Source organism: Pseudomonas sp. ASL3, assembly GCF_056680425.1.
Genome location: NZ_CM155281.1, coordinates 4,657,672 through 4,714,215, shown reverse-complemented (window position 1 = coordinate 4,714,215; position 56,544 = coordinate 4,657,672). Strand labels below are relative to the sequence as shown.

Annotated in this window: 54 protein-coding genes and 1 other RNA gene (2 of these 55 cut by a window edge); 30 read left to right on the top strand and 25 right to left on the bottom strand. The window is 57.1% G+C overall.

The genetic code is table 11. The features are described 5' to 3' along the window. From AC1MEE_RS21895 to AC1MEE_RS21880, 4 genes are all read left to right on the top strand, one after another. Positions 1-967, top strand: partial view of an MFS transporter gene (locus AC1MEE_RS21895; RefSeq protein WP_480411635.1) — the 3' portion only. Its footprint begins 407 nt before the window's first position; only the last 967 of its 1,374 coding nucleotides appear in the window; the start codon falls outside the window, past its left edge; the stop codon is at positions 965-967. Positions 968-977: 10 nt separating this feature from the next. Beyond that, a complete protein-coding gene (gene garD, locus AC1MEE_RS21890) occupies positions 978-2,531 on the top strand; it encodes a galactarate dehydratase (RefSeq protein ID WP_480411634.1) in 1,554 nt (517 codons plus the stop codon). Positions 2,532-2,683: 152 nt separating this feature from the next. After that, positions 2,684-4,009: an MFS transporter gene (locus AC1MEE_RS21885; RefSeq protein WP_480411633.1), complete on the top strand. Its 1,326-nt coding sequence runs from the start codon at positions 2,684-2,686 to the stop codon at positions 4,007-4,009. A gap of 70 nt (positions 4,010-4,079) precedes the next feature. Beyond that, a complete protein-coding gene (locus tag AC1MEE_RS21880; RefSeq protein WP_480411632.1) occupies positions 4,080-5,018 on the top strand; it encodes a 2-hydroxyacid dehydrogenase in 939 nt (312 codons plus the stop codon). Between the two features lie 61 nt (positions 5,019-5,079). On the opposite strand, the gene AC1MEE_RS21875 is transcribed toward AC1MEE_RS21880, so the two are convergent. Beyond that, positions 5,080-5,961 (bottom strand): LysR family transcriptional regulator, encoded by an 882-nt coding sequence (locus AC1MEE_RS21875; RefSeq protein ID WP_480411631.1) that lies wholly within the window; start codon positions 5,959-5,961, stop codon positions 5,080-5,082. 109 nt (positions 5,962-6,070) lie between these two features. On the opposite strand from AC1MEE_RS21875, the gene AC1MEE_RS21870 reads away from it, so the two are divergent. Genes AC1MEE_RS21870 through catA form a run of 3 tightly spaced genes read left to right on the top strand, consistent with a single transcriptional unit; the run spans position 6,071 to position 8,507 of the window. Further along, positions 6,071-7,219 (top strand): muconate cycloisomerase family protein, encoded by a 1,149-nt coding sequence (locus AC1MEE_RS21870; RefSeq protein ID WP_480411630.1) that lies wholly within the window; start codon positions 6,071-6,073, stop codon positions 7,217-7,219. A 13-nt stretch (positions 7,220-7,232) separates the two neighbouring features. Beyond that, positions 7,233-7,523, top strand: a complete 291-nt coding sequence (gene catC / locus AC1MEE_RS21865; protein WP_480411629.1) for a muconolactone Delta-isomerase — start codon at positions 7,233-7,235, stop codon at positions 7,521-7,523. 54 nt (positions 7,524-7,577) lie between these two features. Further along, positions 7,578-8,507, top strand: coding sequence for a catechol 1,2-dioxygenase (gene catA, locus AC1MEE_RS21860; protein WP_480411628.1), 930 nt, complete (start codon positions 7,578-7,580; stop codon positions 8,505-8,507). A gap of 387 nt (positions 8,508-8,894) precedes the next feature. Here the strand turns inward: catA and AC1MEE_RS21855 are convergent, their stop codons facing one another. The 6 genes from AC1MEE_RS21855 to AC1MEE_RS21830 form a co-directional block, all read right to left on the bottom strand. Next, positions 8,895-9,665 (bottom strand): alpha/beta hydrolase family protein, encoded by a 771-nt coding sequence (locus AC1MEE_RS21855; RefSeq protein WP_480411627.1) that lies wholly within the window; start codon positions 9,663-9,665, stop codon positions 8,895-8,897. Further along, entirely contained in the window at positions 9,655-10,752 is a 1,098-nt protein-coding gene (locus tag AC1MEE_RS21850) for a DUF3182 family protein (RefSeq protein ID WP_480411626.1), read from the bottom strand. Before AC1MEE_RS21850 ends, AC1MEE_RS21855 begins: the two co-directional genes overlap by 11 nt. A 94-nt stretch (positions 10,753-10,846) precedes the next feature. Beyond that, positions 10,847-11,002: a Rho termination factor N-terminal domain-containing protein gene (locus AC1MEE_RS21845; protein ID WP_480411625.1), complete on the bottom strand. Its 156-nt coding sequence runs from the start codon at positions 11,000-11,002 to the stop codon at positions 10,847-10,849. A gap of 58 nt (positions 11,003-11,060) precedes the next feature. After that, positions 11,061-11,642, bottom strand: coding sequence for a hypothetical protein (locus tag AC1MEE_RS21840; RefSeq protein WP_480411624.1), 582 nt, complete (start codon positions 11,640-11,642; stop codon positions 11,061-11,063). A gap of 16 nt (positions 11,643-11,658) precedes the next feature. Further along, positions 11,659-13,827, bottom strand: coding sequence for a xanthine dehydrogenase family protein molybdopterin-binding subunit (locus tag AC1MEE_RS21835; RefSeq protein WP_480411623.1), 2,169 nt, complete (start codon positions 13,825-13,827; stop codon positions 11,659-11,661). 16 nt (positions 13,828-13,843) lie between these two features. After that, complete coding sequence (locus AC1MEE_RS21830) at positions 13,844-14,311, bottom strand: (2Fe-2S)-binding protein (RefSeq protein WP_480411622.1); 468 nt, start codon at positions 14,309-14,311, stop codon at positions 13,844-13,846. Positions 14,312-14,557: 246 nt separating this feature from the next. On the opposite strand from AC1MEE_RS21830, the gene AC1MEE_RS21825 reads away from it, so the two are divergent. Further along, entirely contained in the window at positions 14,558-14,887 is a 330-nt protein-coding gene (locus AC1MEE_RS21825; protein WP_480411621.1) for a type II toxin-antitoxin system PrlF family antitoxin, read from the top strand. After that, the gene (locus AC1MEE_RS21820; RefSeq protein ID WP_480411620.1) at positions 14,884-15,399 is read left to right on the top strand and encodes a type II toxin-antitoxin system YhaV family toxin; all 516 of its coding nucleotides are present in this window, start codon (positions 14,884-14,886) and stop codon (positions 15,397-15,399) included. The genes AC1MEE_RS21825 and AC1MEE_RS21820 overlap by 4 nt, the downstream gene beginning before the upstream one ends. Before the next feature lie 71 nt (positions 15,400-15,470). On the opposite strand, the gene AC1MEE_RS21815 is transcribed toward AC1MEE_RS21820, so the two are convergent. Next, the gene (locus tag AC1MEE_RS21815; protein WP_480411619.1) at positions 15,471-15,752 is read right to left on the bottom strand and encodes a hypothetical protein; all 282 of its coding nucleotides are present in this window, start codon (positions 15,750-15,752) and stop codon (positions 15,471-15,473) included. A 491-nt stretch (positions 15,753-16,243) separates the two neighbouring features. Here AC1MEE_RS21815 and AC1MEE_RS21810 point away from each other — a divergent pair, with 491 nt between their 5' ends. The 5 genes from AC1MEE_RS21810 to AC1MEE_RS21790 are packed head-to-tail and all read left to right on the top strand — an operon-like array spanning position 16,244 to position 19,317. Further along, entirely contained in the window at positions 16,244-16,516 is a 273-nt protein-coding gene (locus AC1MEE_RS21810) for a hypothetical protein (protein ID WP_186607171.1), read from the top strand. Next, positions 16,513-16,863, top strand: a complete 351-nt coding sequence (locus tag AC1MEE_RS21805) for a helix-turn-helix domain-containing protein (RefSeq protein WP_186607172.1) — start codon at positions 16,513-16,515, stop codon at positions 16,861-16,863. The genes AC1MEE_RS21810 and AC1MEE_RS21805 overlap by 4 nt, the downstream gene beginning before the upstream one ends. Before the next feature lie 9 nt (positions 16,864-16,872). Next, complete coding sequence (locus AC1MEE_RS21800) at positions 16,873-17,889, top strand: ImmA/IrrE family metallo-endopeptidase (RefSeq protein ID WP_480411618.1); 1,017 nt, start codon at positions 16,873-16,875, stop codon at positions 17,887-17,889. Next, entirely contained in the window at positions 17,886-18,530 is a 645-nt protein-coding gene (locus tag AC1MEE_RS21795; RefSeq protein WP_480411617.1) for a C1 family peptidase, read from the top strand. The genes AC1MEE_RS21800 and AC1MEE_RS21795 overlap by 4 nt, the downstream gene beginning before the upstream one ends. After that, complete coding sequence (locus AC1MEE_RS21790; RefSeq protein WP_480411616.1) at positions 18,514-19,317, top strand: thymidylate synthase family protein; 804 nt, start codon at positions 18,514-18,516, stop codon at positions 19,315-19,317. Before AC1MEE_RS21795 ends, AC1MEE_RS21790 begins: the two co-directional genes overlap by 17 nt. Here AC1MEE_RS21790 and AC1MEE_RS21785 read toward each other — a convergent pair whose 3' ends face one another. Genes AC1MEE_RS21785 through AC1MEE_RS21775 form a run of 3 tightly spaced genes read right to left on the bottom strand, consistent with a single transcriptional unit; the run spans position 19,318 to position 21,514 of the window. Then, complete coding sequence (locus AC1MEE_RS21785) at positions 19,318-19,989, bottom strand: uracil-DNA glycosylase (protein WP_480411615.1); 672 nt, start codon at positions 19,987-19,989, stop codon at positions 19,318-19,320. Between the two features lie 6 nt (positions 19,990-19,995). Then, the gene (locus AC1MEE_RS21780) at positions 19,996-21,201 is read right to left on the bottom strand and encodes a nucleoside triphosphate pyrophosphohydrolase family protein (protein WP_480411614.1); all 1,206 of its coding nucleotides are present in this window, start codon (positions 21,199-21,201) and stop codon (positions 19,996-19,998) included. Continuing rightward, a complete protein-coding gene (locus tag AC1MEE_RS21775) occupies positions 21,158-21,514 on the bottom strand; it encodes a DUF4031 domain-containing protein (protein ID WP_480411613.1) in 357 nt (118 codons plus the stop codon). The genes AC1MEE_RS21780 and AC1MEE_RS21775 overlap by 44 nt, the downstream gene beginning before the upstream one ends. A 45-nt stretch (positions 21,515-21,559) precedes the next feature. On the opposite strand from AC1MEE_RS21775, the gene AC1MEE_RS21770 reads away from it, so the two are divergent. Beyond that, positions 21,560-21,907, top strand: coding sequence for a helix-turn-helix domain-containing protein (locus tag AC1MEE_RS21770; protein WP_480411612.1), 348 nt, complete (start codon positions 21,560-21,562; stop codon positions 21,905-21,907). 198 nt (positions 21,908-22,105) lie between these two features. After that, the gene (locus AC1MEE_RS21765) at positions 22,106-23,047 is read left to right on the top strand and encodes a hypothetical protein (RefSeq protein WP_480411611.1); all 942 of its coding nucleotides are present in this window, start codon (positions 22,106-22,108) and stop codon (positions 23,045-23,047) included. Positions 23,048-23,076: 29 nt separating this feature from the next. Here the strand turns inward: AC1MEE_RS21765 and AC1MEE_RS21760 are convergent, their stop codons facing one another. The 3 genes from AC1MEE_RS21760 to AC1MEE_RS21750 are packed head-to-tail and all read right to left on the bottom strand — an operon-like array spanning position 23,077 to position 26,558. After that, positions 23,077-25,194 carry an AAA family ATPase gene (locus tag AC1MEE_RS21760; RefSeq protein ID WP_480411610.1) on the bottom strand — a complete coding sequence of 706 codons (2,118 nt, stop codon included), beginning with the start codon at positions 25,192-25,194 and terminating at the stop codon, positions 23,077-23,079. 2 nt (positions 25,195-25,196) lie between these two features. Continuing rightward, positions 25,197-25,640, bottom strand: coding sequence for a hypothetical protein (locus tag AC1MEE_RS21755; RefSeq protein WP_480411609.1), 444 nt, complete (start codon positions 25,638-25,640; stop codon positions 25,197-25,199). A 3-nt stretch (positions 25,641-25,643) separates the two neighbouring features. Next, positions 25,644-26,558 carry a hypothetical protein gene (locus tag AC1MEE_RS21750; protein ID WP_480411608.1) on the bottom strand — a complete coding sequence of 305 codons (915 nt, stop codon included), beginning with the start codon at positions 26,556-26,558 and terminating at the stop codon, positions 25,644-25,646. A gap of 1,375 nt (positions 26,559-27,933) precedes the next feature. On the opposite strand from AC1MEE_RS21750, the gene AC1MEE_RS21745 reads away from it, so the two are divergent. Genes AC1MEE_RS21745 through AC1MEE_RS21730 form a run of 4 tightly spaced genes read left to right on the top strand, consistent with a single transcriptional unit; the run spans position 27,934 to position 30,910 of the window. Next, positions 27,934-29,340, top strand: coding sequence for a YfjI family protein (locus AC1MEE_RS21745; RefSeq protein WP_480411607.1), 1,407 nt, complete (start codon positions 27,934-27,936; stop codon positions 29,338-29,340). Continuing rightward, positions 29,327-29,680: a hypothetical protein gene (locus AC1MEE_RS21740; protein ID WP_480411606.1), complete on the top strand. Its 354-nt coding sequence runs from the start codon at positions 29,327-29,329 to the stop codon at positions 29,678-29,680. The genes AC1MEE_RS21745 and AC1MEE_RS21740 overlap by 14 nt, the downstream gene beginning before the upstream one ends. Further along, on the top strand, positions 29,664-30,644 hold the full coding sequence (locus AC1MEE_RS21735; RefSeq protein ID WP_480411605.1) for an integrase domain-containing protein: 981 nt from the start codon (positions 29,664-29,666) through the stop codon (positions 30,642-30,644). Before AC1MEE_RS21740 ends, AC1MEE_RS21735 begins: the two co-directional genes overlap by 17 nt. Next, on the top strand, positions 30,641-30,910 hold the full coding sequence (locus AC1MEE_RS21730; protein WP_480411604.1) for a hypothetical protein: 270 nt from the start codon (positions 30,641-30,643) through the stop codon (positions 30,908-30,910). The genes AC1MEE_RS21735 and AC1MEE_RS21730 overlap by 4 nt, the downstream gene beginning before the upstream one ends. Before the next feature lie 166 nt (positions 30,911-31,076). Here the strand turns inward: AC1MEE_RS21730 and AC1MEE_RS21725 are convergent, their stop codons facing one another. The 8 genes from AC1MEE_RS21725 to AC1MEE_RS21690 all read right to left on the bottom strand — a co-directional run bounded on the left by AC1MEE_RS21725 (position 31,077) and on the right by AC1MEE_RS21690 (position 41,163). Further along, complete coding sequence (locus tag AC1MEE_RS21725) at positions 31,077-32,333, bottom strand: integrase domain-containing protein (RefSeq protein ID WP_014719966.1); 1,257 nt, start codon at positions 32,331-32,333, stop codon at positions 31,077-31,079. Between the two features lie 185 nt (positions 32,334-32,518). Beyond that, positions 32,519-32,906: a transfer-messenger RNA gene (gene ssrA, locus AC1MEE_RS21720) on the bottom strand. A gap of 118 nt (positions 32,907-33,024) precedes the next feature. After that, positions 33,025-33,306 (bottom strand): hypothetical protein, encoded by a 282-nt coding sequence (locus AC1MEE_RS21715; RefSeq protein WP_480411603.1) that lies wholly within the window; start codon positions 33,304-33,306, stop codon positions 33,025-33,027. 211 nt (positions 33,307-33,517) lie between these two features. Further along, a complete protein-coding gene (locus AC1MEE_RS21710) occupies positions 33,518-36,328 on the bottom strand; it encodes an FAD-binding and (Fe-S)-binding domain-containing protein (protein ID WP_480411602.1) in 2,811 nt (936 codons plus the stop codon). Continuing rightward, a complete protein-coding gene (locus tag AC1MEE_RS21705) occupies positions 36,325-36,996 on the bottom strand; it encodes a LutC/YkgG family protein (protein ID WP_480411601.1) in 672 nt (223 codons plus the stop codon). Before AC1MEE_RS21705 ends, AC1MEE_RS21710 begins: the two co-directional genes overlap by 4 nt. Then, positions 36,993-38,468 carry a LutB/LldF family L-lactate oxidation iron-sulfur protein gene (locus AC1MEE_RS21700; protein WP_480411600.1) on the bottom strand — a complete coding sequence of 492 codons (1,476 nt, stop codon included), beginning with the start codon at positions 38,466-38,468 and terminating at the stop codon, positions 36,993-36,995. Before AC1MEE_RS21700 ends, AC1MEE_RS21705 begins: the two co-directional genes overlap by 4 nt. After that, positions 38,465-39,289, bottom strand: coding sequence for a (Fe-S)-binding protein (locus tag AC1MEE_RS21695; RefSeq protein ID WP_480411599.1), 825 nt, complete (start codon positions 39,287-39,289; stop codon positions 38,465-38,467). Before AC1MEE_RS21695 ends, AC1MEE_RS21700 begins: the two co-directional genes overlap by 4 nt. A gap of 179 nt (positions 39,290-39,468) precedes the next feature. After that, complete coding sequence (locus AC1MEE_RS21690) at positions 39,469-41,163, bottom strand: lactate permease LctP family transporter (RefSeq protein WP_480411598.1); 1,695 nt, start codon at positions 41,161-41,163, stop codon at positions 39,469-39,471. A 410-nt stretch (positions 41,164-41,573) separates the two neighbouring features. Between AC1MEE_RS21690 and AC1MEE_RS21685 the strand changes: the two genes are divergently transcribed. Continuing rightward, entirely contained in the window at positions 41,574-42,341 is a 768-nt protein-coding gene (locus AC1MEE_RS21685; RefSeq protein ID WP_480411597.1) for a GntR family transcriptional regulator, read from the top strand. A gap of 129 nt (positions 42,342-42,470) precedes the next feature. On the opposite strand, the gene smpB is transcribed toward AC1MEE_RS21685, so the two are convergent. Beyond that, positions 42,471-42,953 (bottom strand): SsrA-binding protein SmpB, encoded by a 483-nt coding sequence (smpB, locus tag AC1MEE_RS21680; protein ID WP_297836020.1) that lies wholly within the window; start codon positions 42,951-42,953, stop codon positions 42,471-42,473. A gap of 144 nt (positions 42,954-43,097) precedes the next feature. Here smpB and AC1MEE_RS21675 point away from each other — a divergent pair, with 144 nt between their 5' ends. Then, complete coding sequence (locus tag AC1MEE_RS21675; RefSeq protein ID WP_480411596.1) at positions 43,098-43,532, top strand: type II toxin-antitoxin system RatA family toxin; 435 nt, start codon at positions 43,098-43,100, stop codon at positions 43,530-43,532. Next, entirely contained in the window at positions 43,525-43,845 is a 321-nt protein-coding gene (locus tag AC1MEE_RS21670) for an RnfH family protein (protein WP_480411595.1), read from the top strand. The genes AC1MEE_RS21675 and AC1MEE_RS21670 overlap by 8 nt, the downstream gene beginning before the upstream one ends. Positions 43,846-43,933: 88 nt before the next feature. On the opposite strand, the gene AC1MEE_RS21665 is transcribed toward AC1MEE_RS21670, so the two are convergent. Then, positions 43,934-44,464 carry an outer membrane protein assembly factor BamE gene (locus tag AC1MEE_RS21665; protein WP_480411594.1) on the bottom strand — a complete coding sequence of 177 codons (531 nt, stop codon included), beginning with the start codon at positions 44,462-44,464 and terminating at the stop codon, positions 43,934-43,936. A gap of 98 nt (positions 44,465-44,562) precedes the next feature. On the opposite strand from AC1MEE_RS21665, the gene fur reads away from it, so the two are divergent. Continuing rightward, entirely contained in the window at positions 44,563-44,970 is a 408-nt protein-coding gene (gene fur, locus AC1MEE_RS21660) for a ferric iron uptake transcriptional regulator (RefSeq protein ID WP_480411593.1), read from the top strand. Between the two features lie 271 nt (positions 44,971-45,241). Here fur and recN read toward each other — a convergent pair whose 3' ends face one another. Next, positions 45,242-46,915 carry a DNA repair protein RecN gene (gene recN / locus AC1MEE_RS21655; protein ID WP_480411592.1) on the bottom strand — a complete coding sequence of 558 codons (1,674 nt, stop codon included), beginning with the start codon at positions 46,913-46,915 and terminating at the stop codon, positions 45,242-45,244. Positions 46,916-47,188: 273 nt separating this feature from the next. Between recN and grpE the strand changes: the two genes are divergently transcribed. From grpE to carB, 6 genes are all read left to right on the top strand, one after another. Further along, positions 47,189-47,752 carry a nucleotide exchange factor GrpE gene (grpE, locus tag AC1MEE_RS21650; protein ID WP_480411591.1) on the top strand — a complete coding sequence of 188 codons (564 nt, stop codon included), beginning with the start codon at positions 47,189-47,191 and terminating at the stop codon, positions 47,750-47,752. Positions 47,753-47,855: 103 nt separating this feature from the next. Then, a complete protein-coding gene (gene dnaK / locus AC1MEE_RS21645) occupies positions 47,856-49,775 on the top strand; it encodes a molecular chaperone DnaK (RefSeq protein WP_480411590.1) in 1,920 nt (639 codons plus the stop codon). Between the two features lie 341 nt (positions 49,776-50,116). Then, positions 50,117-51,247 (top strand): molecular chaperone DnaJ, encoded by a 1,131-nt coding sequence (gene dnaJ, locus AC1MEE_RS21640; protein ID WP_480411589.1) that lies wholly within the window; start codon positions 50,117-50,119, stop codon positions 51,245-51,247. A 24-nt stretch (positions 51,248-51,271) separates the two neighbouring features. Continuing rightward, positions 51,272-52,075 carry a 4-hydroxy-tetrahydrodipicolinate reductase gene (gene dapB, locus AC1MEE_RS21635; protein WP_480411588.1) on the top strand — a complete coding sequence of 268 codons (804 nt, stop codon included), beginning with the start codon at positions 51,272-51,274 and terminating at the stop codon, positions 52,073-52,075. 277 nt (positions 52,076-52,352) lie between these two features. After that, positions 52,353-53,489 (top strand): glutamine-hydrolyzing carbamoyl-phosphate synthase small subunit, encoded by a 1,137-nt coding sequence (carA, locus tag AC1MEE_RS21630; RefSeq protein WP_480411587.1) that lies wholly within the window; start codon positions 52,353-52,355, stop codon positions 53,487-53,489. A gap of 135 nt (positions 53,490-53,624) precedes the next feature. Continuing rightward, on the top strand, positions 53,625-56,544 hold the 5' portion of the coding sequence (gene carB / locus AC1MEE_RS21625; protein ID WP_480411586.1) for a carbamoyl-phosphate synthase large subunit. Its footprint extends 302 nt past the window's final position; 2,920 of the gene's 3,222 nt are visible here — the first part of the coding sequence; it begins with the start codon at positions 53,625-53,627; its stop codon lies off the right edge, out of view.

Sequence of the window (56,544 nt, the reverse complement as noted above, 5' to 3'; positions counted from 1 at the left end):
GACCGCTGAACGCGGCACCGCCTCGGCGATTTTCAACTCTGCACAATACTTCGCCACGGTGTTGTTCGCGCCGCTGATGGGTTGGATCGTCTACACCTTCGGCTGGCAGCACGTGTTCGTGGTCATGGGCGGTGTGGGTCTGGTGTTCTCGGCGATCTGGCTGAAAGTTATCCACAGCCCGCGCAATCACCCGATGATCAACGAGGCCGAATTCGAGCACATCGCCAATAACGGCGGCCTGGTCGACATGGATCAGGACCAGGGTAAAGGCGCCAGCGGCGGTCCCAAGTGGGATTACGTGCGTCAGTTGCTGACTAACCGCATGATGCTCGGCGTGTACCTGGGCCAGTACTGCATCAACGGCATCACCTACTTCTTCCTGACATGGTTCCCGGTGTACCTGGTCCAGGAACGCGGCATGACCATTCTCAAGGCTGGCTTCATTGCTTCGCTGCCTGCCATCTGCGGTTTTATCGGCGGCGTATTGGGCGGGATCATTTCCGACTATCTGCTGCGCAAAGGCCATTCCCTGACCTTCGCCCGCAAGGCGCCGATCATTGGTGGCTTGCTGCTGTCGACCACCATCGTGGCCTGCAACTACGTTGATATCGAATGGATGGTGGTCGGCTTCATGGCCCTGGCGTTCTTCGGCAAAGGCGTGGGTGCGTTGGGTTGGGCAGTGGTGTCCGACACCTCGCCGAAACAGATCGCCGGTTTGAGCGGTGGCCTGTTCAACATGTTCGGCAACATCGCCTCGATCACCACACCGATTGTGATCGGCTACATCATTAGCTCCACGGGCTCGTTCAAATGGGCGCTGGTGTTCGTCGGCGCCAACGCGCTGGTGGCGGTGATCAGTTATCTGGTGATCGTGGGTGACATCAAACGTGTCGAATTGAAAGAGCCGCCAGTCAAGGGGCCAGCGATCGGCAACCGCGCCGACAAGCTTTCTCAAGCAAAATTCTGAGGAAACCGTGATGAACCTGATTCAACATGCCGATTCGCCACGCTACATCCAGCTCAATGAACTGGATAACGTGGTGGTCGTGGTCAATGACCAGGGCGTGCCTGCCGGTACTAAGTTCGATAACGGTTTGGTGACCCTGGATAACGTGCCGCAAAGCCACAAGGTCAACCTGGTGGACATCCCCGAAGGCGGTTCGGTGATTCGTTACGGGCAAACCATCGGTTATGCCCTGCAAGCGATCCCGCGCGGCAGCTGGGTCAGGGAAGATCAACTGCGCATGCCCACCGCGCCACCGCTGGACAGCCTGCCGCTGTCCACCGAAGTACCGGAAAAACAGGCGCCGCTGGAAGGCTTCACGTTCGAGGGCTATCGCAACGCCGACGGTACTGTCGGTACCCGCAATATCCTCGGCATCACCACTACCGTGCAGTGCGTGACGGGTGTGCTCGGTCATGCGGTGAAGCGTATTCGCGATGAGTTGCTGCCCAAGTACCCGAACGTCGATGACGTGGTGGCACTGACCCATAGCTACGGCTGTGGCGTGGCGATCACCGCGACTGACGCTTATATCCCGATTCGCACCGTGCGCAATCTGGCCCGCAACCCGAACCTGGGGGGCGAAGCGTTGGTGATCAGCCTGGGCTGCGAGAAATTGCAGGCCGGGCAGGTCATGCACGAAAACGACAGTTCGGTAGACCTCAGCGAGCCGTGGCTGTATCGGCTTCAAGATTCCAGCCACGGGTTCGGCGAGATGATCGAACAGATCATGGAACTGGCCGAAACCCGCTTGAAAAAACTCGATCAGCGTCGTCGCGAAACCGTACCGGCCTCCGAGCTGATTCTTGGCATGCAGTGTGGCGGCAGCGATGCGTTCTCCGGCATTACCGCCAACCCGGCGTTGGGTTACGCCTCGGACTTGTTGCTGCGAGCCGGGGCAACGGTGATGTTTTCCGAGGTCACCGAAGTGCGCGACGCCATTTACCTGCTGACGTCCCGCGCCGAAACCAGAGAAGTGGCGCAAGCGCTGGTCCGCGAAATGGATTGGTACGACCGTTACCTGGCCAAGGGCGAGGCGGATCGCAGCGCCAACACCACACCGGGCAACAAGAAGGGTGGGTTGTCGAATATTGTCGAGAAGTCCCTGGGCTCCATCGTCAAATCTGGCAGCAGCGCGATCAACGGCGTGCTGGGCCCTGGCGAGCGGTTCAAGCGCAAAGGCCTGATTTTTTGTGCGACGCCGGCCAGCGATTTTGTCTGCGGCACCTTGCAGTTGGCGGCGGGAATGAACCTGCATGTGTTCACCACCGGGCGCGGCACACCCTATGGTTTGGCCATGGCGCCGGTGGTGAAAGTGTCGACCCGCACCGAGCTGGCCCAGCGCTGGCCCGACCTGATCGATATCGACGCCGGGCGCATCGCCACCGGTCGCGCCAGCATCGAAGACCTGGGTTGGGAGTTGTTTCACTTCTACCTGGACGTCGCCAGCGGCCGGAAAAAAACCTGGACCGAGCATTACCGCCTGCACAACGACATCACCTTGTTCAACCCGGCGCCGATTACCTGACATTCGGCTAAAAGCTTCGCAGGCAAGCCTGCTCCCACAGGGATTGCATACATCTGGGGGCAGGCTTGCAACTACGCGTCCCGCGGCGAAGACGCAGTACCGTCCACACGCTCTATCGAATAACCACTAATAAAAATAAAGAGGGTATTACGATGCAGACCGACACCTCCGTTCGCCCGGCGATTGCCATTAGTCCATCCACGGCGCTACCGACCCGGCGGCGATATTTCATGTTGGCGCTGGTGTTGATCGCCACGGTGATCAACTACGTCGACCGGATCAACATCTCCATCGTCGCGCCGTTCATGGCCAAGGATCTGGATCTGGACAAGTTCCAGATGGGGCTGATCTTCTCCGCATTCGCCTGGACCTACGCCTTCGCACTCCTGCCGGGTGGCTATATGGCCGACCGTTTCGGCTCGAGGCTGACCTACGGCATATCGCTGATCACCTGGTCCGTCGCCACGGTCTTTCAGGGCGCGGTCGGTAACTTCGCCACGTTGTTCGGTCTGCGCCTGACCATCGGCGCCATGGAAGCCCCGGCATTCCCGGCCAACAGCCGTGCCGTCACCCTGTGGTTCCCGGCCCGTGAGCGCGGCTTGGCGACCAGCATCTACGTGATGGGCCAATACATCGGCACGGCGCTGTTTTCCGGCCTGCTGCTGTGGATTGCCACCACCTATGGCTGGCAGCACGTGTTCTATGTCACCGGCGGTGCAGGCGTGGTGTTTGGCGCGATCTGGTACTGGAAATACCGCGACCCGCTGGCTGATAAACAGGTCAGCAAGGAGGAGTTGAGCTACATCGAAGAAGGCGGTGGTCTGGTCTCCTGCAGCAAGGAGCGCACGCCGTTCAACTGGAAACTGGTGCGTCAGTTGTTCACCTACCGTCAGGTCTGGGCGATCTGCATTGGCAAGTTCGCCAGCTCCTCAGCCTTGTATTTCTTCCTCACCTGGTTCCCGACCTACCTGATGGAAGAGCGCAAGATGACCATGGTCAAAGTGGGCATCTTTGCCGTGCTGCCGTACATCGGCGCCACCGTTGGCGTATTGCTGGCCGGTTGGTTCTCTGACCTGCTGATCCGGCGCAACTTCTCTCTGTCATTCGCCCGCAAGACGCCGCTGGTAGTGGGCTCTGCGTTGGGCATGTCGATTGTTCTGGTCAACTTTGCCCAGTCCAATGAACTGTGTATCGCTATCCTGACCGTTGCTTTCTTCGCCCAAGGCATCTCGGCGGCGTCCTGGGCCGCAGTGTCGGAAGTGGCGCCTAAGGAACTGATCGGTTTGACCAGCGGCATCACCAGTCTGTCGGCCAACCTGGCCGGCATCGTGACCCCGATCATGGTCGGCTTCATTGTCCAGAGCACCGGCTCGTTCGCCTGGGCATTCAACTTCATCGGGCTGGTATCGCTGCTGGGCACCTTGTCCTATTCGCTGCTGTTGGGCCGTTTGCATCGCATCGTTCTGAAACCCGTCTAGTGCTGAACTGTCTAGCGCTGAAAATGGGGCCGGGCTGTGGCTCGTCCCTCTCCAATTGAGGAATCGTTTGATGGCTAAACCACGCTTGTTGCAAATCGGCGCATTGACCGACAGGTTCAATCAACGTCTGGCAGCCGCCTATGACGTCCAGCCACTCTGGACCCAGGCTGACCCGGTTGGCTTTCTCAAAGCCCACGGCGCGGAGTTCGATATCGTTATCACCTCTGCACGGTTCGGCTGTTCAGCCGCTCAACTGGCAGCGCTACCCAACCTGAAGGCGATCTGCAGTTTTGGTGTGGGGTATGACGCCATTGCCGTGGAGGTCGCCCGTGTACGCGGTATCCAGATCAGCAACACGCCGGATGTACTCAATGACTGCGTCGCCGATCTGGCCATGGGCTTGATCATCGACAGCGCCCGCAAAATCGCCCTCGGCGACCGCTTCGTCCGTGACGGCTCCTGGGGGGCGAAGGCATTCCCGTTGGGCCGCAGCGTCACCGGTAAACGCCTGGGCATCGTCGGCCTCGGGCGGATCGGTAAAGAGGTGGTGAAACGCTCCAGCGGCTTCGGCATGGAGGTGCGCTATCACAACCGCAAACCGGACGCGACCAGCCCGCATCAGTATGAAGCGGACCTGATCGAACTGGCGCGCTGGTCGGAATTCCTGGTACTGACCTGCGTCGGCGGGCCGTCCACGCACCACCTGATTACCGCAGAGGTACTTGAAGCGCTGGGTGAGAAGGGCACGCTGATCAACGTCGCTCGCGGCTCAGTGGTCGATGAACCGGCGTTGGTCGCGGCTCTGCTCAGCGGCAAACTCGGCGCGGCCGGGCTGGATGTCTACGAGGCCGAACCCAAGGTACCAAGCGCCTTGCTCGACCTGCCAAATGTGGTGCTGCTGCCACACATCGCCAGCGGCACCGAAGAAACCCGTCTGGGCATGGAAGACATGCTGTTCAGCAATTTGCAGGCGTTCATCAGCCGTGGGGAGGTTGAAAACGCGGTGTGATTTCAGCCGATCTGTAGGCGCTGGCTTGCCTGCTGCACTAGGCAGAGCGAGCCTTCGCTTTTCACTGCACCAACAACTGATCAATCAAACTCAAACAATGGGTCACGCTAGGCGTCACATCACCAATCCGCCGACTGAGAATGATCGGCGAGGTGGCGTTTGCTTCCAGCAAGGTGGTGTAGCCGATGTCTATCCGATGCAGCAATTGCACCGACGCCGGCACCAAGGTCACGCCAATTCCGGCCCCGACCAGCCCAATCGCCGTCTGCATTTCGTTGGTCCATTGCGCGACCTTGATGCTCAGGCCGTGGGCGTCGAACAGTGCCAGGATGTGGTCGGCATAGCTGGGGCGCGGGTTGCCCGGATACAGCACGAACGGTTCGCGCGCCAGTTGCGCGAGGCTGGCCGGGCCGGCGAGCAGTGGATGTCCGGCGGGGAGGGCGGCCACCAGACGGTCTTCGGTGAGGATGCGCTGATGGATCGCCGGATCGTCGATGCGAATCCGGCCGAAACCGATGTCAATGCGTCCGGCTTTCAGTGCCTGGACTTGTTGCAGGGTGGTCATTTCTGACAGCCCCAGTTCCAGTTCCAGATGCTCATCGCTGCGCAATCGACGAATCAATTCCGGCAATACGCCATACAGCGTCGAGGGTGCGAAGCCGATACCCATCCAGGTTTTTTCGCCTGCACCAATGCGTCGAGTGGTGTCGCAAACGGTGCCGAGTTGATCAAGCAGGGTATGGGAATGTTCGTAGAAATAACGTCCGGCCTCGGTCAGGCGCAGCGGCCGGCCACGTTCGAGCAGCATCACCCCCAGCTCATCTTCAAGCTGCTGAATCTGCCTGCTCAAGGGCGGCTGGGCGATATGCAGGCGCTCGGCGGCGCGGGTGAAATTCAGGGTCTCGGCGAGCACCTGGAAGTAACGCAGATGACGAAGCTCCATGACGCTGCATACCTTTAAAGTATCGAATAAGACCAATTCTATATTGGAAAGGGCAAAAGGGTCGGATCAATATCCAAGCCTGAAAACAAAGAACCTAATGGGTATTGAAATGACTTCCATCGTGATCGCGTCGTTCGAGACGATCATTGTCGACCTGCCGACCATCCGCCCGCACAAGCTGGCCATGCACACCATGCAGAATCAGACGCTCGTGGTGATCCGCGTGCGCTGCTCCGACGGTATCGAAGGCATCGGCGAGTCCACCACCATCGGTGGCCTGAGCTACGGTAACGAAAGCCCGGAAAGCATCAAAACCAATATCGATACCCACTTGGCGCCCCTGCTGGTCGGCCAGGATGCGAGCAATATCAACGCGGCCATGTTGCGTCTTGACCGCGCCGCCAAGGGTAATACTTTCGCCAAATCCGGGATCGAAAGCGCGTTGCTCGATGCCTTGGGCAAGCGCCTTGGCCTGCCAGTCAGCGAACTGCTCGGTGGCCGGGTCCGCGAGGCACTGCCTGTCGCCTGGACGCTGGCCAGTGGCGACACCGCGCGGGATATCGCCGAAGCCGAAAAAATGCTCGATATTCGTCGTCATCGGATCTTCAAACTCAAGATCGGCGCCGGTGAAGTGCACAAGGATCTGGCCCACGTCATCGCCATCAAACACGCCCTGGGCGACCGCGCCAGTGTGCGGGTCGACGTCAACCAGGCCTGGGATGAAGCGGTGGCGATTCGCGCTTGTCAGGTTTTGGGTGACAACGGTATCGACCTGATCGAACAACCGATTTCGCGCAATAACCGCGCCGGTATGGCCCGATTGAATGCGCGCAGTCCGGCGCCGATCATGGCCGACGAATCCATTGAATGCGTTGAAGACGCCTTCAACCTGGCCCGTGAAGGCGCGGCCTCGGTGTTCGCCCTGAAGATCGCCAAGAACGGCGGTCCGCGTGCGGTGTTGCGCACGGCGGCCATCGCTGAAGCGGCGGGTATCGGCCTGTATGGCGGCACTATGCTCGAAGGTGGCATCGGCACCCTGGCGTCGGCTCATGCGTTCTTGACCCTGGCCAAACTGGCGTGGGACACCGAGCTGTTCGGGCCACTGTTGCTGACCGAAGATGTTCTGACCGAACCCTTGGTCTACCGTGATTTCCAGCTGCACGTTCCGCGCACGCCGGGTCTGGGTTTGAGCCTGGATGAAGAGCGTCTGGCGTTCTTCCGTCGCGACAAGACTTCCACTGCCGTCAGCGTTGCCTGAGGAGGCCATCAGCATGTTGTTCCACGTAAAAATGACCGTGAATATTCCGCTCGGCGAGGACCCTGAAAAGGTCGCCCGGCTCAAGGCCGAGGAGAAAGCCTTCTCTCAGAGCCTGCAGGAATCTGGCAAGTGGCGACACATCTGGCGCATCGCCGGTCTGTACGCCAACTACAGCGTGTTTGATGTCGACAGCGTTCAGGAGCTGCACGACTTGCTGATGCAATTGCCCTTGTATCCGTACATGACCCTCGAAGTGAATGCGTTGTGCCGTCACCCATCATCGGTTCGCGAAGACGACCGTTAATCGGCACCTGTGCCTGCGTGCCCACTAACAAATACAAAAGATGAGGATTTAATAATGACTGTCAAAATCTCCCAGACCGAAAGCGTCCAGCAGTTCCTTAAGGAAGCCAGCGGCCAGCTCAATGATGTCGGCAATCCGAGAGTCAAGACGCTGGTACACCGCATCCTGAAAGACACGGTGAAAATCATCGACGAGCTGAGCGTCACACCAGAAGAGTTCTGGAAAGCGGTCAACTACCTCAATGAACTCGGTGCTCGTCAGGAAGCGGGTCTGCTGGTTGCCGGTCTGGGCCTCGAACACTACCTCGACCTGGTAATGGATGCCGAAGACGAAGAAGCCGGCAAGACCGGTGGCACGCCGCGCACCATCGAAGGCCCGCTGTATGTTGCCGGCGCTCCACTGAGCAAACACGAAGCGCGTCTGGACGATGGCACCGACGCGGGCACCGTGCTGTTCATGAAAGGCCAGATCAAGGATCTGGACGGCAAGCCGGTGGCCAACGCTATCGTCGACGTCTGGCACGCCAATACCGGCGGTACCTACTCTTACTTCGACCCTGCGCAATCCGAATTCAACCTGCGTCGCCGTATCGAAACCGATGCTCAGGGCAACTACCGTTTCCGCAGCATCGTGCCGTCCGGCTACGGTTGCCCACCGGATGGCCCGACGCAGAAACTGCTCGACCAACTGGGCCGCCACGGCCAGCGTCCGGCGCATATCCACTTCTTCATCTCGGCTCCTGGCCACCGTCACCTGACAACCCAGATCAACCTGTCGGGCGAGCAATATCTGCACGACGACTTCGCCTACGCCACCCGTGACGAACTGATCGCCGAAATCCACTTCAGCGAAGATCCGGCCGCCGCACGCGCTCATGGCGTCGAAGGCCGCTTCGCCGAAATCGACTTCGACTTCGCCGTGCAGTCCACCGATCACGCTGAAGAGCAAGGCCGCATGGAAAGGGTGCGTGCTTTAGAGGATTGATGGACCGGTTTTAGTTGTCATCAACAGGCGCTTCGGCGCCTGTTTTTGCCTTGTCTTGCCACAGCCTGTGTAGGAGATCCCGGTCTCGATTCTGCCCGGAGGGCGTAGGAGAGACCGGGACGCGTAGTTTTGTCTGCGATCCGTCCGGGGTCGCGCTCGACCGAAGCGCTGGCAAAAATGGTGAATTCACCACCGCTGGAAGGTCCTTCGTGTCGGACGCGACCCCGGCCTATCGCAGACAAGTCAGCTCCTACAGGGGATCGGTGTTTGGTTGAAAATTTAATAAAATTTATGCTTTGTTTTTCAAAAACTTACAGGTTATTTGATGAGAGCTAACTTGTTCGCGATGGGTTTGACGCGGTGTATCAGATACCCCGCGACCGCAGATCACGAATACGTCGCCGAATGATGCGGGTAGTCCTCAAGACGGGCACCGATGACCATTTCGCTGATCCAGTTGCTCAGTATCGAGCTGTAGGCGCGCTGGCTGCTGTCGCTGGTCAGTGCGTGGTCGGCGCCGTCGACGATGCGGTAGGTTAGCGAGTGCGCCGCTTCGAAGGCGGTGCGGTAACTCATCAACGTGGCATGCGGCACGTAATCGTCCCGCTCTGATTCGATCAGCAACACATCACCTTTGAATTCCTTGCACGCGGCCAACGCGCGGTTATCGGCAGCGGTCACGGCCGAGCGTCGGTAGTGGGCAAGCTTGTCCCGATCCAGTTCCTGTTTGGGCATGTTCCAGTCGGCATCCCAGTACAGGGCGGGTACTCGCAATGCCATCCATTTCACCGGGCGCAAGCCGCTCAAAATGGTCGCCAGATAGCCGCCATAACTGCTGCCGATCACGGCAATCGCGGTGCTGTCCACGGCGGGGTGGCTGACCAGCCGGTCGTAGGCGCACAGCAGGTCTTCCAGATTATCTTTGCGGGAGGTGCTGGCGCGTTGATCGTGGGTGCGCTCATGACCGCGCAAATCGAACGTCAGGCACACGCAGCCCAGGCCGGTGATGTTTTTCGCCCGCGCCAGGTCCCGCTGCTGACTGCCGCCCCAGCCATGTACGAAAAGAATCCCCGGCAGTTTGGTGCTGGGCGTCAGCAGCGTGCCGGAGATCGACTGGTCATCAACGGCAATTTCAATGCTCTCACTGCTAATGCTCATAAGGTTGGACCCTGGTGTACTTGGTCATGAACCCCACGTCGGGATCGTTGCCTGTATAAAGCACCTTGGCATCGGCCGGTAATGTGGTTTCGCCATAGACTTCGTGGGTAGAGCTTCGGATTCGGCGTAATGAGCGGTCTGCGGCAAACGCCATCAGCGCTTCAATTTCCGCCGCGCTGGCGCCGCCGATACGCCAGGATTGCTCCAGTACTCCGGAACACCGGTGTCCGCGAGCGTTTTTGCCTTGAGCGATATCGTAGTTGCGCCTGGAGGCAAGAAACTCCGGGAAGCAAGCAATGGCGGCCTTTTCATAACTCATGGCCTGCGTCACTGCGCACCTGATGGGCTCTTCGAGGCCGAGTTTGAGCAACTCCGGATAATCGCCCAGCATCACCCACAGTTCTGACCCGCCATAGACGGTCGCGCCTTGATTGTCTTGCGTCAGGCTCTGTGTGCCGTAATAACTGGCGGTCATCCCCGCGACCTGCACCTGACCGACGCTGTAGGTAACGACGTCCTGCAGATCCTCTTCCAGCACCAGCCCCCAGGTGGCGACTTCCTCAAGGTCCAGCGCCGCGATCACTTCGGCCAGTTGCGATTCGCTGGTCACTACTGTCTGCCCGCGACCGGCGGTGGCCAGTACCGGCTTTATCCTCACCGGTCCATGGGCCAGCAACAGACTGCCGGCTCGTTGCGCGTCGCCCTGATTGAACGCGGTAAAGCCCTCCAGCACTGCGTCACCGGCTTGCCGGCAAAACTGTTCGGACCAGCCGGCCGGTTGGGCCGTGGCGTTCTCCACCAGCGGATGGGAAATCGCTTTGGTTGCCATAAAAGGCTGGTCGATCATGCCGCCAAAAAAGTCATCGACGGACTTGATGCCCAACACGCGGTTTTGCGCTCGGCCAAACAGTGTGTCCGAAGGGATGAAGTAAAGCTGCGCACCTTTGTGCACCGCGCTGTCATACAGCCCACAAAAGCGCGCGCCTAATAGATGGGCAATTTTTCCGGCCAGTGCTTGATGAACCACGACTTCATGGATGGCGAGGTTTTTATGGGTGGACAAAAGAACGACTTCAGCCTTTTCCATGCTCGTTCCAGACCTGCTCATAAGCAAACTTCCTGCTATGAAAAATTTAGCGGACAGCGCGGTGGCTATTCGGTCAGATCGGTCCGATTCACGTTTACGAGGCTTTGCTGATGGCGCTGATCAACGCCTGTTTACTCATGCTTGAGCGACCCGCAATGTTCAGACCTCGCGCCCGTTGCATGAGGTCGGCCTTGGTTTGTGATTCGAGGGATTGGTTGTTACGGGGTGCGCCATGTCCACCCAGCCTCATGGATTAAGAAAAGAGCCAGCAGGTGGAGTTCATCCGTTTCTGATGAGTGGTCCAAGACTCAACTACCTGCAGGACATGGCCCACCGGCCTCAGCCCAGCGTTTGAACTGCACCATGAACTCATCATGAGGCACCGAGACCGGAGCGCGGTTGCCGCCGGGGTTCCAGCCCCACAGCACCAGTTTGTCGCTGTCTACGTGTTTGATCAGCGCAGCGAAATCGCGATCACCGTTGCTGGATCTGTCCTTGATCAATTTGCATAACTGATCGGCGGGTAATCCGATCCAGGCCATTTTGTGCGCTGCCGGTGGCAGACCCCAATGTGGCGCACCCGGCGGGGCATGGGGGCCGAAGCTGGTGGGTGGATTGGCCTCGGCATGGCAGGTCGCGCAAGGTAAGCCCGCAGCACCTTTGCCATCCTCGCCGCGAACCACGTTCATCGCGTGGGGCAAACCGGCGTCGAACTGCAAGGGTGAATCACCGGGGATATGACAGTTCTGGCAGCGAGGATGCTGGAGCACCTTCTGCACAGTGGCGAAGGCCGCAATGGCAGCTTGCTGGTCATCGGCGATCAGGTTCGAGGCGTAGGCGCAGAGGCCGAGCAACAGCAGGGTTGAAAGAAGTGGGTGTAGGGTCTTCATTACAAACCTCCTCACCTCAGACGACGGCCAGTTGCAGTGGCAATACTCGCAGGCGCTGGCCGGTGAGTGCAAAAACCGCATTGGCGACGGCGGGCGCCACGGGGGGCACTGACGTCTCGCCGATGCCGCCCATCTTCCCGGTGCTGGGCACAATATGCGCTTCGACCACCGGCATCTCGTTCAAGCGCAGCACACGGTAATCGTGAAAGTTCGATTGCTGCACCTGGCCATCCTTGAACGTGAGCTTGCCGAACAGGGCCGCACTCAGGCCGAAGGCCACGGCCGACTCGACCTGCGCCGCGATCCCGCGGGGGTTGACCGCCGTTCCGCAATCCACCGCGCAGACCACCCGATGCACGCGGATTTTGCCGTTCTCCACCGAGACCTCGGCAATATGCGCGGTAAAGCTGCCGAACGATTCGTGCACCGCCATGCCTCGGGCATGTCCCTCAGGCAGTGGTGTACCCCATTGGGCCTTTTCAGCAGCCAGATTCAACGCGGCCAGATGCCGAGGATGATCCTTGAGCAGTAGGCGGCGATATTCCAGCGGATCCTTACCGGCTGCATGGGCCAGCTCATCGACCAGCGACTCCATGACGAACGCGGTATGACTGTGGCCGACCGAACGCCACCACAGCACCGGGATACCGGTCCTGGGGGAGTGCAGGCTGACGTGATAGTTGGCCACCGATTTCAGGTAGGGCGAATCGAACGCGCCTTCGACTGACGTGTGATCGATACCTTCATGCACCAGCATCGCTTCGAACGGGGTCCCGGCCCCCAGTGACTGACCGACGATGATCTGCTCCCAGGCCACGGGCAAACCGTCCTCGCCCAGCCCGATGCGCGCCCGGTGCAGAAACGCCGAGCGGTAATAGCCGCCCTGTATGTCGTCCTCGCGGGTCCATACCGTTTTCACCGGCATGCCGGCCGCCTTGGCCACATAAACGGCTTCAGAAACGAAGTCCGAGACGGGGGTGGCGCGTCGGCCAAACCCGCCGCCCAGAAACATGGTATGGATTTCGATCTGCTCCGGTTTGAGGCCGGTGATCTGCGCGCTGACCTTTTGGTCGATGGTCTGGAATTGCGTACCGGTCCAGATTTCACATTTATCGTCGCTGAGCTTGACCGTGCAGTTGAGCGGCTCCATTGGTGCGTGCGCCAGATAAGGCACGCTGTAGTCGGCCTCGATGGTTTTCAGTGCTTTGCTCAGAGCGGTTTGCGTGTTGCCGGCTTGTGCTGCGGTGGCGCCAGGGCCGTCGGCCAGGGCGCTGAATTCGGCATACAGTTTGTCGCTGTCCAGCCCTGCGGATTGGCCGCGATCCCAGTCGATCTGTAACGCATCGCGCCCGAGCTTGGCGGCCCAGAAGTGGTCTGCGATCACCGCGACGCCGCTGGGCACCTGCACCACTTTGCGCACACCGGGGATGGCCAATGTCGCTTTCGCGTCCACAGAGCGCGGACGGCCACCGAACCCCGGCGAACGGGCGACCACGGCGGTCATCAGGCCGTCGAACTGCACGTCCATCCCGAATTTGGCGCGACCGCTGATCTTTTCAGGCGTGTCGAGGCGGTTGGTCGGTTTGCCGATGACCTTCCAGTCCTTGGCCTCCTTGAGCTTCAGCGTGGCCGGGGCGGGTGCGGGAAGCTTGCTCGCGTCCGCCACCAGATCACCGTAATTGACCCGCTGCCCACCGACCAGCACCGCACCATTCTCGGTCTTGATCTCTGACACGGGCACGCCATAGCGTTTCGCGGCGGCCTGAACCAGCAGCACTCGGGCGGTCGCTCCGGCTTGCCGATAACGGTCGAACTCGGACCAAACGCTGGTCGAGCCACCGGTCCCTTGCAGGCCGCCGAACGCCAGGTTGCCATAGGCCGGTGCGACGGGCGCGTGTTCGACCCGGATTTTCGACCAATCAGCGTCCAGCTCCTCGGCGATCAACATCGCAAGCCCGGTCCACACACCCTGGCCCATCTCCGAGTGCGAGAGCACTACGGTCACGCTGTCGTCACTGCCAACGCGCAGGAACGCATTCGGGACAAAGGTGGTCGCGGCTGGTGCGTCGCCGGCAAAGGCAAAGCGCTTGCCGCCGGGGAGGGTGAACGCAACGACCAGCGCGGCACCCACTACCGCGCTGGTCTTGAGAAATCCACGTCTTGACGTGTCGGTCAGGTTACCCATCTCGGTTCTCCAATGCCTACACGTTGGTGGTTGAACCCAGCTCAGCCGCGCGCTTCACCGCCGCACGGATACGCGGGTAGGTGCCGCAGCGGCAGATATTGCCCGACAACGCCTGATCGATATCGGCGTCAGTGGGCGAAGGGATTTTGCTCAACAAGGCTGCAGCCGACATGATCTGACCGGACTGGCAGTACCCGCACTGCACCACATCCAGTTCAGCCCACGCCCGTTGTACCGGATGCGAGTTGTCGGCAGACAAACCCTCTATGGTGGTAATCGATTTACCTGCCACCGCGTGGATCGGCGTAATACACGAACGTAACGGTGCACCCTCGACATGCACCGTGCACGCCCCACACTGAGCGATGCCACAGCCGAACTTGGTGCCGGTCAGATGCACCACATCGCGCAAGACCCAAAGCAACGGCATGTCATCCGGAACATCGAGCTGTTGTTCCTTGCCATTGAGCGTGAGCGTAATCATCAATCCACTCCTCAAATCCCATCGCCAACCCGGTACCAAACGCGCCTGACTGCGCAGTCTTTAAAGAGTTGATGCTAGGCGGTGTTTTTGTGGGGGAGCGGGGTAGGTGACGGGTGGTTGTATGTGATCCGTTGCTTCGCCGGAATATTCAATTTCGCTGATTTCGATGGGGTAATGGAATATTGACGAGGTAATGCATCTGCATTACCTTTGCTTAATGCTCAATTATTACCCCTGGAGGCAGCCATGGCCGCCACTCTCGAAGTCGAATCAACACTCACTGATCGCTATCAGACCACCGTGCCTGAAACGGTCCGCCGTGCGCTTAAACTGAGTAAACGCGACAAAATTCACTACTCGATCCATCCCGATGGTGCAGTGCTGCTAACGCGTGCCGACGAGCCCGCGGCCGAGGATCCCGCTCTCGGGCAGTTTTTGAGTTTCCTGGTGAGCGATATCTCGCGCCATCCGGAGCATCTGAAAGCAATAGATGCTGGCTTGGTGGCCCACCTACAGTCGTTGGTCGGACACGTAGAGCTTGATCTGGATGCCCCGCTTTCGGCGGATGATGAATGACGCGAACCTCAGATGAGCCATTGGTGGTCAATGGCTGGACGATTTTTGTTCATCCGCTGTTCCTTGCCCAAGTCGAAAGTTTGACCCTGCGTGTCGAGGCGCTACGTGCGAAAGATCCATCGGGTTACGTTCGAAAAAATGCGAGCAAGCGTCTTGCAGCTATTACCAAACTGGCATTCGAAGTCATTCCACAAGAGCCCGGCCGCGTCGAGTATCGGCAGGGGACTACGCTGGGCGAGGAACACAAACATTGGTTTCGAGCCAAGTTCTTTCAGCAGTACCGTCTGTTTTTTCGTTATCACGCGCGGAGCAAAATCATCGTTTACGCCTGGGTGAACGATGAGGACACCAAGCGGGCGTACGAGAGTGGCGATGACGCGTATCGGACATTCCGCAAGATGCTGCAGGGCGGTCATCCGCCAGATGACTGGAGCTCTCTGCAAGACGAAGCGCGTGCCGAGTCCAGTCGATTGCTAGAGGTGATCGCACAGGCGGACGTCAGGACGCGGTAGAAGTCCCCCGAAGGGGGCAGTGGCAATGGCGTATTGATGAGGCAGCCACAGCCGCCACTTACCGCTCGCCTTTAATTGCTCGGAATACTCTGGATTTTTTGCATCGCCTGGGTCGCCAGAGAGAGGCATTCTTTCGCGCCTTCATCAGTGTTCCTGGCGAGGGCCGCTTCGGCGCGGTGGACGGTGGTGTCGATATCGCCCTTCAGCTGTTCGTTCATTGCGTGATTGCTCACCTCGGCGTCTCTGACTTTTTGCAGGTTGATCTGACACAGACTACTTTCGTTCCCGGCAAACGCCGGTGAAGCCAATATTGCAGCGGTAAGGAACAAACCAGTAAGGACGGCGTGCTTCACAGACATCTCCTCGAGCATAAGGGCTCGGCGGGCGCTGTGGATTTATGCGGGAGCGCCGAGTGGGGTACACGCCCCGATAGAGGGGGCTGAGCGATTTGATTGTCGCTATCCATCTTCAGTTCCCCGCGTGTATCGGAATATCTCGGGTGCAATGGGACTTCAGGTTTTACGGGAGCCTGAAACGCCTGAAGCCCGCTTTTCAGGGCGGGCTTCAGGTTTGGATTTGGTGGGCCGGGGTAATTTGAATCTGCCTTTTAAACTATTGATTAATATAATAAATTTTAGTTTTTAATTTTGATTGGAATACCAATTGGAATACGTCACAAGATAGCAATGCCATTGCTCCTCCTTTGTAATCGACTTGCCACGCTCGTCATATGCCTACTTCCAAGGCAACTGTTTATGACTTAACACGTGCTCTTGAGGTTATCGAGATTTTGGCGTATGTTTTTCGTACATCTACGGTTTGATTTTCTTACGAGGATGCACACATGGACCTCAGAGTTGAGATCGAAAAACTACTCGGTGCGTTTTGGGAAAAACGGGCTTTGGAGATTCTCGACGATCCACTGGCGACTGACGATCTCGGTGCGCCGTTGGATTCTATTGCGGCATGCGATGCGTTTGTTCATTTGGACAAGTTGGTGAAGAAAAAGCTACCCGTGGAACTGATCATCCGCCATGGCGGCTACGAATCAAAAAATCAGTTTGTGACAGAAATTACCAAAGGGGTGCTGAAGCACCTCAAGGACAGCCCAAAATGAGCATTGTCCTGCAAGACGAACGCAATCAAATGGGGGATCGACTTCGCCAGGCGAGAGAGTACGTTGGGCTTTCTCAAGATGAAGTTGCTGCTGTTTTAGGCCTGTCAAGGCCTTCCATTACCAATATTGAGCTAGGGGCGCGAAAGGTTGAAGCCATCGAACTCAGCAAACTGGCGAAGCTTTATCACAGGACGCTCGATTACCTATCTACCGGGGTTGAGCCCATATCAGATGGTCCACAACAACTCGGATTTCTTGCGCGAGCGATCGATGGGCTCTCGCCGAAAGATCTGGAAGAAGTAGCGCGTTTTGCTCAGTTTCTAAAGCAATCGGGGCGCAAAAAATAGGAGTTGGAAATGGGGCATCGTGATATTGCGATAACCACCGCCAAGCTGGCTTCTGATGTCTTCGAAGCGACACGTGCGATGGAGCGTATTGAGCAGGACGGTTATACCCGGATTGATCCTTTCAAGATCGCTGCTTCCGAAGGTATTTCCGTAATGCTGCAGCCCCTGGACAGGTTGTATGGCGCTTTTATACGAGGCGATGCCTCAGGGATCCTCGTCAATGCAGCGCGCTCTGCCGGCTTGATACACATGACCTGCGCACACGAACTAGGTCATTATTTTATGGGCCACGATACCGCCTTCGACGAAACTATCGATTATGGCCCGAAGGGCGCGATTCAAGAGCAGGAAGCGGAATCCTTCGGCTACCATTTGCTGGTACCTCGTCAGCTCCTCACTATCATCTGCAAGCGCAAGGGTTGGAACCGTCAATCCCTTCAGAACCCACTGATCCTATATCAGTTGTCACTGAGGCTTGGGGTCAGCTACGCCGCCACCGCGTGGTCTCTAATGAGGCACAAGCTGTTCGACTACGACATGGTGCAGCAGTTACTCAAGACAACTCCTGCCTCGATCAAGCGAGCATTGATGCAAGGCCCGTTACCCGATGCGACCAAGGAAGTCTGGCTGCTCGATGATGCTGATCAATCCTCGATCCTTGAGCCGCGCCCTGAAGATCACATTGTCGTCCGTTTGAAAAGCCACGCTTCGGCAGGTTATCTATGGCTGGCAGATTCAGTCGATGAGGCAAAGGCCGAAGGTTTTGTGATCGCACCTTTGCCGGCGTCGAAAATTGATAAGAATGGTTTGTCGTTTGGCGCCGATGCGACTATGGACTATGTCGTGTCCGGAGAAGATGTGGAGTTTGATGCTCCGTACCCACTTGTGTTTACTGAGCAGCGTCCTTGGGTCGGCAAACAGGCAGGGGATGCGAGTTTCAATTCAAGAGCGCATTTTGAGCCGATCGCTGAAGGCCTTTCCCGTGAGGCAAAAATAGTCCTCATCGAAGAGGCGTTGTTACCGTGATCACGCCTGAAATCTTGGTCGACGCAACTCCGGTTGAGGCAAAAAATCAAGGCAATCGACCTACTTGCTTGGCATTTGCTATCACGGACCTGAATCGTCGATTTGCGGATGAAGAATTAGGCCCTGAGTTTTTCTATCGCGCGACAATTGCCCATATCCCGAACTGGCAACCTGGCGACGGTCTGCAAATTCCGGCTGCCCTGACGGCCTCCGCCTTGGGTCACCCAGTTGAACGATTGTTTCCCTATCTGGATCATGAGCCTGGAGTGCCCCTCGAAGCGCTTCCCACGCATCTAGAGCACTTTGGATGTCCTGTTCAGTTTTTTGAGCCTGATGTTGATTGGCTTATCTCAAACATTCGAGCGCAGAATGCAGTGGGTCTCGCGCTGCGACTCACTCTTGAGTTCTTCCAACCTCAGGACGGGATTGTTTCCTTCAGTGAATCGGTGCTCCCGGGCACGATGGTGCACGCTGTCGTTGCGGTCGGACTCGGTTATGACGGTGATGGCGAACCTTGGTTTTTGATCAGAAACAGCTGGGGAGATGCCTGGGGGCTGCATGGCCATGCCTGGGTTTCTTCTACCTATATTGCAGCGCATGCGGCATGCGCCTTTGGAGTAGTACATGGCAGTACTGATTAAGGAAGAACGCGCAGTCTCCGCCTGGCTGGCTGCGGCACGTCATTTGGTGGCCTGCCCCGAGTACACCGATCGCAATCTGATCCTCGAGATGGCATCCGCAAGTGAACTCACCGCCGGGGATCTTGAAATAATCAAGGCTGTGGATACAGCTTTACGCCAGAGCACGCCGGGCTTAAGTGTCGACACCGTAGCAGGTACCATTTTCCCAAATGGGCTTTACAAACGCGATGGTCGTCCCGAGTTTTATGCGCGCTATCTTGATGTCATGGCGCGGGCGAAAAAGCATGGCACCTGGGGCACCTATGCACTGCGGATGATGCGCAGGGTTGCCCGCGACGGCAAGACCCTGTTTAACCCACTTGAGGTGATCATACGCAAGCTGCAGTCTTCCAAGGCGGGGCGCTGCTATCAAGCTGCGTACGAATTAGGGGTCATCGATCCAGAGTACGATATTGCCGACAATACCGATGGCTTTGGTTGTGAGTTGCCTTTGTACGATCCGGGCGTCGATCGCAACAAAGCCTTGAACATGCCATGCCTCAGTCATCTGAGTTTCAAAGTGACGGCCGGAAAGCTCGACCTGACCGCAGTCTATCGTTCGCATTGGTACGGGCAGCGAGCACTGGGCAACCTGATCGGCCTGAGCAATCTGCATAAGTTTGTCGGCACAGAATCAGGCTTTGAGTGCGGAATGCTTACCTGCATCGCCACGCATGCGTATCTCGATATGGGTAGCTTGGGTGGGCCTCAAGAAACAAAAAGAATGCTCAAGGACTTCCCAGGGTAGTCAAAACAGTGAGGCTTGTCTTTTGGCGTTCAGCGATTCGATTGGGATGTTGTAGAGTGTACTCATCCCGTCTCGAAAATCCTTGATACCACCGTAGCTAGGGTGACGGATGGCAACCACCTCCACATCGAACCGACTCGCGTAATTGAACGCGTCCTGCCCGATCGCCACGACTCTGCGTACTTTCAGCCATTTGATCAATAAGCCATTTAACTCGTCGACTTGTAGTAGTTCTCGAGCGGTGAACTTGCGATTGGTAAATGGGTTGCCAGGTTCGTGGGGATGAAACGGGAAGACGTTCCAAAGCAACGGCGGCAAGTCTACGGAGCGTAGCACTGACCAGATTTCAGAGGCAGTGCGCTCTGCAAGCGCTGGACCGATCGTAGCCTGTTTGAAATTGGAGCCCGGGTATCTCTGTGTCATCTCTGGCAGATGAAACTCATCGGTCAACGCCAGGCCGGTACGCCGGCCGCCCCGATAGCCAAGGTCCCGCCCCATCCAAATCGTGTCGACGCCAATTTCAGTCGCCGCCTTCAAATAGCCACGAAGGTTGCGGCGACGCGAAGCTACGGCATCGGCTCGGTCATGGACCGGGCACGTATCTGCGTAAGGATTGAACACGTTGTCGAGCTTCAAGGCGGACAGGGCGTTCACAAAGGCTGTTGGGTTCATTGCTGCTCATTTCTTCGTGAAGGGTTCAAAACTCATGGTGTGCTGCACCATGTCGACGGTTACGGTGCCGCCGCGGTGCTCTTGCAGCTTACGGAAGACCTCAAAGCCGGTCAGTATCGCTTTTTCCCACTGCCACAGCTCACATTTGTCCACTTCATAACCTTCAACCATGCTTTGGATTTGCTTGAGCACGCCATAATCCAGGCTTCCAACTTTCGCATCGACATAGAAATGTTGGCCTTTGGCGTGATTGAAGATCCAGGTGGCAATGCCTTCTTCAATGATCATGGCGCGTGCGCCGTCCTCGTTTTCATCCTTTTTCGCATCGGATTTGCGCTTGCGCTTGAACAAGGCTCGAAGCACTGGTGACCACCCCAGAAACGCGACATATGCCAGATGGAAAACATCATGGAAACGATAGTCATCAGGCTCGTTGCTGTTGTCAGTCAGCCGATCCCCGATGTACACACCTCGCAAGCTTTGAACGACATACCCATTTTGGGCTGTACCTCGCTCGATAAAATCCATAGCTATCTGGCGGGGAAATTGCTCGTGCTCAGGGAAGCCTTCATCAAATGCTTCGGGGTATAGTGCATTCTCTCCCGGCCATCTGCTGTGGATCTTCTCCAAATTCGACCGAGCTACATCCTCAAACCTTAGATCGAAACTGGCGCATGTCAGGGCTAGCTCAGCAAGCTGAGTGCCGAAATGATCGCATCGTGCTTGGTGTGAAAGGGCCATGTATCGAGTTTGACTGGTGTCGGCGATAATTCCAGCGGCGGCGGCCAAGATCCCCAGCTGATCCGATCGATTAATAGAACCTGGTGTTCTTCTCACCTCAATCAAGCTGTCGATGTGTCTGAACGTCACCGGTATCACGGGGTCCTGTTCGCTTTCGTTGAAGCGAGTACGCAACGCAGCAATGCAGCGTTCCCCAATATGGTTATGTTCAACACCTACAGACGCTGCCAGGTTAATCAGGTACCACAATGCATCACCCAGCTCTTCCGCCGCCAGTTCACTGACCGTGGCAACGAGCTGGTCACGCCCGACTTTTTTGAAGGCCGACAGCAGTCCCCCGATTTCTCCGAAATACCCAAATTTAAGACTTTGGAAGCCTTCAGGGGTGGTCTGAAACCGGTTGGTCCCCCCCGCTTTCAGACTGTATTCAGGAACTGACAGCGCCATGGCTTGGGGTATGGGCTTGGACATGCAAAATCCCTTTCTTGGATGACTCAGCGCCAGCAATGGCATTTTGGTATAGCTGAATCATCTCGGATCGCATCCTTTTTGCGCAACCGACAATTACTTCCCTTTCAGCACCTGTTGCACCCAATGAGAGGGCGCGAGCTCTTACTGATGCCGTCACGTCGTAATGAGGGTAACGGCTCTTGGATTGAAACCAGCGACGTTGCAGCCCCAGCCGATCGGCGAATGTATGCAGCTCATCCAGCGAATCTGCCACTAGGTGGGACCATTCGCGTCCACGCCAACGAATGCCTTCTGCATCGACATAGACCGCCATATTCGCTCGCCTTTACTTAAATAATATGCAAATATTTTGCACATTATGAGCTCTCAATTCAACACTCAAATCGACTTAACCCTGCTCGGCCGTCGGATAATGAAGGCTCGCAAGGATCTTGGACTTTCCCTGAAATATTTGGGTGAGCGCGTCGGGGTGCATTACACACAGATCTCCCGGATTGAGAGGGGAGATACGGCGAGACTCGGCAAGAATATGCAGAAAATATGCAAATATTTGAACATTGAAGTTTATGCGGCTCGACCCACGGAAGCAGTGACGAACCTGTCTCACCGCGTGGAAAAGCTAGTTAGCGAATGGCCAGAAAGCGAGCATCTAATCAGGAACATCCTGGATGGCATTGAGGAGGCCCTTAAATCGCGTAATGCCTAGCTACAGATCCGGTGCCACGTTGATGCAAAAAAAGCTGGGCACCTTTGAGTGATCGAAGTTTTTGCATGCCTCAAGGGAATCCCCGGACCAGCCCTGTCTTAAACATGGCTGCAGAGCGGCGCCAGTTGATACCCGCCCATCTATCCGGTGTGACATCATCTCCTGCTCCCAATTTGTAGTTGAAAGCAGGACGGAAGTATGGACCAAACGCTCTACAGTGCAGAACCCGTTGCCATCGTGCGCCTACCAACTCAGGTCATTATTGCCGAGCCTTCGGCTATCAGAGCGCTGGACCCTAGCCTTCCTCCCGAGATTCAGCAACGTTTGCTAACCATGCAGTACCGTCATGTAACCCTTCAGGACGCACAGGTCAGTGGGAACGCTTACTACGATGCGCAGCAACAAGATTGGATAATCCGGACCACGCGGCTTGAGCCCGCATTTAAGGGTCTAGTTTTCGAGGCGATGCTGGCGAGACTTTGTCGGGAGCAGCAGCCCTCTGTCGGAAAGCGAGCCTTTGCTTGGTGCACCAACCGATCTATCGGTCGCGTGACACAAAAAATGCTCGATGAGTACATCCCATTCATCACTGCCGACCGCAGACTTCAAGACCGCCCTTTGACCGCGACGTTCTACAACCCGGGTAGCCCGTTCGATCTTCAGTTTTATCGGATAAACGAAGCTGGCGCGGCCGAGCTCGCCCTACAAGCTGACACCGGCGCGCTCGCAGGAATACAAGCAAAAGCAATCCAGGGCAGTGAACGCACTGAAATAATCGACCCAGTGCTTTCTGGCCGTTATCCGCATGTCCTCACTATGTTGAACCATAAAACTGGTGAGCATAGCTATGAGGTCTGCCGACGGCTTCTTAGCGCGATGGCCAAGAAAAACGAGATTACTAGTGAACGAGCTATGAATGCACTGAATAGGATTACCTATCCCGCTGCTCTGGGAATCGATCAGGCATACATTGAAGACTACAGCGCGTTCATTAGCCTTTCCTATACCCAGAGAGTACAACCCGCTTCTGATTTGGTAGAGGCCATCGCTTTGGAAGTGAGCGAGAATCTCACAAGTTCGCCTGGTGGCATCCTCGTGCCTGCACAGAGAGATCTGATTTTGCCACCGACGCTTCAGTAATTCCTGTCTACGGAACCGAAGATGACTCACTAACGCGGCAAAATAGACTTGTCCCCCAGTTGAATAAGCTTGAAATCGACGTTAGAGGTTGCCTCTCTGTAAGTGGCCTCACTGTCATCAAACGAGGCTGCCACGATGCTTTGCAGCCCTTTCTCGGATGATAAAAGCTGAAAGAGTGCCTGTTGGCTTTTGGTAGCCATTGAGTGCTGCCCCGGCTCGTCCAGCAACAGGAAACCCAGGTGATTGCCATTGACGGTGTGGTGAGAGGAGGTTTGGTAAATGGAAAGCAGGTAGCTCCAGATCAGACGAACAAAGTCGCTAGCGCTGGACTCCCTGGCAATGTTGCCCTTGCCTTTAGGACTGTCGTCGCTTCTTCCAATGTTTGAAGCTGTGGAGGAGTCGAGGGCTGCGGAATTAAATGGTTGTCTTTGACCATTGATCTCTCTGAGCTCAATCTTAGCTAGGTACGGGAGGAGATTCTCTCTGTTGAACTCGATGTCCTCGATTGCCGCGCTGTGATAGTCGAACGCGCTGATGTTGGCGCGGAACATTCTTTCGAAAAGTGAGTACTTAGCTAGGTCAGCGGGCGAGTAATGATCGCTTGGCATCGTCCCCCGGCCTTTTTGATTATCGAGGAAGCGTTGTGATAGCGAGCCGAGAGCATCGAGTGCTCGGTCCGAGTTTTCCTCAAACTTAGTAAGCCCTTCGAGCTCCATCTCGATTTGCACTTGCAGCCTGATGCCCGATTTGGAGACAGACGAGTTGGAGTTCAGGTCAGATCGTAGTGCCCTAAGCGCAGACTTTGAAGCCGACAGTGTTCTTGCCAGTTGATCCTTCAGCGCTTCCGACTCTTTTATAGACTGTTCAATTCCACCATTTTCTCTTTCGAGCATTCGCAGTTGGGCAGACAAGTAGTCTATATTGGTATCGATATCCATGTGTGGCGTACTCTCATGCAGGTCTACGAGAGAGTTACCAATAGATTGATGGCAGGCTGGACAAGAGTTACTTGCAGTTGACAGGCTGAGCGATGCACCGAATTTGATCAGCTTCTGTGCTGCGTGGTTTTTTGTCAGTTCATCTTTCGCCTGTCGAGTATTGAGTCTGTTGCTGTTTAGATTGACGCGTAATAAGGCGAGGTCACCCAGGCAAGTCTCATAAGCAACTGTAAAGCGCTCAAGTTCATTAGTGTGCTTTTCAATTGCTTGAGTTATTTCTTGTGTTGGTGTTTCACCCTGGCTAGCGAGTTTGATACCAATAATTTGGTGCTCATTAATCTTGCGTTGCCTATACTCCAAGATGCTCTCTATCACGCCTTCAGAGATTTTGTGGAAGTTGACTAGTTCTGCATTGAAGTCCGGTACTGGTGTTTTCGAGATGTTGGAAAACTTGAAGCCATGCTTGAGGGTTTCACTCAAAAGTGTTCGGTAAGTAATTTGCCATTCATCATAAATCTGCTTGGATTCTTGATCCAATATGTCGCGTTTGGCATCTGTTTCGAAAACATCGGTGCCAACCAAGAAGTCGACGATCTTAATGCGTGCATCTCGCACACCGAAATATGGAAGGTTTGCAATGTAGTCAGTCCATCCCCGTTTCTGCTCAATCACCATCGCGGCGAAGATATACTGTAAATAAAGCTTTGCTGGTTTGTTGTTTGTCCGCGGTACAAGGGGAAGCTGCAAGCCGAGAAACTGCTCAAAATATCTAAAAAACCCCTCTTCGATCTGAGCGCTGTTTGCGTCATGGATGAACTTGTACAGGGTGGGGGCCGTTTCACCCTTGGTAAGCCCTGAGCACTCCTGGATACGTACAAGCTTCGTACTGAGACCGTTTTCTCTAACGCTGCGTCTTGCGGTGATGGTCTTGCCGTTGCTCTCGATTTCGATTGTAACTCTGGATGTCTGGATTTGATGCTTAAGTCCTTCGTGCTCCAGATAGTCCTTCAAGGCATAGGTCAGTGCATTCTCATTCTGCGCCCCCAGTAACTCTTCCATGCCTATTGCATACATGATCGCGTGCACGATTGTACTTTTACCGGCTGAGTTTCGGCCGCGGATGATATTCAAGTTGCGATTGAATTCGGTAAAGAATCCAAACGGACCACTATCCGTCTGAATTTCGATATGGATTGCTTTGATGTACATTATTATTCCCATCCCTTGGACACGGTATTCACCATATCTTCCGTAATTTTTTTTCCGATCAACTTCAATGCCGCCTTCTCTTCGCTGAGTACGGAGTCATCAGCGAGTATCAGTTCCACATAAGATCTGCCGGAGGCAGTTAGCTCAAATCCTGTTGTGGTGGGCGTTATCAATGATTCACTGAATGCAAGATTAAGTGCAATTGCCATTGCAGGATCAAAACCCCAGATCGGGAGTTGCAATTGACCTTGCTGGGCACCAATTGTTAGTGACCGGGTACGCTCGGGCGTCTTGAGTGCCCAATTCAGTAGGTGGATTTTTGGAAGGCTTGATCTGCCGCCACGTCCGGACAAATGTAATATCAGAAGCGCCTGGGAAATTTTGTAGAGAGGGCGAAGCTCCGAGAGCACCGGAATCGGCCGCCTTATAAATTTGAGCTGAGCCATTATTTACTCGTTGAAGTCCAGTTCGCAGATCGCAAGCCATCGTGCGACAGTCCTACGCACCACATCACTTGCCATGGACTTGTCTATGTTGAGATGGCGATCAGTGGTCAGGTATTCCATCAGCCTGTCCCTTACCAGTGTTGTGAGTTCCTCGGGTGTTGCGTCAGACGTAAGTCCCCATTCCAAGACGTCTTGCTCAAAGGTATTCACTATTCGGGCCACGTTTACATACGTTTGGGGCGAGCGGTCATACAGCGACTGAAAATATGTATCGTGATCAAGAAAATTATTAGTTGTCAGCTTGATCAAGTTTTCAATTTTTTGAGCGGGTCTTCCTGGCATTCGTAGGCGACATTTCCTTTCCAAATTCTCGTCATAGGGTTCAGGGGTAATGCTCACTCTTGGCAACGATTCTGTCGGCGAGCCCAAGCATGGGGGTAGGCCTTCTGACGTGCGCAGCAGATTGAATTCTTTTATGTAGAACTCATGATCATGGAGCAATATCGTGAAATCTTCATCGAGGTGCGGAAGGCTCCACCCCCTGACCTCAGTCTGTTTAATCTGGGTATAGGAGTGCAGCTTGTTTCTGCTGATTTCGGGAGTGACAAAACACCAATTTTTGATCTTTGTGCCGCCCAGAATCTTTTGTAGATCATCAGAGTAATCTCTGAGCTTCTTCAGATCGTCGTTGATCTTTGTACGCTGTTTCTCATAAAGCTCGTCTTGATGATAAAGCCTTTCTGGGCAATAACACTGGAACGCATATCCGGTGTGTTTTGTGTATCCCTCGATCCCAAAATCACCAGGCGAGGCGGGTATATGCTGATATCCGTCGCCGCCATGCTTGAGTTTAAATGCAAGCTGACACTGCGCTTCCCAAGTCGTACCTGTGAATTTGCCAACGGGTGTCGTGATCACTGCATGCCTGCCTTGTGAATACTCATCGGGAGGCGATGCTCATCGTATCCTTCCGAAATCTATAGGTGCCGGTTGGGCGTCATCTGTTCCTTCGCGTGGCCCTGCGACCTCGGATACTCCAGAAGCTATCAAAACGCTATCAGCCGGTCTAGCAGGAACCGGTAATTTGGATTCGATATATACATAGGCTGTTTATCTGTACAGCATGAGTCGACCCGATTTTGTAGGTAATGCTCCGGGGATGCTTGTTGACCGTACTTTTGATAACCAGCGGCAGCTAATGGCCGGCTTCTACCTTTTGATACCCTCAGCAGCTGTTGACGTTTGAGGCTTTGTTTTTCCCGCCAAACCCTCCGATCCAGCGATCTTTGATCGCGCCGATCGGAGGGTTCACCCGCTTTTTCTCGAAGCCACCTCGTTCCATCCTTCCATTTCAAATTTGATTAACGTCACGCCTCTTTTACCATCAGTAATCGCCTTCAATCTCTGTCGAATGCAAGGCGGTTTCAGCGTTTGAACCGAGCTTGTCGTAGAGTTTCGTCTAGAGATGTGGCGACACCGGTGACACCGGCGACAACCCTAGTCCTGTCCGGCTTTGAGCTTGGCGACAAAGTGGCGACAGTCGCCACTTTGTCGCGCGCTTTGGCCGTGACGCTTGACCGCCTTTTCGAGCGGGTATAAAAATTGGCGCACGGATCGCTGTCGTTGACAGCACCTGCCCAGGTAGCCAGAACCTTCAAGGCTACGCCACTTGGTGGTGGTTCTCCCGAAGTGCGATTAGCGTCCGGCGGCTCGCACGGTCACTCCCCAAGAGTGATGGATGCCTACTCGACTTATCTGTCCACTCCGGCAGACGATGGACCCTCCTCGCTGCGCTGCAGCAACCTCACCTCTCGACGCACTTCGCTGCGCCAGACTGCGCCCGTCTCTTTCTTCTGGAAAGAGACGGGCGCTCGCACCACTGCTGCAAGCCACGTCGTACAGGGCATTGTCGCAACTCTCCTCGTGACAATCGGCCTGACAAACCCGATTTGTCGCCATCCGCAACGACGCAGGCACCGGTGCCGCAGCCATGGAAGGGCCGCACCTGACTGACAGTCAGGCATGCGCCAGGTGTCGATGTTGTTGCCTTCTCCCACCCAGAATCTCCAGGTGCCGAACTCGTCAGTCGGCGCAGCCTCCACCCGCCCGCATCTTCGGATGCGTCTAAGGAGGCCAGATTTATGGGTTTATGCCCTCGCTCCCGGTCGTAAGGAGCCGTGCGTTCCGCGTCAGTGAACACCTCACAGGCCGCAGGGGCCTTGACCCCTGATAACACTCAACAGCCGTGGCGGGAGTATGTGAGGACAGCCAGCAATCACCGAGGAGAGGGCCCATGCAGCAGTTAGATCCGAAGCTTGAACTACCACGACCGCCTCGACCGCTGATTGAGTCGAATCCCGTGGCCCAGCCTTATCCGGTGCAGGCACTGGGTGGGATTCTTGGGCCTGCGGTGGAGCGCATGGCCGAGGTCATCGGCGTGCCCCAGGCGCTGGCCGCGCAATCGGTGTTGGCTGCCTCGGCGCTAGCTACACAAGGTCATGCGGGCTTACAGCTCGACGGGCGCAGTTATCCGCTGTCGCTGTACCTGATCACGGTGGCCGCGTCCGGCGATCGCAAAACGGCGTCGGATCGATGTGCATTACTGCCTGCACGGCAATGGGAGCGTGAGCAGTGGCAGCGCTATCGCGAACAGCTTTCCCGGCACCGCGCCGCACAGCGACAGGCGCAGCGTATTAATCCTGGAGATCCCGCCCCCCAAAACGGCGTACCGCTAGAAGAGGAGCCCTCGGCCCCCCGGCTGATCACCACGGATCCGACTATAGAGGCGTTGATCAAGGGGCTATGTCATGACTTGCCCAGCATGGGCCTGTTCTGTGACGAAGGCGGACAATTCCTTGGTAGTAGCACCATGAGTCGGGATAACCGTTTGAAAGCGGTCACGACCTTGTCGTCACTCTGGGACGGTAGCCCTATTGATCGTGCTCGCTCGATGGCGGGCGAAAGCCTGCGAGCCTATGACCGGCGCGTGAGCCTGCACTTGATGCTGCAACCATACCTGGCCATGCAGTTACTCAGTGACCCGTTGCTGCAGGGGCAAGGCATCCTCGGTCGCTGCCTGATGACCTGGCCTACCAGTCTGGCCGGACAGCGCAGTTACCAGGCCGTCGACTTGTCCAGAGACGCCGCACTAAAACGCTATCACCGCCGCCTTTCGGGCCTCTTTCATCAACCGTGGTCACTTTCCGCTGACGGCGCTCTGCAACTATCAACGCTGAGTCTCAGTCCGTTGGCCCGTCGTCGCTGGATTGATCTGCATGATGCTATCGAAGCCCAATTGGGTGAGTTTGGGGAACTGGCCAGCGTACGGCCTAGCGGATCGAAGGCCGCCGATAACCTGCTCCGAATCGCCGCCATCCTGGCAGTTGTGGAGGAGAGCAGCACGGTGGAGGCCGACCATATCCAACGGGCCTCCGCTTTAGTCGGCTACTACCTCACCGAGATCCAGCGCCTGACCGAACAGGAACCGGTATGCCGAGTAAAGGAGGAGGCGGACCGCCTGCTGCGCTGGCTGCAGGTCAAGGATTGGAAGCGCTTCAGTATTCGGGAGCTGAACCGCAACGGTCCCCGTTTTGCCCGTAAGAGCAGTCGTCATACCGCCAAGCTGTTGGTCGAGTTAATTGATCATCAGTGGCTCATCACCGACGGCCACACCTTCGAGGTGCGCCATGTTCAATCTTGATGAAGCGCTGCGCAACCATCTGGCTCAGCGCCAAAAGGAGCCGAAAGCGCGATTTGTCGCCGCTACTGTCGCCACTTTGTCGCCACGCTCAAAGCCAGGCAGGGCAAGGGGTGTCGCCGCTGTCGCCGGTGTCGCCACCACCCGTAAAACTATCACCTCGACGACAGCCATCATTCAGTGGTTGAAAGAGGAGGGCGCGCATCTCTACGTCACCGACAACACGCTGTGTTTTCGCCCGACTGATTGGTCCCAGTTCGCCATCGTGAGTGCGAACTGGAGAGCCCTTTTGCATGATCTCGCTGCAGTCAATCAGGGGCAGAAAAATGGTCCGGGTCGGTAAGCGATCTGGGCGCAATTTTGGCTTCGGTCGCCAACTCAGCTATGCCGGACCGCAAGCCCTGAAAGATCTATTTGGCGACGGCCATTTTGCTACCGTCAAAGCCCATAGCGATCGCTGGCAAGCATTCGTGCGTTGGTGTCGATCCGAGGAAGGGCCGAGACTCAATGACGCGCGACAGATCGACCGCGAGACCCTCATGCGGTACGCCGCCTATATGCGGCAGCAGGTTGACCAGCGCAACGTCGGCATCGCCACCGCGCAGAACCGACTGTCAACCGTGAACCGAACGATGGCTGCGCTGCGCGGTGATCAGTACGTCAAAATCCCCAGTCCGAGCAAGGCGCTGGGTTTGCAGCGCTCAAGCGTGCGCGTGGAGGCCCCGCAAGGCCAAGATCGTGCTCAGATCGAGTTGATCGCACGCGCACTGTCAGAGCGAGGTCAGCAACGAGTGGCCGCAATTGTGCATCTGGCCCGGGAGACTGGTATGCGCCTGCGTGAAGCGATCTTGGCGGACCTGCCCCGACTGCAACGTGAGGCCGGGCAACTGGGCAAGATCAATATTCAGGACGGCACCAAAGGCGGTCGATCAGGCGCGTCAGCACCGCGTTGGATCGCGATCACAGATCAAATCCGTGGCGCCTTGGATAGGGCCTGGGAGGCTTCACCCAGTCGCAGTCGGAACCTGTTGGCCCCCAACGAGAGCTACAAAGAGTTTATGCAATCAGTTGTGCGACCGGCACGGGACATCTTGCATGAGCATGGATTGAAAGGCTTTCATGAGCTGCGGGCGGCTTACGCCTGTGAGCGTTATGAGCAACTGACTGGCTTGAATACACCCGTCAATGTCGGTCGTGTTCATCGAGAAGATCGAGAGCTTGATCAGCGTGCACGACAGCAGATCAGCCACGAATTGGGACATAACCGCATCGATGTGGTGAGTGCCTACATCGGAGGTCGGCGATGACGTCCGAGTTCGACATGGCGTTGTTTCTGCGCCCCGTGCTCAAAGGTGCACATGCGACGCGGCAGCGGCACGTCAGGCAAGCAGAAAGGATGCACGAGGTGATTCGTGAGCGCTGGGGTTGCGCGACTCCCTGGTCCTGGAGAGAAAAGCACGTGAGATGGTTTCTGAAGCACTACCTGCGATGCTCAGCTCCAGCTACCGTCTACTACTACGACTTAACAGCAGGGTTGATCCGCCGCAGAAAGGCAAAAGCCGTGGTTGCCTGATAGACCTTTAAGCGTGAGCCCCTGAGTATGGGAATGCGGAGCCTTCCCATACCCAGGGGCTTGGCTGAAGAGGCGCAGGCATACCAGAGATCTAGCGACTGTCGTCACTTCTTTCGCCCTGCTACACGGCACGGATCGTAGCCGGTGTCGCGTACTTTTTGGATGCTCAGCGAATTGGTACGACATTGCGGTCTCTGGTTTGATTGATGGCCGATGCCGACAGGCTGCCGGTGGCCGCCTTCTGGATATGTTCACTCCACCAAGCCATCATCGGACGCCTGCGTTCGATGTAGTCCGTCCTGTTGTAGGCGCTACGAACTTCGTCCTTGTCGACATGCGCCAGCGCGACCTCGATCAGTTCCGGATCCCAGCCATGCTCATTCAGGATGGTGCTCGCCATCGAGCGCAAGCCGTGGCTGACTAGACGGTCCTGAAAGCCCATGCGCTTCAACGCCATGTTGGCGGTCTGGCTATTGGCATGGGTGCGGGGATTTCTATCTGAGGGGAATACGTACTCTCTGTTACCACTGAGTTGCTTGAGCGTCTCCAGTAACGACAGTGCCTGATCGGTAAGGGGGATTGTGTGCGGGCGACGCTTTTTCATGCGCTCTGGCGGAATGGTCCAAATGCGCTTGTCGAAGTCGATATCTGCCCATCGTGTGGTGGCTGCTTCGGCAGGGCGGGTCATCGTGTGCAACTGCCATTCGATCAGGCAGCGGGTCGTGCGTTTGATGCTGGCATTCGCGATTTCCATCATGAGCTCGGGAAGCTCCTCAGGTGGTAGCGCAGCCATGTTCTCTTTCTTGGGTTTCTTGAACACCGCCCGAATTCCATTGAGGGGGTTCGCGAATATCAGCCCGGAGTTGACCCCATAGGTCATGATCTCGTTGAGTCGTTGACTCAATCGTTTCACGGTTTCGAGGCTCCCTTTGGCCTCGATTGGGCGAAGGATCTTGATAACCATCGGAGCAGTGATTTGAGAGAGCGGCGTTGTTTTCATGCTTGGGAAAACATGGAGTGTCAGCGATCTCCAAATGTCTTCGGCGTAGGCTTTGGTTACTGAGTCTTTCTTCAGCTCGAACCAGGCGGTGGCCACCTTCTCGAAAGTGTGTTCAGTCTCAGCAAGTTTGGCTTGCCTCACCTCATCACGCTGGGTTTTGGGATCAGTGCCCAAAGCGAGCAGCTCACGCGCCTCTGCGGCTTTCTTCCGGGCGTTGGCTAGCGAAAGGTCGGGGTATGGACCAAGCGCCATATTGATACGGCTTCTGGTCAGGGGCTCTCGGTAATTGAAATTCCACATCATTGAGCCGCTCGCGCGGACTCGAAGCTGTAAGCCATCGCCGTCGCTGAGGACGAAATCTTTACCAGTTGCCTTGACTGCCTTGAGCTGGCGATCGGAGAGGCGGGTTGCGTTAGTAGGCATGGGGCTACCTCCAGCACCGTTTTGGTATCCTGAAAATAGCATTTGGCAGTCCGGGATACCACCTGGGATACCAAACCGTCTGGAACTCAGAAACTCTCCAAAGCTCTCATAAGCGCTGAAACCCCTGTATTTACTGGATTTCAGGCACAAAAAAAGACGTCCGTGGACGTCTTTAGTTGATCAAATGGTGGAGCCGGGGGGATTTGAACCCCCGTCCGCCAGTACTCCGCTGTCGGTTCTACATGCTTAGCCGTGTCTATTGAGTTAACCCTCGGCCGCCCGACGGGCAGGGTGCTTCAGGCGAGTTGTGTAAGTTTTAGCCGTTACGTCCACAACGTACTACGCGGCGATTCTGTTCTATATGACAATCATTTCGGGTTTACAGACATCCCCTAATGATTGCTGGAGCCGAAGCTACCAGAAGTGCGACTAGGCTGCTTACGCAGCTAGTTGAGCACCGTAATTGTCATCATTGGCAATTATAGAGTTTTGCATCAGTTGATTTACGAGTTCTGGTACCAACTCGGCATGCCCCTAGAGTTTCGCAACCGGCGTCGAATCCTAATCGGCCCCAATAACAACTGCCCTAGCAGTCAAGCGATCAGTCTACCTGAATGCAGGGAGGGCGTCGACCTTCTGTCAGGCACCCGAGTGAAACAGGCCAGCTGTAGGGCTGGCCTTGGCAATGTTTTTACTTGTCGCTATCACCGGAATCGCTTTTTTCAACATCTGCCAGCGCTTTTTCAGTCAGTTCGATGCATTTTTTATCGTTGCCTGCTGCCTTTGCCGCCATGGCTTCCTTCTGGGCTTCCTTGAGATTCATCATGGTGTCTTCGCCCATGTCGGTCGCGCCCGTGGCCAGATCATCTTTGATCGTCTGTAGATTGGAGTCACATAGTTTATCAGCAGCGAATACCGGGGAAGCCAATAGTGCGGCGGTGAGGAACAATCCAGTCAGTGCAGTGCGCTTCATGTGCATCTCCTTAGCCTGTGGACTCGGTGTGGCCGGTCTATGAGGCCGAATGTTCGGGGTCTGTGGTGAGCCCGTTCAGTTGAGGGGCCTAAATAGATGGACTCTGGCTTGACGCAAGGGTTCTATTTTTTCTTGCGTCTCATGTGAAGAAGCCGCTTTTGCCGCTTTTTTGGCACGATGACGGGGCACTTTGGCCCCCGTCATGCCGGGTTCACACAGACTTGGCTTGGGTCACTCGATCCACCAGATAAACCAGCCCGTGGTAGTCGATGCCGCCGTGCTGCGACAGGCCGATCTCACAGGTGCGGCTGGTAGAAATGCCCTCATTGCAGAACTGCACCGCGTCTTTCAAGGTGCGCAGCGAATGCGCGTTCAGCTCTGGCGTGGTGAAGCCTTTGTCGCCGGCAAAGCCGCAACAGTGGATACCTTCGGGGATCACCACATTCTGGCTGCACAGGCGTGCCAGTTCGATCAAGGCCTGACTTTCGCCCAAGTGCTGGGTGCTGCATGTCACGTGCACCGCGATGGCTTCCTGTTGGGGGATGAAGTCCAGTTTGTCCAGCAGGTGAGTGCGGATGAAACGCACCGGGTCGTACAGGTCCAGGCGGGTGTCTTTGAGGTCCTGTAGCAGTCGCAAGGTGCAAGGGCTGGTGTCGCAATAGATCGGGTCGAGACCACCACGACTGGCCTTGATCAACGCCGCGAGCAGTTCCTGGCGTTTGTGTTCGGCTTGCTCGTTATAGCCCTTTGACGCGAAAGGCTGGCCGCAGCACAGGTTGTCCTGATTCTCGGGGAAGATCACTTGATAACCGGCTTTTTCCAACAGGCCACGGGTCTTGTCCAGCAGCGACATTTGCTCGCGGTCGCCAGCAGCGGGGCCCATGACCCGCGACACGCACGCCGCCAGATACACCACGCGCGGGCGCTGATCGCTGACGGGCGGGCTGAAGCGGATGGCCCGCTCCGGTTGTGGCATGGCGGCGGTCCATTGCGGCACGCGACCTGCCGACGCCTTGCTTAGCGCAGCGGACATTTTTGCCAGGCGCGGCGCGCCCAATAGCATCCGCGCGCCGTTGGCTACATGCAGGGTGAAGCGTGCGCCTTGCAGTGCGGTCTTGAAGTTGTGGGCCAGCCAATTGGCGGTTTTACCGTGGGTGGCTTCGCGGCTGCGCAGCTTCTTCACCAGCTCGCCGGTATTGATCCCGACCGGGCAGCGTTGCGCGCACAGGCCAGTCGCTGCACAGGTGTCGATGCCTTGATAGTGGTAATCGCGCTCCAGATCGGTGGTGTCGATGCCCGAGCGTTTTTTCGCCTGAATGTCACGCCAGATCACGATGCGTTGCCGGGGGCTCAACGTCAGCCCATTGGACGGACAGACCGGCTCGCAAAAGCCGCATTCGATGCATTTGTCGACGATCTCGTCGGCGGCGGGCAGCGGTTTGAGGTGCTTCAAATGAATCTGCGGATCGGTGCTGAGCACTACGTCCGGGTTGAGGATGCCATTGGGATCGAGCAGGCGCTTGAGCTGCCACATCAGTTGGTAGGCATCGCTCCCCCATTCCAGCTCGACGAAGGGCGCCATGTTGCGGCCGGTGCCGTGCTCGGCTTTCAACGAGCCGCCGAATTCCACTGCCACCAGTTGCGTGACGTCGTCCATGAACGCCTGATAGCGGGCGACTTCCGAAGGGCTGTCGAAACTCTGGGTGAACACAAAGTGCAGATTGCCTTCCAGTGCGTGGCCGAACAGGATCGCTTCGTCGTAGTGGTGTTTGTCGAACAGCGCGATCAGTCGACGTACACCAACCGCCAGTTGCTCGACCGGGAAGGTGACGTCTTCAATGATCACCGTAGTGCCGGTTTTACGCACGGCGCCGACAGCGGGAAAGGTGTCTTTGCGAATGGCCCAGAGGCGTGCGTTTTCCAGGGGGTCTTCGGTAAAGTCGACCTGCTTTTCCACTGCGAACGGTGTCAGCGCGGTCATGATCTGCGTGAGCTGCTCATGCAGTAAGGCTTGCGATGCGGCGCGGGATTCGATCAGCAGGGCGCAGGCGTTTTCCGACAGTTCACGGACGAACGCGGGCATGCCCGGCTTGTTTTGCACCGAACGCATGCTGCGCCGGTCCAGCAGTTCGACGGCGGCCACGGGTTGGCTTTTCAGGACGGTGACCGCGTTGCAGCAGGTTTCCACGTCAGGAAACACAATCAGCGCCGAAGCTTTGTACGGATGATCGATAACCGTGTCGTAAGTGACCGCGCTGATAAAACCGAGGGTGCCTTCGGATCCGACCAGCAAGTGGCTGAGAATCTCCAGCGGCTCATCGAAATCCACCAGCGCGTTGAGCGACAGACCGGTGGTGTTTTTCAGTCGGTATTTGTGGCGGATCTTCGCTGCCAGCTCGCTGTTGGCCCGGGTCTCGCGGCCCAGTCTGGCCAGTTGTTCCAGCAGGTCTGCATGGCTGTCGCGAAAGGCGCCGACGCTGGCGGCGTCCTCGGTGTCCAGGCGGCTGCCATCGGCTAATACCAGGCGAATGCCCGCCAGGGTGTGATAGCTGTTCTGTGCGGTGCCGCAGCACATGCCGCTGGCGTTGTTGGCGACGATGCCGCCGATTTTACAGGCGTTGATCGACGCCGGGTCCGGGCCGATCTTGCGCCCGAACGGCGCCAGCCAGGCGTTGGCCTGCGCGCCGATGACCCCCGGTTGCAGGCGGATTTGCATCCCCTGACCACGAATCTCTCTGCCGCCCCAGCTGTCGCCGAGCACAATCAGCACCGAATCACTGATGGCCTGGCCAGACAAACTGGTGCCCGCAGCACGAAAGGTCACCGGTACTTTTTCAGCCTGAGCCAGCTTGAGTAGCGCGACCACTTCCTCTTCGGATTCGACGCGGATCACCAGCTTCGGGATCAGCCGATAGAAGCTGGCGTCGGTACCAAAGGCCAGGGTCGAGAGAGGATCGTCGAAGCGTCTGTTCGCTGGGATCAGCAGCCCGGCTTCGCGCAGGAATGCAGCAGGCAGACTCATGCATCCTCCAGAATCAGCACCACCAGATCTTTCGGGCCGTGAGCGCCGTAAGCCAGGATTTGTTCGATGTCAGCGGTTTTTGAGGGGCCGGATACCAACAGCGCGTTGGTCGGCATGCCGGCCGCCCAATTCTGTTGTTGCTGGACCTGATAAAAGTTGTCGTAGATCTCGCTGGCCTTGAGCAGGGCGAAATGCACGGGCGGCACCAGACTCATCAGGCGCGGCTCTTCACGGGTCGGCCACAGGATCAGGCTGCCGGTGGCGGCAATGGCGCCGAGGGTCGTGGTGAAGCTGGCCGGCGTGTCGTCGAACAGTTCGGTTTTCCATTCTTCTATCGGGCGGTCGTAGGCCTTGAGCGGCGGCAGATCAGGGTGCTGTGCCCAATACTCGCTGATGCGTTGCCCGTGGGGCGTGCCCGGCGCGATCAACAGGCTCGGCAGTTGCCGGTCATGCAGCAATTGCGCGAGCAGCTGCGGCCAGCCCTGTTCGGTGCTGAGGTGGGTTTCGGTGTGCACCGCTTCCATCAGTTTGCGCAGTTGCGCAACCCGCTGCTCGGGCGCGTAACTCCAGGGTGTGGTCACCAGGTCTTCGTCGAAATTGTCGGCAATTGGCGTGGCGCCGGTCAGGCTATGGCGCAGCTTGTTAAGGATGTTCTGTTTGGCACTCATCGCTTGGCTCCCGGTTGCTTTTCTGCCGACTGCTTCGCCAAATGTTCACGGGCCAGCTCATGCAGCGAACGTGCTGCCGGTTTTGGCGCGCTGTGATTTTGCGTCCAGGGGCCGATGTTGCTTGGCGTCAGATTGCGCAGGCGGGTGGCGAAAAAACCGAACAGGCGGTACAGCGCCGGTGAGCTGTTGAGCCGCGACCAGGCGTTCCAGACAAAGCGTTCCTTGCGCGAGTATTTGCTGCCTTGGCCGCGGATGACCTGGTGTGGAGAGTCCGGCGCCTTGACGTTTTCTTCGCGCAGGCGGCGCAACAGCGCTGGAATCGGAATCTTCACCGGGCAGACCTCGCCGCAGGCGCCGCACAGCGACGAAGCGCTGGGGTGGTCCGGGACTTTGTTGAGGCCGACCAGATGCGGGGTGATGATTTTGCCGATGGGACCCGGATACACCTCACCATAAGCATGACCCCCGATGCGGGTATAGACCGGGCAATGGTTCATGCAGGCGCCACAGCGAATGCAGTTCAGCGTCTGACGCAGTTCGCTGTCGGCGAACGCCTGGCTGCGACCGTTATCGAGGAGTACCAGATGCACTTCCTGCGGGCCGTCCAGCTCATGGGCCTTGCGCGGGCCGGAGATCATGTTGACGTAGGTGGTGATCGGTATGCCGAGCGCCGAGCGGGTCAGCAGTGACAGCAGAGGGATGGTGTCACGCAGGTTTTCGACGACTTTTTCGATACCCGTGACGGCGATATGCACCGGCGGCACCGAAGTGCACATGCGGCCGTTGCCCTCGTTTTCGACCAACAGCAGGGTGCCGGTTTCAGCCACGGCGAAGTTGACGCCGGAGACGCCGATGTCTGCTTCGAAGAATTTCTGGCGCAGCACCCTGCGGCCGATCTGGATCAGTTGGTCGACGTCCTTGGTGTATTCCACGCCCAGTTTTTCGTGGAACAAGGTGCCCACCTGGCCGGCGTTTTTGTGAATCGCCGGCATGATGATATGAGACGGTTTCTCGTGGTCGAGCTGGACGATGTATTCGCCCATGTCCGCTTCCAGGCATTCAACGCCGCGAGCCCCGAGGAAATCGTTCATTTCCATTTCTTCGCTGACCATCGACTTGCCCTTGATCACCTGCTTGGCTTCATGGGCCTCGACGATCGAAAGGACGATGTCATTGGCCTCGTCCACCGTTTCCGCCCAATGCACTTTCACGCCATTGCGGGTCAAGTTGGTTTCAAGCTGCTCGAGCAAGTCGGGCAGCTTGGACAAGGCCCGCGCGCGAATTGCATTGCCCAGCTCGCGCAGGCGTTCACGTTCGTCGGCATCGCTGAACGCCGCCGCGCGTTTGGTCATCAGCGAGTCCATGGCGGTGCGGAAGTTGTTGCGTAGCTGGCTGTCGCCCAAGGCTTTGTGCGCCCGGGCGCGGAAATCTTCTTGTACCTCTACGGTCGGAATCAGCGTGTGCGTGCTCATTGCCCACCTCCAGTGCGTTGCCACAGGAAACTGGCCAAATGTTGGCCCCGTAATGATTCCCGTTGTTTCTCCAGCGAGCCGTTGATGTTCATCAGGCAGCCGCAGTCAGCGGTCACGACCTGATGCGCGCCGGACTCTTTTAACGCACGCGTCTTGTCCGCCACCATGGCCCCGGAAATATCCGGCATCCGCACGCTGAACGTCCCGCCAAAACCACAGCATTCACTTTCGTGGTCGTGCTCTACCCGTTCGACGTTGCTCATCTGGGACAACAGCGTCCGTACGTGCAAATGGGTGTTCATTTCCCGTCGTGCCGAACAGGAGGTGTGCAGCGCCACCTTGGTCGGCGCGCCGCTGTCCTGGAGCTGTACCTTGCACACGAACAGCAGAAACTCAGCCAGTTCATAGGTGCGGGCGGCCAGGGCTCGGACCTGCTTCAACGTTTCCGGCTCGTCCTTGAACAAGTCGGGGTAATGCTCGCGCAGCATGCCGGCGCAAGAACCGGAAGGAACGACCACGGGATAATCTCCGGCGAACAACGCCAGCTGCGAGCGGGCTACTTCACGCGCCTGATCGGTGTAGCCCGAGGTGTAGGCCGGTTGCCCACAGCAGCTTTGCCCTTGGGGGAATTCGACCCGAATGCCTTCGCGCTCCAGCAGGTGAATCGCATCCATGCCGGCTTCGGGATAAAACAGATCGACCACGCAGGTGCCGAACAGATAAACCCGCTCAGGCTTTGCGTCAGGGTATTGCCGTGGTTCGGCGCGTGGTGGTGCGACACGGGTCGCATTCGGCACGGCGTTGTAATAAAGCTCGCTCATCAGGCGTTTCTCCGGGTGGTCCCGGTTATCCGTCCAGCGCAGCGGTCGAAAGGTGAAGCGTTGAAACTTTCAGCCGCCCGGCAGACCCGGTTGTGAATGGTTGGCGCCGAGGGGTTAGCTCGACGCCAGGTCGTTGCAGGTGTGTGGTTGTAATCAACCAGCGTCAATCAACCAATCTGTCAGTGAACCAGCATGCCGGTGAACCAATAGGCTTGAGCCAGGGTGAGGCAGCCGACGATGGTGGCAAAGAACAGACTGTGCTTGAGGGTGAAGCGGAACAGATCGGACTCTTGGCCAACCAGACCGGTGGCAGCGCAGGCAACGGCAATCGACTGCGGTGAAATCATTTTGCCGGTCACGCCACCTGTGGAGTTCGCGGCCACTGTCAGAATGTCGCTGACGCCTATCTGGTGAGCTGTCGTCGCTTGCAACGAACCGAACAGGGCGTTGGAGGACGTATCGGAGCCCGTCAGGAACACGCCCAGCCAGCCAAGAAACGGCGAGAAGAACGGGAACGCAGCGCCGGTGGATGCCAGTACCAGAGCCAGGGTGGTGGACATCCCGGAGAAGTTCATCACGAAGGCGAAGCCCAGAACCATGCCGATGGACACTACGGCCCAGCGCAGTTCGTACAAGGTCTCTTTAAAAGTGGTCAGACCAACTTTTGGGTTTATCCGCAACACCAGCATCGACAGCAGCGCGGAAAACAGAATCGCGCTGCCTGATGCGGCGATCAGGTCGAATTTGTACACCGCTGGCAGCGCGGTCGGCGCAGCAACGATCGGCGCGACCTTGTACACCAGTTGATCAAGATGCGGGATGGCAAAGTTGAAAGTCCAGGCCTGCAACGCGCCACCGGCTGCGAATAGCGCCTTGAACGGCTTGAGTGTCCAGATCGTGACCACAACGGTCAGAATCAGGAAGGGTGACCAGGCTTTGAAAATCTGCCCCAGGGTGTATTCAGACTTTATCGAGGTGCGTGGCTGACCGAAGCCGCCAGCGCTGGCCACGACGGTCCCGTTTGGTGTGGCGCCGGCCATTTGCGCACCGGCGCTGCGTTTTGGCTGCCAGACCTTCAGGAACAGGGTCAGGGAAATCAGGCTGATCAACGCCGAGGTGATATCAGGCAGTTCAGGACCGATGAAGTTCGAGGTGAAGAACTGGCTGGTGGCGAAAGTGAGACCCGCGACCAGGGCTGCCGGCCAGGTTTCTTTGACGCCTCGCAGGCCGTCCATCATGAACACCAGCCAGAACGGCACGAACAGCGACAGCAGTGGCAATTGACGACCGGCCATGGCGCCGATCTTGAAGGCGTCGATCCCGGAAACCTGACCTGCGACGATGATAGGAATACCCAACGCGCCGAAAGCCACCGGCGCGGTGTTGGCAATCAGGCACAACCCGGCGGCATACAGCGGGTTGAAGCCCAGGCCTACCAGCAACGCTGCGGTAATCGCCACTGGCGCACCGAAACCTGCCGCACCTTCAAGGAAGGCGCCGAAACAAAAGGCAATCAGCAGCACTTGCAGGCGTTGGTCGTCGGTGATGGTCAGCACCGAGCTGCGGATGATCTCGAACTGGCCGCTTTTAACCGTCAGTTTGTAGAGGAATACTGCTGCAACGATGATCCAGGCAATGGGCCACAGGCCGTAGGCAAACCCATAACCGGCGGCAGCGATTGCCATATCGGCGGGCATGTGGAAGGCAAAGATTGCCATCAGCACCGCTATCAGCAAGGTGATGCTGCCTGCGACATGACCCTTGAGCCGGAACACGGCCAATGCCATGAAGAAAAACACGATGGGAATGACTGCCGCGATGGCGGATAAGCCAAGACTGCCGAGTGGGGTGTAGAACTGTTGCCAGGTTTGCATATGAGGTGGCCCCTAATTGTTGTTGGTCAGGCCCGATGTTCCGTATCGCTCGTTCGTCGCTTGTGGTCCGAGGCCAGCACTCAGCATAGCTGCCGTCGAACCGATGCTGACGACCGAGTCGCACAGTTCACCAGCTCAAGCCTTTCGCCATCGCGAGAGGTCTTGCAGCGCCGTGGATGATGGCCACTGAACGCCGGCATTGGATAATTGGTAATACCAATTTACAATGTCTGGACGCTAGGTTAGAAGTGTTGCTGTTGGTATGTCAATTTACCCTTCTAATACTTTCGTCGATTTGCGAAAAAAATCGCAGTGACGGGGTGTTTTCAACTGAATCTGAAGGGTGCCGGCGCTGTGGCAATCGGCGAGAATAGGCAGTCCCGGTAAATGATCGGGGTTCGGAGTGAGTTATGGGGTTTGATCAGGTGCGTCAGCGTCGTTTATCTGACGATATTGTCGAGCAGCTCGAAGGAATGATTCTCGAAGGTACATTGAAGTCTGGAGAGCGCCTTCCGGCTGAGCGCGCCTTGGCCGAGCAGTTTGGCGTGTCTCGTCCATCCTTGCGCGAGGCGATTCAGAAGCTCACGGCCAAAGGACTGTTGATCAGCCGCCAGGGCGGCGGTAATTATGTGGTCGAGAGCCTGGGGTCGACTTTCAGCGATCCGTTGTTGCATTTGCTGGAAAGCAATCCGGAAGCTCAGCGCGATCTGCTTGAGTTTCGTCAAACGCTCGAAGCTTCATGTGCGTACTACGCAGCTCTGCGTGTCACGGATGTTGACCGTGAGCGGCTGCGGATGGCTTTCGATTTATTACAGGATTGTTATTCACGGGTCGGCGAAGTGAGTCGGGCCGAGGAGGGCGCTGCCGATGCGAACTTTCATTTGGCTATCGCCGAAGCCAGTCACAATGCGGTGCTGCTACACACGATCCGCGGCCTGTTCGACCTGCTCAAACGCAACGTCGTGACCAATATCGGCGGCATGTACAAACAGCGCACAGAGACTCGCGACATGCTGATCAGTCAGCACCGTGAGTTGTATCTGGCGATTATCGAAGGCCGTGCGAACGACGCGCGCGAGGTGTCCAGCCGCCATCTGCTGTACGTGCAGGAGGTACTGGAAGAAGTGCGACAGCAAGTCCAGCGCACGGCGCGGGCCGAGCGGCGGAATGGGGTTTGATGGTGGGTCCGGACAATTTTGCTGTCTGAGCTGACGCCTTCGCAGGGGGACGCCTAGTTGCAAGCCTGCTCCCACAGGGATGAGCAATCCATTGTGGGAGCAGGCTTACCTGCGAAGGGGGACGCGCGGTTAGTCGTCTTTACCCTTGCTCCGAACCGCGCGCTGCAGCTCGCGATCGGAGTCGCGCTCGCGCTCGGTGTGGCGCTTGTCGTATTCCTTCTTGCCCTTGCCCAGAGCAATTTCGCACTTGATCAAGTGCGCTTTCCAGTAAATGGAAAGGGCTACGCAGGCATAGCCTTTTTGCTGAACCGCGGTAATGAGCTTTTCTAGCTCGCGCTGGTTAAGCAACAGTTTACGGGTGCGTGTAGGGTCAGCGATGACGTGAGTGCTTGCAGTCGTCAGCGGTGAGATATGGCTGCCCATCAGCCAGGCCTCACCATCCTTGAGCAGCACATAACTGTCGACCAACTGCACCTTGCTAGCACGCAGACTTTTTACTTCCCAGCCAGCCAGGACCAGACCGGCCTCGAACTTGTGTTCGATGAAGTAATCGTGGCGCGCCTTTTTATTTTGCGCGATGGTCCCTGTGGGGTGTTTCTTGAGCTTAGCCATAGGGGACGCATTATAGGGAGTCAGTGCGCTGTCGGCTACGGTGAAGCTGCGTGCTTGAGCACCTTGATTGAATCCCGGACAATGCGCGCTCTTTCGTTCGGCATTCTTGTGTGTTTGCCGCTCAGCTTTGGAAATGACGCTGACATGACTACGCATATTCAACGCTCAGCCCTGTTGCCTTATCCGGCCCAGGCACTTTATGACCTGGTGAACGATGTAGCGCGCTACTCGGAATTCTTGCCGTGGTGTTCCTCCGCTGTGGTGTTGGAAACCAGCGAGGGTCACATGCGCGCCAGCCTCGAAATAGCCAAAGGCGGCCTCAGCCAGCATTTCGTGACGCGAAATACGCTGGTGCCAGGGCAGTCCATCGAGATGAATCTGGAGAAGGGGCCGTTCAATCAGTTGCACGGCATCTGGGTATTCAAGCCATTGGGTGAGAAGGCCTGCAAGATCAGTTTGGACCTGTCGTTCGATTACGCCGGGCCTATCGTACGCGCGACCCTGGGGCCTTTGTTCAATCAGGCGGCCAACACGTTGGTCGACGCTTTCTGTCAGCGGGCAAAACAGCTGCATGGCTAAGGCGCTGATTGAAGTCGAGGTGGTTTACGCCGCCCTGGATCGGCAAATGCTACTCAAAGTCGACCTGCCATCGGGTTCGACAGTGCGCAATGCGCTGCTGGTTTCTGGTATCGGCGAGCACTTTCCTGAGTTGGATCTGGCGCATTGTGCGGTAGGAATATTCGGCAAAGTGCTGAACGATGCCGAAACCCGTGTGCTGGTGGCGGGTGATCGAATAGAGATTTATCGACCGCTATTGGCTGATCCAAAAGAAGTGCGCCGGTTGCGCGCGGCCAAGGCAGCCCTGGCAAAGACTCAGGGCGACGCGCAATAGCTTGTTTTTGCGTGTGAATCCTATCAATAGGTGCAAAAAAGCCCGGCTTGCCGGGCTTTTTACTGACGCTGACCGCTGGATTTCAAATCTACTGCGGTGATGTCCCCAGAGGTTCCTGGGTCGGTACCGGAACGGTTTCGACTTTATCCACATCGTGTTGAATCTGTTCGAGCAACGAGCCAGGCTTCGGTGGCGCTTCCGCTTTGGGCTCTTCAGCCTTGGCTGGCGCTGCTGGCGTCACGGAGTTACCGCTTTCCTTGCCGAGAATGGCCTCGTCACGACTCACGCCAGGCTTGAAGTCACCGGAAAGGCTGACCAATTGGTCGTTGCTGTTGAAGATGATGGTCATGCGTTCTTGTTGGCGTTCACCGCCCCCAGGCTGCAGGCTGTACAGGTAATCCCAGCGATCGGCATGAAACGTATCGGTCAGCAGAGGGTTGCCCATGATAAACCGTACTTGCCGACGGGTCATTCCGGGGCGTAACTGGTCTATCATGTCCTGCGTGACGACATTGCCCTGCTGGATGTCGATTTTGTAAACCCCGGGGAATGAACAACCGGCGAGTGCGAGCAGTCCCACGAAGGTGAAACTGGTTAGCAGGAGCTTGGTGTTTTGCATCGGTGGGCGACTTCCACTATCTTGGCTGGGACAACATAAACCCCGATCATACCCGCATTAAGAGAAGCTGCGAAGCAGCATCCGCGAGAAAGCTGACCATGGTTGAAAATAGCGAACTACGTAAAGCCGGACTAAAAGTGACCCTGCCACGGGTCAAAATTCTACAGATGCTCGACTCTGCCGAGCAGCGCCACATGAGTGCGGAGGACGTTTACAAAGCACTTATGGAAGCTAACGAGGATGTCGGTCTGGCCACGGTTTATCGTGTCTTGACTCAGTTCGAAGCTGCCGGATTGGTGGTTCGCCACAATTTCGACGGCGGTCATGCGGTATTCGAACTGGCTGACGGCGGCCACCACGACCATATGGTCAACGTGGAATCCGGTGAAGTGATCGAGTTCTTCGAAGAGGAAATCGAGAAGCTTCAGAAGGCGATTGTCGAGAAGCACGGTTACGAGTTGGTGGATCACAACTTGGTGCTCTACGTGCGCAAGAAGAAGGTGTAACCTTCTGGCAGCATTATCGAAGGCGACCTCAGGGTCGCCTTCGTGCTTTCTGGTGTTCGGATTTTGTAGGGGCGATTAGTTGTGAGTGCGGTGTGCCTGACACGCCGCGCCGTATGGCCTTCGCAGACAAGTCAGCTCCTACAGAGGATCGCGTTCCACTGTGGGAGCAGGCTTGCAACTACGCGTCCCGCTGCGAAGGCAATGGATCAGTCGCAGATATTCCACAGACCGCACCGGTCTCTTCGCAGGCAAGCTGCTCCCACAGGAGGCTTCAGGCTTTCGCCGCGACCACCATCTTCTTCGCGTGAGCCAATGACTCTTTGGTGAGGTCGATACCGCCGAGCATACGCGCCACTTCTTCGATACGTTTGGTGTTGCTGAGTTTGGACACGGCAGTACGGGTGGCGTCGCTGTCGCGTACTTTGTGTACGAATAAATGCTGATGCCCTTGCGCGGCGACCTGCGGCAAGTGGGTGACGGTCATGACTTGCCCGCGATCGCCCAAACGGCGCAGCAGTTGCCCGACAATCTCCGCCGTCGGCCCGCCAATCCCGACATCGACTTCGTCGAATACCAGCGTGGGTACTCGCGAGGTTTGCGCGGTGATGACCTGAATCGCCAGGCTGATCCGCGACAGCTCACCGCCGGAAGCGACCTTGGCCAGCGCCTTGAGCGGTTGCCCAGGGTTGGCGCTTACCAGTAATTCGACCTGCTCAAGGCCATTGGGCAGCAGTTCTTTGCTGGTATTGGGGCGTAGTTCGATGCTGAAGCGCCCGCCGGGCATCCCCAGTCGTTGAATTTCCTGCTCGACTGCGCTGGCCAGATTCGGTGCAGAGCGATGACGCAGGTCACTCAGGTCGCGAGCCTTGTCCTGATAATGTCGCGCATAGGAAGCCAGTTCGTTCTCAAGGCGTTCGACGGCTTCATCATTGGCATTAAGGGTCTCGACTTCGTCCAGCAGTTTTTGCTGAAGCGCGGCGACTTCCGTGGGTTGAATACGGTGTTTGCGAGCCAGGGTGTAGATCGCATCGAGGCGTTCTTCAAGTTGCTGCAGGCGCGCGGGGTCTGCATCGAAATTATCGAGAAAGCGGTTCAGTTCGCCCACTGCTTCTTCGACCTGAATCTGTGCGCTGGAGAGCAGGCTGGCGGCTTCGCTCATGGCTGTCGGTGAGCTATTCACCCCGCTCAAGCGGTTGAGGCTGGCGGTCAGAGCGTTCAAAACATTGCCCGAGTCGTTCTCGCTGCATTGTTCGACGACCTGGCGGCAGATGCTCAACAAGCTTTCGGCATTGGTCAGGGTTTTGTGTTCCTGCTCCAGCTCATCGAGTTCGTTCTCACCGAGGCTGAGGCTCTCCAGTTCTTCGAGCTGATAACTGAGCAGTTGATGGCGCGAACGCTGTTCATCACCCGAGTTGGAAAGCCGATCCAGCTCCTGCCGGGTCTGGCGCCAGCGTTGTGCCGCCAGTTGCACCTGGCGCGCCAGGTCAGTGGCGCCAGCGTATTCGTCGAGCAGGCGGCGATGGGTGTCAGTCTTGAGCAGTGATTGATGTTCATGCTGACTGTGGATGTCGATCAGGAATTCGCCGAGGGCCTTCAAATCACCCAGGGGGCAGGGCGAGCCATTGATATAAGCGCGCGAGCGGCCCTCAGCGGTAATGACCCTGCGCAAGATGCACGGCCCGTCATTGTCCAGGTCACGCTCTTCGAGCCAGGCACGGGCTTCCGGGATCTCGGACAGGTCGAACGTGGCAAGGATATCGGCCTTGTCCGCACCGGGGCGAACCACGCCGCTGTCGGCGCGATCACCCAGCGTCAGGCCGAGGGCGTCGAGCATGATCGATTTGCCGGCGCCGGTTTCGCCAGTGATTACGCTCATGCCTCGGTCCAGCTCGAGATCGAGATGTTCGACGATGGCGTAGTTATGTACGGACAGGTGCACCAGCATAGAGGCGGCTCCCAAGCGATTTGTCTGGTTATTTATACAGTGTTTTGTTTCTTGCTGACAATGCCCGGCCTTAGCTCGATTTGGTTGATCGCCTGCTTTTTTAGTCCTCTGAGTGATTTATCCCCGTGCACCACGGGCTGAATGCGAGATCGGTTATTGGTCAGACTCAACGCAGTTGTGCTTCTTTCTGCCCTTGAAGCTGAAAATTAAGACCCCATATAGCGGGACAGAAGCGCGAGTTGAGCTCGCGGACGTTATTGAAAGGAGAAATCTATGGCTGACGAACAGAATCTGGATACGCAGACTCAGGATCAGACCGCTGAAGCGGTTTCGGGTGATGACATGTTGGCGCGTGTGCAAGTGCTTGAAGAGCAATTGGCTGCCGCCCAGGACCAGTCCCTGCGAGTTGCTGCGGATCTACAGAATGTCCGCCGCCGTGCCGAGCAGGATGTAGAAAAAGCCCACAAATTCGCTCTGGAAAAATTCGCCGGCGACCTGCTGCCGATCATCGACAGCCTGGAACGTGGCCTGGAGTTGTCCAATCCGGACGATGAAAGCATCCGTCCTATGCGCGAAGGCATCGAGCTGACCCTGAAAATGTTTCAGGACACTCTGAAGCGTTATCAGCTGGAAGCGATCGATCCACATGGCGAACCCTTCAACGCCGAGCATCACCAGGCGATGGCCATGCAAGAGAGCGCCGACGTCGAGCCGAACAGCGTGCTCAAGGTGTTCCAGAAAGGTTATCAGCTCAATGGCCGCCTGTTGCGTCCGGCGATGGTCGTGGTCAGCAAGGCTGTTGCGCCTGTAAGACCATCGATTGATGAGCAGGCTTGAAATCAGCCATCAGGCCCCCATTTAGAAGTCATGCGTTTAAGTGCTACCGCAATTTGTAAACGCAGTTGCGGCAACCAAATCCAAGTTTCGGGAGAGAGTTAACATGGGCAGAATTATCGGTATCGACCTGGGGACCACCAACTCCTGCGTCTCGATTATGGAAAACGGCAAAGTAAAAGTTATTGAAAACGCTGAAGGCGCGCGCACCACGCCGTCGATCATCGCTTATGCCAACGATGGTGAAACTCTGGTGGGTCAATCCGCCAAGCGCCAGGCAGTGACCAATCCGCACCACACCCTGTACGCGGTGAAGCGTTTGATCGGTCGCCGCTTCGAAGAAGAAGTCGTTCAGAAAGACATCCAGATGGTCCCTTACAAGATCGTCAAGGCTGACAACGGCGATGCATGGGTTGAAGTCAACGGCAAGAAAATGTCTCCGCCTCAGATTTCGGCAGAAATCCTGAAAAAAATGAAGAAGACCGCCGAAGACTACCTCGGCGAGACTGTGACTGAAGCGGTGATCACCGTTCCGGCCTACTTCAACGACAGCCAGCGTCAAGCCACCAAAGATGCTGGTCGTATCGCCGGTCTGGACGTCAAGCGCATCATCAACGAACCGACCGCAGCCGCTCTGGCTTACGGTATGGACAAAGCCAAGGGCGATCACACTGTGATCGTTTATGACTTGGGCGGCGGTACTTTCGACGTTTCGGTCATCGAAATCGCTGAAATCGACGGCGAGCACCAGTTCGAAGTGCTGGCTACCAACGGCGACACGTTCCTCGGTGGTGAAGACTTCGACATTCGCTTGATCGACTACCTTGTTGACGAATTCAAGAAAGAAAGCGGCATGAACCTTAAGGGTGACCCGCTGGCAATGCAGCGCCTGAAAGAAGCTGCTGAAAAAGCCAAGATCGAGCTGTCCTCCAGCCTGCAGACCGATGTCAACCTGCCGTACATCACTGCAGATGCGACCGGTCCCAAGCACTTGAACGTGAAGATCTCTCGCGCCAAGCTGGAATCGCTGGTTGAAGACCTGGTTCAACGCACCATCGAGCCTTGCCGCATTGCGCTGAAAGACTCTGGTATTGAAATCGGCGCGATCAACGACGTGATCCTGGTCGGTGGTCAGACCCGTATGCCGTTGGTACAGAAGCTGGTTACCGAATTCTTCGGTAAAGAAGCGCGTAAAGACGTCAACCCGGATGAAGCGGTTGCCATGGGTGCTGCCATCCAGGGCGCGGTATTGGCTGGCGACGTGAAAGACGTGCTGCTGCTGGACGTCAGCCCGCTGACTCTGGGTATCGAAACCATGGGCGGCGTGATGACTGCGCTGATCGAGAAAAACACCACGATTCCTACCAAGAAATCGCAAGTGTTCTCGACTGCCGATGACAACCAGGGCGCAGTAACCATCCACGTGCTGCAAGGCGAGCGTAAGCAAGCGACTCAGAACAAGTCGCTGGGCAAGTTCGATCTGGCCGAGATTCCGCCAGCACCACGCGGTGTGCCACAGATCGAAGTGACCTTCGACATCGATGCCAACGGCATCCTGCACGTAGGCGCCAAAGACAAAGCGACTGGCAAAACCCAGTCGATCGTGATCAAGGCCAACTCCGGTCTGTCTGAGGAAGAAATTCAGCAGATGGTACGTGATGCTGAAGCTCACGCCGAAGAAGATAACAAGTTCGCAGAGCTGGCCGCAGCCCGCAACCAGGGTGATGCGTTGGTCCACTCGACTCGCAAAATGATCAGCGATGCTGCCGACAAAGTGACTGCGGAAGAAAAAACCGCTATCGAAGCTGCGCTGACTGCTCTGGAAGCAGCCATCAAAGGCGACGACAAAGCGGCCATCGACGCCAAGGTTGAAGAGCTGTCCAAGGTGTCCGCACCTGTTGCTCAGAAAATGTACGCCGAGCAAGCCGAGAAGCCACAAGGCGCGGGCGAACATCATGCTGAAGAGCCTGCAAAAGCCGACGACGTCGTCGATGCAGAGTTCGAGGAAGTGAAAGAACACAAGTAAGCGCAAGCCCGCTTGTAAGCCGGTTGACTGCATTCAAGCGGTGGCTGGTAGGATGTCGCCGCGCGGGAGCTTGCTCCCGCGTTGGCGTGTCTGGAATAGACGAATTTTCAAGCTTGCGGGTTTAGGCCCGGAAGCCATGCGGCAAAGTCGGAATGCTCCTGCATCCGCCTTGTTTTGCTGTTGCTCCTAAGGTGAAAAGCCTTCGGTCAGCAGACTGACCGTTGAACCAAGACCAGGACCGTTGAATCGACGTGAGTTGGGTCCGGGCCTGTATCGGGCTCAACGAGTTTGGCAAAGCTCAGGAGGGTTTTGCCGGACGTCCTCAAGAGTGCAGAAGACTTATGGCAAAGCGTGATTATTACGAGATATTGGGTGTGGAGCGCGGCTCCAGCGAATCGGACCTGAAGAAGGCTTATCGCCGTCTCGCGATGAAGCATCACCCGGATCGCAACCCCGACGACAAAAAGTCAGAAGACATGTTCAAAGAGGCCAACGAGGCCTATGAAGTGCTTTCCGATGCCAGCAAGCGTGCGGCCTACGATCAGTACGGTCATGCCGGTGTCGACCCAAGCATGGGCGGCGGCGGTGCCGGTTTTGGTGCTGGAGGCGCGAACTTCTCTGATATCTTCGGCGATGTGTTCAGTGATTTCTTTGGTGGCGGTCGTGGCGGTTCCCGTGGTGGCGCCCAGCGCGGCAGCGACTTGCGTTACACCCTGGAGTTGAATCTCGAGGAGGCTGTGCGCGGTACCACCGTCAGTATTCGCGTACCGACACTGGTCAACTGCAAGCCCTGCGATGGTTCCGGCGCGAAGAAAGGCTCGTCGCCGATCACCTGTCCAACCTGCGGTGGCATTGGTCAAGTGCGCATGCAGCAAGGCTTCTTCTCGGTGCAGCAAACCTGCCCGCGTTGCCATGGGCACGGCAAGATCATTTCCGACCCTTGCGATTCGTGCAACGGCGAAGGCCGGGTCGAAGAGTACAAGACCCTTTCGGTGAAAGTGCCGGCGGGTGTCGATACCGGTGATCGCATTCGTCTTTCCGGCGAAGGTGAGGCGGGCACGCAGGGCGGCCCGACTGGCGATCTGTATGTGGTAATCAACGTTCGTGAACATGCGATTTTCCAGCGTGACGGCAAGCATTTGTACTGCGAAGTACCGATCAGCTTCGCTGATGCGGCGCTGGGTGGCGAACTGGAAGTGCCGACGCTTGATGGTCGGGTCAAACTGAAAATCCCCGAAGGTACTCAGACCGGCAAGCAGTTCCGTCTGCGTGGCAAGGGTGTGGCGCCGGTACGCGGTGGGGGTGCGGGCGACTTGATGTGCCGCGTTGCCGTCGAAACCCCGGTCAATCTGGGGCGCCGTCAGCGTGAATTGCTCGAAGAGTTCCGTGCTTCGCTCGAAGGCGACAGCTCGCATTCGCCTAAGGCCAGCGGTTGGTTCGAGGGTGTGAAGCGTTTTTTCGGCGATCTGTAAGGGCTATCTAGTCAGGAGCAAGACATGCGACGTATTGCAGTAATGGGTGCCGCTGGGCGCATGGGTAAAACCCTGATCGAGGCGGTCCAGCAAGCGCAGGGCGCGGGGTTGACCGCGGCGGTCCATCGTCCGGACAGTTCGTTGGTCGGAGCGGATGCCGGTGAGCTCGCTGGGCTGGGTCGGATCGGCGTTCCGCTGTCGGGCGATCTGGCCAGAGTGGCTGACGAGTTCGACGTGCTGATCGACTTCACTCATCCGTCGGTGACTCTGAAGAACCTGGCGTTCTGCCGCAAGGCGGGCAAGGCCATGGTCATCGGTACCACGGGCTTTACGGCTGAGGAGAAGCAGCGTCTGGTCGAGGCGGCGAAAGACATCCCGATCGTGTTCGCGGCCAACTTCAGCATCGGCGTCAATCTGTGCCTGAAATTGCTGGATACCGCTGCTCGCGTGCTGGGTGATGACGTCGATATCGAAATCATCGAGGCTCACCATCGGCACAAGGTCGACGCGCCGTCCGGTACTGCGCTGCGTATGGGTGAAGTGGTGGCCAAGGCATTGGATCGCGATCTGGAGAAGGTTGCGGTTTATGGACGTGAAGGCCAGACCGGTGCGCGTGATCGTCAGAGCATTGGTTTTGCGACCATTCGTGGGGGCGATGTCGTCGGCGATCACACCGTGTTGTTCGCTGCTGATGGTGAGCGCGTGGAAATCACGCACAAGGCGTCCAGTCGCATGACTTTCGCCAAAGGCGCTGTCCGGGCTGCATTGTGGCTCGATGGTCAGGCGCCAGGCCTGTACGATATGCAAGACGTGCTGGATCTGCATTGATCGCCTGATCGTGCACTGCAATACAGGGGGTTGGAGTTCATGTTTCGCATGGGCTTCGACCCTGTTTCAACCCGCCAAGCGATGTTCCGTCGCATTCCCCTGCCTTTTAGGCTCATTGGCGGTAGACCAAAAGACCCCTTTTCTGTAAGCTACAGCTTTAGTGTGTCCACTAAAAGCGCGCAGATAATTCGAAAAGAAGCGGGGTGACGTGTCTACGTCATTCCGCTTTTTTGCAGCCTGCGAACGCCCTTTCAGGCTTTATTTACGGGAGGTCTTCTTGACTAAGCCAGCCATACTCGCCCTTGCTGATGGCAGCATTTTTCGCGGCGAAGCCATTGGAGCCGACGGTCAAACCGTTGGTGAGGTGGTGTTTAACACCGCAATGACCGGCTATCAGGAAATCCTTACCGATCCTTCCTATGCCCAACAGATCGTTACCCTGACGTACCCGCACATCGGCAACACCGGTACGACACCGGAAGACGCCGAGTCCAATCGCGTCTGGTCAGCAGGCCTGGTCATTCGTGACTTGCCGCTGGTCGCGAGCAACTGGCGCAACAAAATGTCCCTCGCGGACTACTTGAAGGCCAACAACGTCGTCGCCATTGCTGGTATCGACACTCGTCGCCTGACCCGCATTCTGCGTGAGAAAGGCTCGCAAAACGGCTGCATCATGGCCGGCGATAACATTTCCGAAGAAGCTGCGATTGCTGCTGCACGCGGCTTCCCTGGTCTGAAGGGCATGGATCTGGCGAAAGTCGTCAGTACCACCGAAAGCTACGAATGGCGCTCGGGCGTCTGGAGCCTGGCCACTGACAGCCATCCTGACGTCGCTGCCGCCGATCTGCCTTACCACGTCGTGGCCTACGATTACGGCGTCAAGCTGAACATCCTGCGCATGTTGGTGGATCGCGGTTGCCGCGTGACCGTGGTTCCGGCTCAAACCTCGGCAGCCGACGTGCTCGCGCTCAAGCCGGACGGTGTGTTCCTGTCCAACGGCCCTGGCGATCCAGAGCCGTGCGACTACGCGATCAAGGCGATTCAGGACGTACTGGAAACCGAGACGCCGATTTTCGGTATCTGCCTGGGCCACCAACTGTTGGCACTCGCCTCCGGCGCCAAGACCCTGAAAATGGGCCACGGCCACCACGGCGCGAACCATCCGGTCCAGGATCTGGACACGGGTGTGGTAATGATTACCAGCCAGAACCACGGTTTTGCGGTGGACGAAACCACGCTGCCAGCCAACGTCCGGGCGACTCAAAAATCGCTGTTCGACGGCAGCTTGCAAGGCATCGAGCGCACCGACAAGAGCGCGTTCAGCTTCCAGGGTCACCCTGAAGCGAGCCCGGGCCCGACTGACGTGGCTCCCTTGTTCAATCGCTTTATCGAAGCCATGGCCAAGCGTCGCTGAGCGTCGCCTTGAGAATGTAGCGAGCAGGGGTTGAGCAGGGCCCGGACGACAGACTGTCCGGCTGATCCGCTCAACCCTCTCAGAGAAATGTTCAAGACGGCTTGCCGACTGACCTGCGGATTTGAGTGACAACCCATGCCAAAACGTACAGATATTAAAAGCATCCTGATTCTCGGCGCCGGCCCCATCGTGATCGGCCAGGCCTGTGAATTCGACTACTCCGGCGCCCAGGCCTGTAAAGCCCTGCGTGAAGAGGGTTACCGCGTCATCCTGGTGAACTCCAACCCGGCCACCATCATGACCGACCCGTCGATGGCTGATGCGACCTACATCGAACCGATCAAATGGCAGACCGTTGCCAAGATCATCGAGAAGGAGCGTCCAGACGCTCTGTTGCCGACCATGGGTGGCCAAACCGCCCTGAACTGTGCGCTGGACCTGGAGCGCGAAGGCGTTCTGGAGAAGTTCGGCGTCGAAATGATCGGTGCCAATGCCGACACCATCGACAAGGCTGAAGACCGTTCGCGCTTCGACAAGGCGATGAAGTCCATCGGCCTGGATTGCCCGCGTTCGGGTATCGCCCACTCCATGGAAGAGGCGAACACCGTCCTGGAAAAACTGGGCTTCCCATGCATCATTCGTCCGTCCTTCACCATGGGCGGCACGGGCGGTGGTATCGCCTACAACCGTGAAGAATTCGAAGAAATCTGCACCCGTGGTCTGGATCTGTCACCGACCAAAGAGCTGCTGATCGACGAATCGCTGATCGGCTGGAAAGAGTACGAGATGGAAGTGGTCCGCGACAAAAAGGACAACTGCATCATCGTCTGCTCCATCGAAAACTTTGACCCGATGGGCGTGCACACCGGCGACTCGATCACTGTTGCGCCAGCGCAAACGCTGACCGACAAGGAATACCAGATCATGCGTAACGCCTCGCTGGCGGTACTGCGTGAGATCGGCGTTGAAACCGGCGGCTCCAACGTGCAGTTCGGCATCTGCCCTGACACCGGCCGTATGGTCGTGATCGAGATGAACCCGCGGGTTTCCCGGTCCTCGGCGCTGGCCTCGAAAGCCACTGGCTTCCCGATTGCTCGCGTGGCCGCCAAGCTGGCGATCGGTTACACCCTCGACGAATTGCAGAACGAAATCACTGGTGGCAAGACTCCAGCGTCCTTCGAACCTTCGATCGATTACGTGGTCACCAAGCTGCCACGTTTCGCCTTCGAAAAATTCCCCAAGGCTGACGCACGCCTGACCACGCAGATGAAGTCGGTCGGCGAAGTCATGGCCATCGGTCGTACTTTTCAGGAATCCCTGCAGAAAGCCCTGCGCGGCCTGGAAGTGGGTGTCAGCGGTCTGGACCCCAAGCTCGACCTGAGCAATCCGGAAAGCATGAGCGTGCTCAAGCGCGAACTGACCGTACCGGGTGCAGAGCGCATCTGGTACGTGGCAGACGCCTTCCGTGCCGGCATGTCGGTTGAAGAAATCTTCAGCATGAACATGATCGACCCTTGGTTCCTGGTGCAGATCGAAGATCTGATCAAGGAAGAAGAGAAGATCAAGACCCTGGGTCTGGCCACTATCGACCGTGACCTGATGTTCCGCCTCAAGCGCAAAGGGTTCTCCGATGCGCGTCTGGCCAAACTGCTGGGCGTCACCGAGAAAAGCTTGCGTCGCCATCGTCACAAGCTTGAGATCTTCCCGGTCTACAAGCGCGTCGATACCTGCGCGGCCGAGTTCGCCACTGACACTGCCTATCTGTACTCGACCTACGAGGAAGAGTGCGAGGCCAACCCTTCGACGCGCGACAAGATCATGATTCTGGGCGGCGGTCCAAACCGCATCGGCCAGGGTATCGAGTTCGACTACTGCTGTGTACACGCCGCGCTGGCGCTGCGCGAAGACGGGTACGAGACCATCATGGTCAACTGCAACCCGGAAACCGTATCCACCGATTTTGACACCTCGGATCGCCTGTACTTCGAACCGGTGACCCTGGAAGACGTGCTGGAAATCGTCCGCGTCGAGAAGCCTAAAGGCGTGATCGTCCAGTACGGCGGCCAGACTCCTCTGAAACTGGCGCGTGCCCTGGAAGAAGCTGGCGTACCAATCATCGGTACCAGCCCTGATGCCATCGACCGTGCCGAAGACCGTGAGCGTTTCCAGCAAATGGTCGAGCGCCTGAATCTGCGTCAGCCACCTAACGCTACTGTGCGCAGTGAAGACGAAGCGATTCGTGCGGCTGGCAAGATTGGTTATCCGCTGGTGGTGCGTCCGTCCTACGTGTTGGGCGGTCGGGCGATGGAAATCGTTTACGAAGAAGAAGAGCTGAAGCGTTACTTGCGTGATGCGGTGCAAGTGTCCAACGACAGCCCTGTGCTGCTGGACCACTTCCTCAATTGCGCCATCGAGATGGATGTCGATGCGGTTTGCGACGGTACCGACGTTGTGATCGGCGCGATCATGCAGCACATCGAACAAGCGGGCGTTCACTCCGGTGACTCCGCATGCTCGCTGCCGCCGTACTCGCTGCCTGCGCATATCCAGGACGAGATGCGTGAGCAGGTCAAGAAAATGGCCCTGGAATTGGGCGTGGTCGGTTTGATGAACGTACAGTTGGCGCTGCAAGGCGAAGACATCTACGTCATCGAAGTCAATCCGCGCGCCTCGCGTACCGTGCCGTTCGTGTCGAAGTGCATCGGTGTTTCCCTGGCGATGATCGCGGCGCGCGTCATGGCCGGTAAAACCCTGAAGGAAATTGGTTTCACCAAAGAAATCATTCCGAACTTCTACAGCGTGAAAGAAGCGGTGTTCCCGTTCGCCAAGTTCCCTGGCGTTGACCCGATCCTCGGCCCAGAGATGAAGTCGACCGGCGAAGTGATGGGCGTAGGCGATACCTTCGGTGAGGCGTTCGCCAAGGCCCAGATGGGTGCCAGCGAGCTGCTGCCGACCGGCGGTACCGCGTTCATCAGCGTGCGTGACGATGACAAGCCGCTGGTAGCGGGGGTCGCGCGTGACCTGATCAACCTCGGTTTCGAAATCGTTGCGACAG

Coding starts and splice junctions, on each gene's coding strand:
- garD (WP_480411634.1), top strand. CDS start 978: ATGAACCTGATTCAACATGCCGATTCGCCACGCTACATCCAGCTCAAT.
- AC1MEE_RS21885 (WP_480411633.1), top strand. CDS start 2,684: ATGCAGACCGACACCTCCGTTCGCCCGGCGATTGCCATTAGTCCATCC.
- AC1MEE_RS21880 (WP_480411632.1), top strand. CDS start 4,080: ATGGCTAAACCACGCTTGTTGCAAATCGGCGCATTGACCGACAGGTTC.
- AC1MEE_RS21875 (WP_480411631.1), bottom strand. CDS start 5,961: ATGGAGCTTCGTCATCTGCGTTACTTCCAGGTGCTCGCCGAGACCCTG.
- AC1MEE_RS21870 (WP_480411630.1), top strand. CDS start 6,071: ATGACTTCCATCGTGATCGCGTCGTTCGAGACGATCATTGTCGACCTG.
- catC (WP_480411629.1), top strand. CDS start 7,233: ATGTTGTTCCACGTAAAAATGACCGTGAATATTCCGCTCGGCGAGGAC.
- catA (WP_480411628.1), top strand. CDS start 7,578: ATGACTGTCAAAATCTCCCAGACCGAAAGCGTCCAGCAGTTCCTTAAG.
- AC1MEE_RS21855 (WP_480411627.1), bottom strand. CDS start 9,665: ATGAGCATTAGCAGTGAGAGCATTGAAATTGCCGTTGATGACCAGTCG.
- AC1MEE_RS21850 (WP_480411626.1), bottom strand. CDS start 10,752: ATGGAAAAGGCTGAAGTCGTTCTTTTGTCCACCCATAAAAACCTCGCC.
- AC1MEE_RS21845 (WP_480411625.1), bottom strand. CDS start 11,002: ATGAGGCTGGGTGGACATGGCGCACCCCGTAACAACCAATCCCTCGAA.
- AC1MEE_RS21840 (WP_480411624.1), bottom strand. CDS start 11,642: ATGAAGACCCTACACCCACTTCTTTCAACCCTGCTGTTGCTCGGCCTC.
- AC1MEE_RS21835 (WP_480411623.1), bottom strand. CDS start 13,827: ATGGGTAACCTGACCGACACGTCAAGACGTGGATTTCTCAAGACCAGC.
- AC1MEE_RS21830 (WP_480411622.1), bottom strand. CDS start 14,311: ATGATTACGCTCACGCTCAATGGCAAGGAACAACAGCTCGATGTTCCG.
- AC1MEE_RS21825 (WP_480411621.1), top strand. CDS start 14,558: ATGGCCGCCACTCTCGAAGTCGAATCAACACTCACTGATCGCTATCAG.
- AC1MEE_RS21820 (WP_480411620.1), top strand. CDS start 14,884: ATGACGCGAACCTCAGATGAGCCATTGGTGGTCAATGGCTGGACGATT.
- AC1MEE_RS21810 (WP_186607171.1), top strand. CDS start 16,244: ATGGACCTCAGAGTTGAGATCGAAAAACTACTCGGTGCGTTTTGGGAA.
- AC1MEE_RS21805 (WP_186607172.1), top strand. CDS start 16,513: ATGAGCATTGTCCTGCAAGACGAACGCAATCAAATGGGGGATCGACTT.
- AC1MEE_RS21800 (WP_480411618.1), top strand. CDS start 16,873: ATGGGGCATCGTGATATTGCGATAACCACCGCCAAGCTGGCTTCTGAT.
- AC1MEE_RS21790 (WP_480411616.1), top strand. CDS start 18,514: ATGGCAGTACTGATTAAGGAAGAACGCGCAGTCTCCGCCTGGCTGGCT.
- AC1MEE_RS21785 (WP_480411615.1), bottom strand. CDS start 19,989: ATGAACCCAACAGCCTTTGTGAACGCCCTGTCCGCCTTGAAGCTCGAC.
- AC1MEE_RS21780 (WP_480411614.1), bottom strand. CDS start 21,201: ATGTCCAAGCCCATACCCCAAGCCATGGCGCTGTCAGTTCCTGAATAC.
- AC1MEE_RS21775 (WP_480411613.1), bottom strand. CDS start 21,514: ATGGCGGTCTATGTCGATGCAGAAGGCATTCGTTGGCGTGGACGCGAA.
- AC1MEE_RS21770 (WP_480411612.1), top strand. CDS start 21,560: ATGAGCTCTCAATTCAACACTCAAATCGACTTAACCCTGCTCGGCCGT.
- AC1MEE_RS21765 (WP_480411611.1), top strand. CDS start 22,106: ATGGACCAAACGCTCTACAGTGCAGAACCCGTTGCCATCGTGCGCCTA.
- AC1MEE_RS21760 (WP_480411610.1), bottom strand. CDS start 25,194: ATGTACATCAAAGCAATCCATATCGAAATTCAGACGGATAGTGGTCCG.
- AC1MEE_RS21755 (WP_480411609.1), bottom strand. CDS start 25,640: ATGGCTCAGCTCAAATTTATAAGGCGGCCGATTCCGGTGCTCTCGGAG.
- AC1MEE_RS21745 (WP_480411607.1), top strand. CDS start 27,934: ATGCAGCAGTTAGATCCGAAGCTTGAACTACCACGACCGCCTCGACCG.
- AC1MEE_RS21740 (WP_480411606.1), top strand. CDS start 29,327: ATGTTCAATCTTGATGAAGCGCTGCGCAACCATCTGGCTCAGCGCCAA.
- AC1MEE_RS21735 (WP_480411605.1), top strand. CDS start 29,664: ATGGTCCGGGTCGGTAAGCGATCTGGGCGCAATTTTGGCTTCGGTCGC.
- AC1MEE_RS21730 (WP_480411604.1), top strand. CDS start 30,641: ATGACGTCCGAGTTCGACATGGCGTTGTTTCTGCGCCCCGTGCTCAAA.
- AC1MEE_RS21725 (WP_014719966.1), bottom strand. CDS start 32,333: ATGCCTACTAACGCAACCCGCCTCTCCGATCGCCAGCTCAAGGCAGTC.
- AC1MEE_RS21715 (WP_480411603.1), bottom strand. CDS start 33,306: ATGAAGCGCACTGCACTGACTGGATTGTTCCTCACCGCCGCACTATTG.
- AC1MEE_RS21710 (WP_480411602.1), bottom strand. CDS start 36,328: ATGAGTCTGCCTGCTGCATTCCTGCGCGAAGCCGGGCTGCTGATCCCA.
- AC1MEE_RS21705 (WP_480411601.1), bottom strand. CDS start 36,996: ATGAGTGCCAAACAGAACATCCTTAACAAGCTGCGCCATAGCCTGACC.
- AC1MEE_RS21700 (WP_480411600.1), bottom strand. CDS start 38,468: ATGAGCACGCACACGCTGATTCCGACCGTAGAGGTACAAGAAGATTTC.
- AC1MEE_RS21695 (WP_480411599.1), bottom strand. CDS start 39,289: ATGAGCGAGCTTTATTACAACGCCGTGCCGAATGCGACCCGTGTCGCA.
- AC1MEE_RS21690 (WP_480411598.1), bottom strand. CDS start 41,163: ATGCAAACCTGGCAACAGTTCTACACCCCACTCGGCAGTCTTGGCTTA.
- AC1MEE_RS21685 (WP_480411597.1), top strand. CDS start 41,574: ATGGGGTTTGATCAGGTGCGTCAGCGTCGTTTATCTGACGATATTGTC.
- smpB (WP_297836020.1), bottom strand. CDS start 42,953: ATGGCTAAGCTCAAGAAACACCCCACAGGGACCATCGCGCAAAATAAA.
- AC1MEE_RS21675 (WP_480411596.1), top strand. CDS start 43,098: ATGACTACGCATATTCAACGCTCAGCCCTGTTGCCTTATCCGGCCCAG.
- AC1MEE_RS21670 (WP_480411595.1), top strand. CDS start 43,525: ATGGCTAAGGCGCTGATTGAAGTCGAGGTGGTTTACGCCGCCCTGGAT.
- AC1MEE_RS21665 (WP_480411594.1), bottom strand. CDS start 44,464: ATGCAAAACACCAAGCTCCTGCTAACCAGTTTCACCTTCGTGGGACTG.
- fur (WP_480411593.1), top strand. CDS start 44,563: ATGGTTGAAAATAGCGAACTACGTAAAGCCGGACTAAAAGTGACCCTG.
- recN (WP_480411592.1), bottom strand. CDS start 46,915: ATGCTGGTGCACCTGTCCGTACATAACTACGCCATCGTCGAACATCTC.
- grpE (WP_480411591.1), top strand. CDS start 47,189: ATGGCTGACGAACAGAATCTGGATACGCAGACTCAGGATCAGACCGCT.
- dnaK (WP_480411590.1), top strand. CDS start 47,856: ATGGGCAGAATTATCGGTATCGACCTGGGGACCACCAACTCCTGCGTC.
- dnaJ (WP_480411589.1), top strand. CDS start 50,117: ATGGCAAAGCGTGATTATTACGAGATATTGGGTGTGGAGCGCGGCTCC.
- dapB (WP_480411588.1), top strand. CDS start 51,272: ATGCGACGTATTGCAGTAATGGGTGCCGCTGGGCGCATGGGTAAAACC.